At 72.9% G+C, this 44437-nt stretch carries 40 protein-coding genes (1 of these 40 only partly in view); 16 read left to right on the plus strand and 24 right to left on the minus strand.

Going from position 1 to position 44437, the window contains the following annotated elements; all coding sequences use genetic code 11:
- Nucleotides 1-68, plus strand: the 3' portion of a protein-coding gene (gene serB / locus AUV08_RS06480) for a phosphoserine phosphatase SerB (RefSeq protein ID WP_061867251.1). It extends 769 nt beyond the left edge of the window; 68 of the gene's 837 nt are visible here — the last part of the coding sequence; the start codon falls outside the window, past its left edge; its stop codon occupies nt 66-68.
- A gap of 73 nt (nt 69-141) precedes the next feature.
- Here the strand turns inward: serB and AUV08_RS06485 are convergent, their stop codons facing one another.
- Both AUV08_RS06485 and AUV08_RS06490 read right to left on the minus strand, forming a co-directional pair.
- Nucleotides 142-900 (minus strand): SDR family oxidoreductase, encoded by a 759-nt coding sequence (locus tag AUV08_RS06485; protein WP_061873148.1) that lies wholly within the window; start codon nt 898-900, stop codon nt 142-144.
- Between the two features lie 37 nt (nt 901-937).
- Complete coding sequence (locus tag AUV08_RS06490; protein WP_036315234.1) at nt 938-1684, minus strand: beta-ketoacyl-ACP reductase; 747 nt, start codon at nt 1682-1684, stop codon at nt 938-940.
- A 171-nt stretch (nt 1685-1855) separates the two neighbouring features.
- Here AUV08_RS06490 and AUV08_RS06495 point away from each other — a divergent pair, with 171 nt between their 5' ends.
- From AUV08_RS06495 to AUV08_RS06505, 3 genes are read left to right on the plus strand one after another with little or no spacing between them, the layout of a single operon-like run.
- Nucleotides 1856-2323 (plus strand): DUF3099 domain-containing protein, encoded by a 468-nt coding sequence (locus tag AUV08_RS06495; RefSeq protein ID WP_061867250.1) that lies wholly within the window; start codon nt 1856-1858, stop codon nt 2321-2323.
- Complete coding sequence (locus tag AUV08_RS06500; RefSeq protein WP_061867249.1) at nt 2320-2691, plus strand: hypothetical protein; 372 nt, start codon at nt 2320-2322, stop codon at nt 2689-2691. The genes AUV08_RS06495 and AUV08_RS06500 overlap by 4 nt, the downstream gene beginning before the upstream one ends.
- Nucleotides 2688-3605 carry an SURF1 family protein gene (locus AUV08_RS06505; RefSeq protein ID WP_061867248.1) on the plus strand — a complete coding sequence of 306 codons (918 nt, stop codon included), beginning with the start codon at nt 2688-2690 and terminating at the stop codon, nt 3603-3605. Before AUV08_RS06500 ends, AUV08_RS06505 begins: the two co-directional genes overlap by 4 nt.
- 30 nt (nt 3606-3635) lie before the next feature.
- Here AUV08_RS06505 and abc-f read toward each other — a convergent pair whose 3' ends face one another.
- Nucleotides 3636-5234 (minus strand): ribosomal protection-like ABC-F family protein, encoded by a 1599-nt coding sequence (gene abc-f / locus AUV08_RS06510; protein WP_061867247.1) that lies wholly within the window; start codon nt 5232-5234, stop codon nt 3636-3638.
- Nucleotides 5235-5356: 122 nt separating this feature from the next.
- On the opposite strand from abc-f, the gene AUV08_RS06515 reads away from it, so the two are divergent.
- A complete protein-coding gene (locus AUV08_RS06515) occupies nt 5357-6304 on the plus strand; it encodes a neutral zinc metallopeptidase (protein ID WP_061873149.1) in 948 nt (315 codons plus the stop codon).
- 108 nt (nt 6305-6412) lie between these two features.
- On the opposite strand, the gene AUV08_RS06520 is transcribed toward AUV08_RS06515, so the two are convergent.
- The 5 genes from AUV08_RS06520 to AUV08_RS06540 all read right to left on the minus strand — a co-directional run bounded on the left by AUV08_RS06520 (nt 6413) and on the right by AUV08_RS06540 (nt 11026).
- Nucleotides 6413-6739: a metal-sulfur cluster assembly factor gene (locus AUV08_RS06520; protein ID WP_002855327.1), complete on the minus strand. Its 327-nt coding sequence runs from the start codon at nt 6737-6739 to the stop codon at nt 6413-6415.
- A gap of 1 nt (nt 6740) precedes the next feature.
- Nucleotides 6741-7505: a Fe-S cluster assembly ATPase SufC gene (gene sufC, locus AUV08_RS06525; RefSeq protein WP_061867965.1), complete on the minus strand. Its 765-nt coding sequence runs from the start codon at nt 7503-7505 to the stop codon at nt 6741-6743.
- Nucleotides 7506-7551: 46 nt separating this feature from the next.
- Nucleotides 7552-8790 carry a Fe-S cluster assembly protein SufD gene (gene sufD / locus AUV08_RS06530; RefSeq protein ID WP_061867964.1) on the minus strand — a complete coding sequence of 413 codons (1239 nt, stop codon included), beginning with the start codon at nt 8788-8790 and terminating at the stop codon, nt 7552-7554.
- A gap of 1 nt (nt 8791) precedes the next feature.
- Entirely contained in the window at nt 8792-10264 is a 1473-nt protein-coding gene (sufB, locus tag AUV08_RS06535; protein WP_036315257.1) for a Fe-S cluster assembly protein SufB, read from the minus strand.
- A gap of 66 nt (nt 10265-10330) precedes the next feature.
- Entirely contained in the window at nt 10331-11026 is a 696-nt protein-coding gene (locus AUV08_RS06540) for a metalloregulator ArsR/SmtB family transcription factor (RefSeq protein WP_231862141.1), read from the minus strand.
- Between the two features lie 140 nt (nt 11027-11166).
- Here AUV08_RS06540 and AUV08_RS06545 point away from each other — a divergent pair, with 140 nt between their 5' ends.
- Genes AUV08_RS06545 through AUV08_RS06555 form a run of 3 tightly spaced genes read left to right on the plus strand, consistent with a single transcriptional unit; the run spans nt 11167 to nt 13964 of the window.
- A complete protein-coding gene (locus AUV08_RS06545; RefSeq protein ID WP_230956199.1) occupies nt 11167-12132 on the plus strand; it encodes an ABC transporter ATP-binding protein in 966 nt (321 codons plus the stop codon).
- Nucleotides 12129-12905, plus strand: coding sequence for an ABC transporter permease (locus AUV08_RS06550; RefSeq protein ID WP_061867963.1), 777 nt, complete (start codon nt 12129-12131; stop codon nt 12903-12905). The genes AUV08_RS06545 and AUV08_RS06550 overlap by 4 nt, the downstream gene beginning before the upstream one ends.
- Nucleotides 12906-12947: 42 nt before the next feature.
- A complete protein-coding gene (locus AUV08_RS06555) occupies nt 12948-13964 on the plus strand; it encodes a heme A synthase (protein ID WP_061867962.1) in 1017 nt (338 codons plus the stop codon).
- Nucleotides 13965-14053: 89 nt separating this feature from the next.
- Here AUV08_RS06555 and AUV08_RS06560 read toward each other — a convergent pair whose 3' ends face one another.
- Nucleotides 14054-15037 carry a heme o synthase gene (locus tag AUV08_RS06560; protein ID WP_061867961.1) on the minus strand — a complete coding sequence of 328 codons (984 nt, stop codon included), beginning with the start codon at nt 15035-15037 and terminating at the stop codon, nt 14054-14056.
- Nucleotides 15038-15299: 262 nt separating this feature from the next.
- Between AUV08_RS06560 and tkt the strand changes: the two genes are divergently transcribed.
- The 5 genes from tkt to AUV08_RS06585 are packed head-to-tail and all read left to right on the plus strand — an operon-like array spanning nt 15300 to nt 22800.
- Nucleotides 15300-17474 carry a transketolase gene (gene tkt / locus AUV08_RS06565; protein ID WP_061867960.1) on the plus strand — a complete coding sequence of 725 codons (2175 nt, stop codon included), beginning with the start codon at nt 15300-15302 and terminating at the stop codon, nt 17472-17474.
- Between the two features lie 59 nt (nt 17475-17533).
- The gene (tal, locus tag AUV08_RS06570) at nt 17534-18652 is read left to right on the plus strand and encodes a transaldolase (protein ID WP_061867959.1); all 1119 of its coding nucleotides are present in this window, start codon (nt 17534-17536) and stop codon (nt 18650-18652) included.
- A gap of 56 nt (nt 18653-18708) precedes the next feature.
- The gene (locus AUV08_RS06575) at nt 18709-20310 is read left to right on the plus strand and encodes a glucose-6-phosphate isomerase (protein WP_061867958.1); all 1602 of its coding nucleotides are present in this window, start codon (nt 18709-18711) and stop codon (nt 20308-20310) included.
- On the plus strand, nt 20300-21862 hold the full coding sequence (zwf, locus tag AUV08_RS06580; RefSeq protein ID WP_061867957.1) for a glucose-6-phosphate dehydrogenase: 1563 nt from the start codon (nt 20300-20302) through the stop codon (nt 21860-21862). Before AUV08_RS06575 ends, zwf begins: the two co-directional genes overlap by 11 nt.
- Nucleotides 21859-22800: a glucose-6-phosphate dehydrogenase assembly protein OpcA gene (locus AUV08_RS06585; protein ID WP_061867956.1), complete on the plus strand. Its 942-nt coding sequence runs from the start codon at nt 21859-21861 to the stop codon at nt 22798-22800. Before zwf ends, AUV08_RS06585 begins: the two co-directional genes overlap by 4 nt.
- A 93-nt stretch (nt 22801-22893) precedes the next feature.
- Here the strand turns inward: AUV08_RS06585 and secG are convergent, their stop codons facing one another.
- The 11 genes from secG to uvrA all read right to left on the minus strand — a co-directional run bounded on the left by secG (nt 22894) and on the right by uvrA (nt 35895).
- Nucleotides 22894-23145, minus strand: coding sequence for a preprotein translocase subunit SecG (gene secG, locus AUV08_RS06590; RefSeq protein WP_036315286.1), 252 nt, complete (start codon nt 23143-23145; stop codon nt 22894-22896).
- Nucleotides 23146-23226: 81 nt separating this feature from the next.
- Nucleotides 23227-24018 (minus strand): triose-phosphate isomerase, encoded by a 792-nt coding sequence (gene tpiA / locus AUV08_RS06595; protein ID WP_061867955.1) that lies wholly within the window; start codon nt 24016-24018, stop codon nt 23227-23229.
- A gap of 2 nt (nt 24019-24020) precedes the next feature.
- Entirely contained in the window at nt 24021-25268 is a 1248-nt protein-coding gene (gene pgk / locus AUV08_RS06600) for a phosphoglycerate kinase (protein ID WP_061867954.1), read from the minus strand.
- A 107-nt stretch (nt 25269-25375) separates the two neighbouring features.
- Entirely contained in the window at nt 25376-26386 is a 1011-nt protein-coding gene (gene gap, locus AUV08_RS06605) for a type I glyceraldehyde-3-phosphate dehydrogenase (RefSeq protein WP_061867953.1), read from the minus strand.
- 185 nt (nt 26387-26571) lie between these two features.
- Nucleotides 26572-27198 carry a superoxide dismutase gene (locus AUV08_RS06610; RefSeq protein WP_036315296.1) on the minus strand — a complete coding sequence of 209 codons (627 nt, stop codon included), beginning with the start codon at nt 27196-27198 and terminating at the stop codon, nt 26572-26574.
- A gap of 149 nt (nt 27199-27347) precedes the next feature.
- The gene (gene whiA / locus AUV08_RS06615; protein WP_061867952.1) at nt 27348-28313 is read right to left on the minus strand and encodes a DNA-binding protein WhiA; all 966 of its coding nucleotides are present in this window, start codon (nt 28311-28313) and stop codon (nt 27348-27350) included.
- Between the two features lie 31 nt (nt 28314-28344).
- Nucleotides 28345-29391, minus strand: a complete 1047-nt coding sequence (gene yvcK / locus AUV08_RS06620; protein WP_036315301.1) for a uridine diphosphate-N-acetylglucosamine-binding protein YvcK — start codon at nt 29389-29391, stop codon at nt 28345-28347.
- Entirely contained in the window at nt 29388-30284 is an 897-nt protein-coding gene (gene rapZ, locus AUV08_RS06625) for an RNase adapter RapZ (protein WP_036338578.1), read from the minus strand. Before rapZ ends, yvcK begins: the two co-directional genes overlap by 4 nt.
- Nucleotides 30281-32206, minus strand: coding sequence for an excinuclease ABC subunit UvrC (gene uvrC, locus AUV08_RS06630; protein ID WP_036315391.1), 1926 nt, complete (start codon nt 32204-32206; stop codon nt 30281-30283). The genes rapZ and uvrC overlap by 4 nt, the downstream gene beginning before the upstream one ends.
- Complete coding sequence (locus AUV08_RS06635; protein ID WP_036315306.1) at nt 32199-32870, minus strand: 1-acyl-sn-glycerol-3-phosphate acyltransferase; 672 nt, start codon at nt 32868-32870, stop codon at nt 32199-32201. The genes uvrC and AUV08_RS06635 overlap by 8 nt, the downstream gene beginning before the upstream one ends.
- Before the next feature lie 40 nt (nt 32871-32910).
- Entirely contained in the window at nt 32911-35895 is a 2985-nt protein-coding gene (uvrA, locus tag AUV08_RS06640) for an excinuclease ABC subunit UvrA (protein WP_036315307.1), read from the minus strand.
- Nucleotides 35896-36009: 114 nt separating this feature from the next.
- On the opposite strand from uvrA, the gene AUV08_RS06645 reads away from it, so the two are divergent.
- Nucleotides 36010-36690: an MBL fold metallo-hydrolase gene (locus AUV08_RS06645; RefSeq protein ID WP_036315309.1), complete on the plus strand. Its 681-nt coding sequence runs from the start codon at nt 36010-36012 to the stop codon at nt 36688-36690.
- 30 nt (nt 36691-36720) lie between these two features.
- Here AUV08_RS06645 and AUV08_RS06650 read toward each other — a convergent pair whose 3' ends face one another.
- On the minus strand, nt 36721-37644 hold the full coding sequence (locus AUV08_RS06650; protein WP_061867950.1) for a methyltransferase domain-containing protein: 924 nt from the start codon (nt 37642-37644) through the stop codon (nt 36721-36723).
- 42 nt (nt 37645-37686) lie between these two features.
- Here AUV08_RS06650 and AUV08_RS06655 point away from each other — a divergent pair, with 42 nt between their 5' ends.
- Together AUV08_RS06655 and AUV08_RS06660 are read left to right on the plus strand one after the other, a co-directional pair.
- The gene (locus AUV08_RS06655; RefSeq protein ID WP_061873150.1) at nt 37687-40320 is read left to right on the plus strand and encodes an RNA helicase; all 2634 of its coding nucleotides are present in this window, start codon (nt 37687-37689) and stop codon (nt 40318-40320) included.
- Nucleotides 40321-40352: 32 nt separating this feature from the next.
- Nucleotides 40353-41819, plus strand: coding sequence for an alpha/beta fold hydrolase (locus AUV08_RS06660; RefSeq protein ID WP_061867948.1), 1467 nt, complete (start codon nt 40353-40355; stop codon nt 41817-41819).
- Nucleotides 41820-41872: 53 nt separating this feature from the next.
- Here AUV08_RS06660 and AUV08_RS06665 read toward each other — a convergent pair whose 3' ends face one another.
- The 3 genes from AUV08_RS06665 to AUV08_RS06675 all read right to left on the minus strand — a co-directional run.
- Nucleotides 41873-43132: a TerC family protein gene (locus AUV08_RS06665; protein WP_041102710.1), complete on the minus strand. Its 1260-nt coding sequence runs from the start codon at nt 43130-43132 to the stop codon at nt 41873-41875.
- A 16-nt stretch (nt 43133-43148) separates the two neighbouring features.
- The gene (locus AUV08_RS06670) at nt 43149-44093 is read right to left on the minus strand and encodes a TerC/Alx family metal homeostasis membrane protein (protein ID WP_061873153.1); all 945 of its coding nucleotides are present in this window, start codon (nt 44091-44093) and stop codon (nt 43149-43151) included.
- Nucleotides 44024-44437, minus strand: a 414-nt coding sequence (locus AUV08_RS06675) for an integrase core domain-containing protein (RefSeq protein WP_157571217.1), incomplete at its 5' end; no start/stop codon positions are given. The genes AUV08_RS06670 and AUV08_RS06675, both read right to left, overlap by 70 nt.

A 44437-nucleotide genomic window follows, 5' to 3' on the forward strand; every position in this document is an offset into this window, starting at 1 on the left:
GGGAGCACGCGGACGTCGTCGTCGACGTGCCCTCCTTCACCCCCCTGCGGTGGCTCCTGGGTCTCTGAGGCGCCCGCGCCCGGAGGTCACGAGGGCCGGATCCCACGGATCCGGCCCACGTCGTCAGGGGTGTGGTGCGGTTCAGTCCTGCCCGAGGAAGTCCTCGGCGCCGCCCACGAGCTCGGTGTGGCCGACCTCGAGGTCCTCGCGGCCCACGAGGGAGGCGATCTCGGCGGCGAACTCCTCCACGGAGTAGAGCTTGCCGGCGGCCTCGCGGCGGGCCTCGATGGCACCGGGCTCGGCGCGGTCGAGCAGGGTGGCGGTGATGGTGCCCTCGGTCATGTCGCCGGAGACCACCACGAAGCCCACGCCCTTCTCTGCGAACGCGGGGATGCGCTCGCGCAGGGCGTCCTCGCCGGCGCGCTTGGAGCGGGCCACGGGCTCGTAGGAGTCCATCGTGGCGACCTCGTCGATGAAGTGCGCCTGGTGGGAGGTCACGAACACGATCTGCCCGCCGGCACCCATGCGCTCGAGCGCGGCGTCGGCCAGCGCGGCCTGGGCGTCACGGTTGAGCTTCAGGGCGTAGTCCTCGCCGAACTGGGACTCCATGCCGCCCGAGGCGTTGAGCACGAGCACGTCGAGCGAGCCGAAGTGCTCCACGGCGGCGTCCAGCAGCGCGGCCCGATCCTCGGCGACGGTCACGTCGCCGCCCACGGCCACGGCGCGGCCGCCGGCGTCCTCGATCCTCTGCACCACCTTGTTCGCGCGCGGCGCCTTCTGGCGGTAGTTCACCACGACGCCCGCGCCGCGGGCGGCCAGCAGCTCGGCGGTGGCGGCTCCGATGCCGCGGGAGGAGCCGGTGACGACGACGCCGCGTCCGGCCAGGTCCTGCTCGGTCATGTTCTGTGCTTCCTGTCTGCTCAGCGGTCGGTGGTCGTCAGTGGCCCATGCCCAGGCCGCCGTCCACGGGGATCACGGCCCCGGAGATGTACGCGGCCTCGTCCGAGGCCAGCCAGCGCACGACGCCGGCCACCTCCTCCGGGGCGGCGAAGCGGCCGGCCGGGATGGACGTCTTGTACTGGGCCTTGAGCTCGTCGTCGAGGGACTGCGTCATCTCGGTGTCGATGTAGCCGGGGGCCACGACGTTCGCGGTCACGCCGCGCGCGCCGAGCTCGCGCGTGATCGAGCGGGCCATCCCGACGAGGCCGGACTTGGAGGCGGCGTAGTTGACCTGGCCGGGCGAGCCGAGCAGGCCCACCACGGAGGAGACCAGGACGATGCGTCCGCGCTTCAGGCGCATCATGCCCTTGGTGGCGCGCTGCACCACGCGGAAGGCGCCGGTGAGGTTCGTGTCGATCACCGAGGTGAAGTCGTCCTCGGACATGCGCAGCAGCAGCTGGTCGTGGGTAATGCCGGCGTTGGCCACGAGCACCTCGACCGGGCCGTGGACCTCCTCGACCTCGCGGAAGGCCGCGTCCACGGAGGCCGCGTCCGTCACGTCGGCCCGGACCGCGAGGACCCCCTCCGGCCCCTCCCCCGAGCGGGAGGTGATGGCCACCCGGTCGCCGTGCGCGGCGAACGCCCGGGCGATGGCCAGGCCGATGCCGCGATTGCCCCCCGTGACGAGGACGCTGCGGCCGGCGGCCTGCGCGTCCGCTGCGGGCGTGGTGGTCTGATCGGCCATGGGAACACCTTCCGGACGGGACGGGACTAGACTGAAGCACCGGCGCGGCGCCGTCGACGCCGTCCTGCGGGACGCCGCCGAGGGCGGGCGCGCCGGCATGTGAACCACCACTCTACGTCCGCGGCCACGCGGGGGCCCTCCGCAGGGCGCGACGTGCCAGGAGGATGCGCCATGACCAGCTCCGCCGCCGGCTCCCGAGCCGGCCGTCCCGCCCGCGCCGGGCGCGGGACGACACCGGAGGTCCAGGGGGTCACCACCGCCGCCGCCGGCCGCAGCGCGGACCGGCAGGCGCGCATGAAGGTCTACCTGGTCCAGATGCTGCTCCGCACCGCCTGCTTCGTCGCCGCGCTCTTCACCCACGGCTGGTGGCAGCTCGGGTTCATCCTCGGCGCGGTCGTGCTGCCCTACGTCGCCGTCGTGCGCGTGAACAACACCGGCCCGCAGCAGGCCGGCACCCTGCGCGCCGTGCCCGCCCAGGGACCCGCCCTGGCCCCCCGCCCCGACGACACGGCGGCGCCCAAGCCGGTCGTGCTCACCGGCGACCTCGTGGACGACCCGCGCGACCGTGCGCCCCGGGCGCTGGGCCGAGGGTCCTCGTCCGCCGGCGGTCCCGGCCTGCCCGGACGGGGCGCTGCGTGATCGGGGCGGGCCCGGGCGAGCCGGGCATGGACCTGCTGGGCGCCCTCGCGGCCGGCCGCCTCGACCCCGCCGCGGGTGCCTCCGCCACCCGATCCCCGCGCGCCGCCGCGGACGGGCCCGAGCGGCCGGTCTGCTCGCGTCGCGGCTGCACCGCGGAGGCCGCCTGGGCCCTGGAGTGGAACAACCCGCGCGTCCACGCCCCGGACCGGGTGAAGACCTGGCTGGCCTGCGCGGACCATCGGCCCTTCCTGGACGACTTCCTGAGCGCCCGCGGCTTCCTGCGGCGCTCCCGCCCACTCGACCCACCCGCCACGGAGGCGCCCGAGGTCGAGACGCCCGAGACCCCGCAGGAGCCCCCGCGCCCATGAGCACCCCCGCCCCCATGACGGCCCCGACCGCCCGCGACGCCGAACGCCTGCCTCCCCTGCGCTTCGGCTTCCTCGCCACCGGCCCGTGGATCCTCGGCTTCGCGGTGTGCATCCTCTTCGCGTTCCTGTGCCACGCGCTCGCCCAGTGGCAGTGGGACCGCCGCGTGGAGGTCCAGCACCGCGTCAACCGCGTCCTGGAGAACTACGACGACGACCCGATCCCGTTCGCCGAGGCCTCCCGGCTGTTCACCGCGTTCCAGACCGAGGACGAGTGGACGCCCGTGACACTGACCGGCGAGTACCTCGTCGACGAGACGCTCATCGTCCGCAACCGTCCTCGCGCCGGCCAGCCCGGCTACGAGGTGCTCGTGCCGTTCCGGACGGACGAGGGCCCCGTCGTCGTGGTGGACCGCGGCTGGCTCCCGGTGGGCAACACCCCGGGTCAGCCGGACGCCGTGCCGGCCCCGCCCGCCGGGCACGCCGAGGTCGTGGTGCGGGTCAAGCCCGGGGAGCCGGCCCTGGACCGCGACGCCCCGGACGGCCAGGTGCCCTCGATCGACCTCGCCGAGATCGCCGACACCGTGGGCGGGCCCGTGGCCGGGACGGCCTACGGGATCATGGTCACGGAGGACCCGGCGGTGGAGTCGATGCCGCAGAAGCTCGTCGAGCCCACCCTCGACGAGGGCCCGCACCTGTCCTACGCGATCCAGTGGTACCTGTTCGCGGCCATGGGCTTCGGGGTGTGGGGGTACTCCGCGTGGATGCGCGCCCGCAACGACCGGGCCGACGCCCTCGACGACGCCGCGGACGACGGGCTGCTCTCCGCGCACCGGGTCCCCCGTGCCAAGCCGGTCCGGCGGCGGCGCGACGGGCGGCTCACGGACGAGGAGGCCGAGGACGCGCTCTTCGACTGAGCCCGCCCTCCGCCTTGGCGGTCCGCGCACTCAGGCGAGGGTGATGAGGTCCTTGTAGTCGTCGTTCCAGAGGTCCTCGACCCCGTCCGGCAGCAGCACCACGCGTTCGGGGTCGAGCGCCTCGACGGCGCCCTCGTCGTGGGTCACGAGCACCACGGCGCCCTCGTACTGGCGCAGCGCGTTCAGGATCTCCTCACGGCTGGCGGGGTCAAGGTTGTTCGTGGGCTCGTCCAGCAGCAGCACGTTCGCGCTCGAGGCCACGAGCGTGGCCAGTGCCAGGCGGGTCTTCTCGCCGCCGGAGAGGACGCGGGCGGGCTTGTCGACGTCGTCGCCCTGGAAGAGGAACGAGCCGAGCAGCGTGCGCGCCTGGGTGTCGCCGAGCTGCGGGGCGGCGTGGCGCATGTTGTCCAGGACGGACGCGTCCTGGTCCAGGGTGTCGTGCTCCTGGGCGAAGTAGCCCAGCTTGAGCCCGTGGCCCGCCTGCACCTCCCCGGTGTCCGGGGTCTCCTCCCCGGCGAGCATGCGCAGCAGCGTCGTCTTGCCGGCGCCGTTGTAGCCCAGGATCACCACGCGCGAGCCGCGGTCGATCGCCAGGTCCACTCCCGTGAAGATCTCGAGCGAGCCGTAGGACTTGGAGAGGTTCTCGGCGCGCAGCGGCGTCTTGCCGGAGGCCTGCGGGGTGGGGAAGCGGATCGCGGCCACGCGGTCGACCGCGCGCTCGCCCTCGACGCCCCGCATGAGCCGCTCGGCGCGCTTGATCATGTTCTGCGCGGCGGTGGCCTTGGTCGCCTTGGCACGCATCTTCTCGGCCTGGGCCAGGAGGGCCGAGGCCTTCTTCTCCGCGTTGGCGAACTCGCGGCGGCGGCGCGCCTCGTCCTGCTGGCGCTGGGCGAGGTAGTTCTTCCACGTCATGTTGTAGACGTCCATGGTCTGCCGGTTCGCATCCAGGTAGAGGACCTTGTTCACGGTCATCTCCATGAGCTCCACGTCGTGCGAGATCATCAGGAGGCCGCCGGAGTAGGTCTTCAGGTAGTCGCGCAGCCACACGATCGAGTCGTGGTCGAGGTGGTTGGTGGGCTCGTCCAGCAGCAGGATGTCCGCGTCGGAGAAGAGGATGCGGGCGAGCTCCACGCGGCGGCGCTGGCCGCCGGAGAGGGTGTGCAGCGGCTGGTCCAGGACGCGGTCCGGCAGGCCGAGGTTGGACGTGATCCGGGCGGCCTCGGACTCGGCCGCGTAACCGCCGCGGGCCTCGAACTCCGCCTCCAGGCGGGAGTAGCGGTTCATCGCCCGCTCGCGCTCGGCGTCGTCGACGGCGGCCATGCCGGCCTCGGCCTCGCGCATGCGGCGGATCGTCTGGTCCAGATCGCGGGCGGAGAGGATGCGGTCGCGGCCGGACTGGTCCATGTCCTCAACCTTGGGGTCCTGGGGCAGGTAGCCGATGCGCCCGGTCCGGGTCACCGTGCCCGCCGTGGGCTGCCCGCCGCCGGCCAGGACCTTGGTCAGCGTCGTCTTGCCGGCGCCGTTGCGCCCCACGAGGCCGACCTTGTCCCCCTTGTCCACGCGGAAGTTCACCTCGTCCATGAGGAGACGGGCGCCCACGCGCAGTTCGACATCGGTGACGGTCAGCATGGGGGTGTCAGACTCCAGGGGTCGAGGGAGGAACAGGGGTGCACCGGCGGGGCCCGGCCGATCTCGACGGGCGGGGGCCAGCGCGGTGCCGGGCCAGTCTAGTCCGTCTACACTCTGGCCCCATGAGCTTCAACGAGAACGTGCAGATCGACGCCGGCCGGGCCCGATCGGGCGGAGGCGGCGGGCTGGGGGGCCGGGGCATCGCCATCGGCGGTGGCGGCGGTCTGCTCGCGTTGCTGCTCGCGATCTTCGCCCCCGGGCTGGCCGAGCAGCTCGGGATCGACACGGGCGGCGGGTCCGTCGGCCAGAGCCAGTACCAGCAGCAGACGGGCTCGGGCGGCCAGAGCCAGCCCCTCTCGGACGAGGAGTGCGCCAGCGGTGCGGACGCCAACCAGAACACCGACTGCCGCGTCGTCGCGACCACCGAGGCCGCGGACGAGTTCTGGGGCGAGTACCTCGCCCAGTTCTCGGACATCCAGTGGCGCCAGCCGCAGCTGACCCTGTTCCAGGGCGGCGTGAGCACCGGCTGCGGCAGCGCCTCCTCGGCCACGGGCCCGTTCTACTGCCCGGCGGACGAGTCCATGTACTTCGACACCGCGTTCTTCGAGACGCTGCAGACCGACTTCGGCGCCGAGGGCGGACCGCTGGCGGAGGAGTACATCGTGGCGCACGAGTACGGCCACCACGTCCAGCAGGTCACCGGGTACCTGCAGCACTCGAAGGACGGGACCACCGGCCCGACCTCCGGCGCCGTGCGCGCGGAGCTGCAGGCCGACTGCTTCGCCGGCATGTGGGCCGGGCACGCCGCCTCCACCGTGGACCCCGAGTCCGGTGAGCCGTTCCTCAAGCGGATCTCGCAGGACCAGCTGCGCCAGGCCATCGACGCGGCCTCCGCCGTGGGCGATGACCGCATCCAGTCCACCCACACCGGCCGAGTGGACCCCGAGGCGTTCACGCACGGCACCTCCGAGCAGCGCATGGCCTGGTTCATGCGCGGCTACCAGAGCTCCCAGCAGGAGCCGGACATCCGCCAGTGCGACACGTTCCGGGCCTCCTCCCTGGACATCTGAGCCGGGAGCGCCGGGGCGCCTGCGGGCCCGTCCGCACTCCCCCAGCACGACGGCGGCTCGTCACCTTCTGCGCGAAGGTGACGGGCCGCCGTCGTCGTCCGGGCCGGATCAGATGTTGAAGCCGAGGGCGCGCATCTGGTCGCGGCCGTCCTCGGTGATCCGCTCGGGGCCCCACGGGGGCATCCAGACCCAGTTCAGCCGCCACTCGTCCACCATGGTGCCGATCGCGCGGGAGACCTGGTCCTCGATCTCGTCCGTGAGCGGGCAGGCCGCGGTGGTCAGGGTCATGTCCACGAGCAGCGCGCCGTCGTCGGCGTAGTGCAGCCCGTAGAGCAGGCCCAGGTCCACGACGTTGACGCCCAGCTCCGGGTCGATCACGTCCTTGAGGGCCTCACGGATGTCCTCCGTGGGCGCCTGGTTCGTGGTCTCCGTCATCTCAGGCCCCCGCCGCGGCCTTCTCGAAGCGGGCGTAGCCCTCGGCCTCGAGCTGCTCGGCGAGCTCCGGGCCGCCGGACTCGGCGACGCGGCCGTCCACCAGCACGTGCACGTGGTCCGGCTTGATGTAGTTGAGGATCCGCGTGTAGTGGGTGATCAGCAGGGTGCCCATCTCGTTCTTCGCCTGGGCGCGGTTGACGCCCTCGGAGACGATGCGCAGCGCGTCGACGTCGAGGCCGGAGTCGGTCTCGTCGAGGATCGCGAACTTGGGCTTGAACAGCTCGAGCTGGAGGATCTCGGCGCGCTTCTTCTCGCCGCCGGAGAAGCCCTCGTTGACGTTGCGGTTCATGAACGCCGGGTCGATCTGCAGGGCCTCGAAGGCGCCCTTGACGTCCTTGGTCCAGGTGCGCAGCGAGGGGGCCTGGCCGTCGAGCGCGGTCTTCGCGGTGCGCAGGAAGTTGGTCATGGTGACGCCCGGGATCTCCACGGGGTACTGCATGGCCAGGAAGAGGCCGGCCTGGGCGCGCTCGTCGACGCTCATCTCCAGCACGTCCTCGCCGTCGAGGGTGATGGAGCCGGAGGTGACCTCGTAGCGCGGGTGGCCGGCGATGGTCGAGGCCAGGGTGGACTTGCCGGAGCCGTTCGGGCCCATGATCGCGTGGGTCTCGCCCGTCTCGATGGTCAGGGAGAGGCCCTTCAGGATCTCCTTGGGGCCGTTCTCGGTCTCGATCTGCACGTGCAGGTCGGTGATCTGCAGGGTTGCCATGGTGGTTCTCCTCGGGTGGAAGGCGGTGGGGTCTGCGGGGCGTCGGTCAGAGCTGCGCGATGCGCAGCTCGTCCTCCATGACGGCGGTCAGCTCGTCCTCGACGTCGCCGACGCCGATCTTCTGGATGATCTCGTTGAGGAAGCCGCGCACGATCAGGCGGCGGGCCTCGGTCTCGGAGATGCCGCGGGCCATCAGGTAGAACAGCTGGGTCTCGTCGAAGCGGCCGGTCGCGGACGCGTGGCCCGCACCCTCGATCACGCCGGTCTCGATCTCCAGGTTCGGCACCGAGTCCGCGCGCGCCCCGTCGGAGAGCAGCAGGTTCTGGTTCTTCTCGTATGTGTCCGTGCCCTCGGCCTCCTTGCGGATCAGCACGTCGCCCACCCACACGGTGCGCGCGTCCGTGCCCTGCAGGGCGCCCTTGTAGAGCACGTTCGAGACGCAGTCCGGCTGGTTGTGGTCCACGAACAGGCGGTTCTCGAGGTGCTGACCGGCGTCGGCGAAGTACAGTCCGTACATCTCGGCCTCGCCGCGCTCGGCGGCGAACCGCGCGGTCGGGGTCAGCCGCACCACGCCGCCGCCGTAGGACACGGCCACGTGCTTGAAGTGCGCGTTCGTGGCGACCGAGGCCTGCTGGGCCGAGACGTGCACGGCGTCGCCCTCCCAGGCCTGTAGCGCGACCACGTTCAGGCGGGCGTCGCGGCGCACGTCGAACTCGACGTTCTGGGCCAGCACGGCGGTGCCGCGGTGGGCGATCACGACGTCGGCCTGCGCGTTCTCCTCCACGAGCACGGTCAGGTGCATCGCGGCCGGGTCGGCGGAGGAGCCGACGACGTCGATGCGCACCGGCTCGGCGACCTCGCCGGAGATCGTCACGACGGTGGCCTCGGAGACCGAGTTCCAGGCCGCGGCGGACACGCGGTCGTCCGGGGTCAGGACGGAGCCGACGCGGGCGTCGTCGCGCGTCACGGTCTCCACCGTGACGCCGGCCTGCTCGGCCACGGTCACGGCGGGGGCGGCACCGGTCAGGCGCGCGTCGTCGCCCTCGGGCAGGTGCAGCCCGCCCAGGCGCTTGAGCGGGGTGAAGCGCCAGTCCTCCTCGCGCCCCGTGAGCACGGGGAAGTCGGACAGCTCGAAGGAGCTGAGGCGATCGGCGCGCGAGCCCGCGGCGTTGCGCTCCCGGCCCCCGGCCCGGGCGGCCGGGTTCTGCGCGACGGTGAGCTTCTCGCCCTCCTCGCCCATGCCCGGGATCATGGTCCGCTGGGTGTTCTCCACGGTGTCGGTCATGTCAGCCCACCGATCCTTCCATCTGCAGTTCGATCAGCTTGTTGAGCTCGAGCGCGTACTCCATGGGCAGCTCGCGGGCGATCGGCTCGATGAAGCCGCGCACGATCATGGCCATGGCCTCGTCCTCGGACATGCCGCGGCTCATGAGGTAGAAGAGCTGCTCCTCGGACACCTTCGAGACGGTCGCCTCGTGGCCGAGGGTCACGTCGTCCTCGCGGATGTCGATGTACGGGTACGTGTCGGAGCGGGAGACCGTGTCGACGAGCAGGGCGTCGCACACCACCGAGTTGGCGGAGCCGTTCGCGCCCTCGGCGATCTGCACCAGGCCGCGGTAGGCGGCGCGGCCGCCGCTGCGGGCCACGGACTTGGACACGATCGAGGAGTTCGTGTGCGGGGCCATGTGCACCATCTTGGAGCCAGTGTCCTGGTGCTGGTCCTTGCCCGCGAACGCGACGGAGAGGGTCTCGCCGGTGGCGTGCTCACCGGTCAGGTACACGGCCGGGTACTTCATGGTCACCTTGGAGCCGATGTTGCCGTCGATCCACTCCATGGTGCCGCCGGCCTCGACCACGGCGCGCTTGGTCACGAGGTTGTACACGTTCGTGGACCAGTTCTGGATGGTGGTGTAGCGCACGCGGGCGTTCTTCTTCACCACGATCTCGACGACCGCCGAGTGCAGCGAGTCGGACTGGTAGATCGGGGCGGTGCAGCCCTCGATGTAGTGCACGTACGAGTCCTCGTCCGCGATGATCAGCGTCCGCTCGAACTGGCCCATGTTCTCCGTGTTGATGCGGAAGTAGGCCTGCAGCGGGATCTCCACGTGCACGCCCTTGGGCACGTACACGAAGGAGCCGCCGGACCACACGGCCGTGTTCAGGGAGGCGAACTTGTTGTCGCCGACCGGGATCACGGTGCCGAAGTACTCCTCGAAGATCTCCGGGTGCTCCTTGAGCGCGGTGTCGGTGTCGAGGAACACGACGCCCTGCTCCTCCAGGTCCTCGCGGATCTGGTGGTAGACGACCTCGGACTCGTACTGGGCGGCGACGCCGGCCACGAGACGCTCGCGCTCGGCCTCGGGGATGCCCAGGCGCTCGTAGGTGTTGCGGATGTCCTCGGGCAGGTCCTCCCAGGTCTTGGCCTGGCCCTCGGTGGAGCGCACGAAGTACTTGATGTTGTCGAAGTCGATGCCGGACAGGTCCGGGCCCCACGCCGGCATCGGCTTGCGCTCGAAGTACTTGAGGGCCTTCAGGCGCAGGTCGCGCATCCACTCCGGCTCGTCCTTCTTGCCGGAGATGTCGCGCACGACGTCCTCGTTCAGACCGCGGACGGCCTTCTCGCCGGCCGCGTCGGAGTCGGCCCAGCCGTACTGGTAGGCGCCGATGGCGTTGAGCTCGGGGTTCTTGTCGAGGATCTCCTGGATCACGCCGGGGTCGGCGGTCTCCGCGGAGTCCCGCTGGACGATCTGGTCGGTCATCTCAGCCTCTCTCACTAGTCACTGCGGTCGGGTGGTCGTCGGGAGCCGGGGCGTGGCCCGCGCAGCTCAGTCTCGGCCCAGCGGCACATGTGTGGTGCACACGTGGGCGCCGGCGGCGAGGGTGGAGAGCCGGCGCACGTCCACCTCGAGCAGGCGGGCGAACAGCGCGGTCTCCTCTTCACAGAACTCCGGATGGCGGGCGGGAATTCCCTGGAACGGGCAGTGCCCCTGGCAGACCTGGTCCGCGCGGAGGGTGGGCGCCAACCCCGCGCCGAAGTGGCGCAGCGTGCCGGCGTAGCCGGCCTCGTCGAGGACCTGGGCGAGGATCCGAGTGCGGTCCTGAAGGTCGGTCTCCCGGCCGTCGACGGCGGCCGTGAAGCGCTCCTCGATCTCACGGAAGGCGTGGCGCGCGGCGCGGCGCACCTCCTCCTCCCCGCCGAGCTCCTCGAGGCGGGCCAGGGTGTCCAGGGCGACGGCGAGGTGGTCCTTGGGCAGGTGCTCCTGCGCGTGCGACGTGACCACGTAGCGGCGGGAGGGCCGTCCCGCGCCGCGGGCCGCGGTGACCCGCTTGACCTCGACGAGCGAGTCCTCCTCGAGCGCGTCCAGATGGCGGCGCACGGCGGCGGCGGTCAGCTCCAGCTCGCGACCGATCTCGGCCGCGCTCACGGGACCACGCGTCAGGACCAGCTGCAGCACACGCTCGCGCGTGCCCTCGGCCGGGGCCGGAGCGGGGGGCGACGCAGACTGATCCGAATACACCACGCCATCATGACCTATTGATCTGGAACGGTTCAAGTGAGGCTCACCTGGCTTGATGACGCCCGCGGCGGAACCCGCCGCAGACCCGGACGCCCCCGACCCCACGAGCCGGGGTCGCAGGGCCCGAGGACTAGACTGGCACGGTGCCCCGACCTCCCCTGACCCCGGATCCCGTGCCGCGCGACGAGCCCGTCCTGCGCCTGAGCGACGTCCACCGGAGCCTCGGCCGCGGCCGGTCCCGCACCCCCGTCCTGCGGGGCGTCGACCTCACCGCCCGTGCCGGCGCCGTCACGGTGCTGCTCGGCCCCAACGGGGCCGGCAAGTCCACCACCCTCGGCCTCTGCCACGGCATGGACCGGCCCGACGCCGGCACCGTGCGCGTCTTCGGCGCGGACCCGTGGCGGGCCTCCGCCGACCTGCGCGCCCGCATCGGCGTGATGTGGCAGGAGGGGGGCCTGCCGCCCGCGATCCCCGCCCGCCGCTTCGTCGGCCACGTGGCGTCCCTGTACCGCGACCCGCTGCCCGTCGAGCCGCTGCTGGAGCGCCTGTTGATCGCCGACGTCGCCGGCCGCCCCCTGCGCCGCCTCTCCGGCGGCCAGCGCCAGCGCGTCGCGCTCGCGGCCGCCCTCGTCGGCCGGCCGGACATGCTGTTCCTCGACGAGCCCACCGCGGGCCTCGACCCGGAGACCCGGCCCGTCGTGCACGACGTCGTGCGGGAGCAGACCGACCGCGGCGCCGCCGTGCTGCTGACCACGCACCTGCTCGACGACGCCGAGCGGCTCGCGGACGACGTCGCCATCCTGCGCGCCGGCCGCGTGGTGCGCTCCGGCTCGCTGGCCGAGCTCACGCGCGTGGCCGAGGGCGACGTCGTCGACGTGGACTTCGGCGACGCCTCCCCCGACGCCGTCCGCGCCTGGGCCGACACCCTGCCCGCGCCGCTGCGCGCGGCCGGCCTCGACGAGTCCGCCCGCCTGCGCGTGGCCGGCGTCCGCGGCCCGGACGACCTGGCCGTCCTCGCCGCGAGCTGGCGGGAGCACGCCCTGATGCCCACCCGATTCGAGCGCGCTGGACTGCGCCTCGAGCAGATCCTCCGGGAGACCGCCGCATGAGCACGCCCGTCGTCGACCACCGCGCCCCGGCCGGCACCGGAGCCCACGCGGGCGCCGCCCCGCTGGCCGCCCGCGTCCTGCGTCAGGCCGGCTACGAGACCGGCACCGCGCTGCGCAACGGCGAGCAGCTGCTCGTCACCGTGGTGCTGCCCCTGCTCGCGCTCGTGGGCGTGCACGTCACCGGCCTGTTGGACGCCCCGGGCCGCTCGGGCCTGGACGTGGCCGTGCCCGGCGTGCTCGCCCTGGCCGTGATCAGCTCCGCGTTCACGGCCACCGCGATCGCCACGGGCTTCGAGCGTCGCTACGACGTGCTCGCCGCCCTGGCCACCACCCCGCTGGGCACGCTCGGCCTCGTCGCCGGCAAGGCCCTGGCGGTGGTGGCCCTCCTGCTGGTGCAGGTGGGCGTGATCGGCGGCGTCGGCCTGGCGCTCGGCTGGCGTCCGGACCCCGAGGGGATCCTGCCGGCCCTCGTCGCCCTCGCGCTGGGGGCCGCCGCCTTCACGGCCCTCGGGCTGCTGCTCGCCGGCACGGCCCGGCCGGAGGCGACCCTCGCCGTCGCCAACCTGCTGTGGGTGCTGTTCGGCGCCGTCGGCGGCACGGTGTTCCCCGCCCGGGTCCCCGGCGTGGACCTGCTCCCCTCCGGCGCGCTGGGCACGGCCCTGCGGGCCGCCCTCCTGGACGGGGCCTGGTCGCCCGTCCCCCTGCTCGTGCTCACCCTGTGGGGCGCCGTGGCCGTCGCGGCCGCGCTCCGCTGGTTCCGCTGGCGGCCCTGAGCCGTTCCCCGTCCCCCTGCATCGAACGATCGGAAGGACACCGTGTCCACCACCACCCCCGCGGCCCGGACCGCCCCGGCCGGGCTCGCCGCCCGTCTGCCGCAGCGCCTCTCGAAGGCCACCATGGCCCTCGCCGTGGCGTCCCTGGCGTCCGAGATCGGCATCATCGTCACCGGCGGCGCCGTGCGCCTCACCGGCTCCGGCCTGGGCTGCCCCACGTGGCCCAAGTGCTCGCCCGAGTCCCTCACCAACACCCCGGAGATGGGCATCCACGGCTACATCGAATTCGGCAACCGGACGCTGACGTTCGTCCTGGTGGTCATCGCCGCCGCCATGTTCCTGTCCCTGTGGAACCTGCGCGGCACCCACCGCAGCCCCTTCTGGCTCTCCGTGGGCCTGCTGGCCGGCATCCCCGCGCAGGCCCTCGTGGGCGGCGTCGTGGTCCTGACGAATCTGAACCCGTGGTGGGTGGCCGGCCACTTCATCGTGTCCTCGATCATGGTGGCCGTGGCGACCCTGCTCGTGGTGCGCATCGCCGCCGAGCGCCGTGCCGGCCGGGCGGGGGTGCCCCTCGTGGACGGCGCCACCACCGGCCGGTCCCGTGCCGCCGCCTGGGCGGCGTTCGCGCTGACGTGGGCCGCCGTGTACCTGGGCACCGTGGTGACCGGCACGGGCCCGCACTCCGGCGACCCCGGCTCGCCGCGCCACGAGTTCGACCCGCTGCTGGTCACGCGTGCCCACGTGGTCCCGGTGTACCTGCTCCTGGCGGCCGCCCTCGTCCTGTTCTTCACGGTGCGCCGCGCGGCCGGTGCCTCCCGCCTGCAGCGCGCCGCCGTGCTGCGGCTCCTGCTCGCCCTCGTGTTCCAGGCCGTCGTGGGCTACACCCAGCACTTCACGGGCCTGCCGATCGGCGTGGTCCTGCTGCACATGCTGGGCTCTGCCCTGCTCGTGGCCGCCGCGACGGAGACCTGGGACCGGCAGGTCGCCCGCTACGTCACGGCCGGGCCGGGCGCCGCGGTCGAGGCCGCCACGCCCGCGCGCACCGTCGCCGCGGGCTGACGCCCCGCGCACGCGAACGGCCCCGCACCGGCTGGTGCGGGGCCGTCGTCGTCTGCGTCCCGGGGAGAGCGCCCGGGGCGGACCGGCGCTCAGGCGCCGAAGTGCATCAGCGGCGCGCCCACGAACGGGTCCACGGCCAGGGCGATGAACAGCAGCGTCAGATAGGTGATGGAGAGGTGGAAGACCTTCATGGCCTTGCGGTCCTCGAAGTCCTCGCGCTGGGCCTGCACCTGCAGCACGTGGGACTCCCAGATGAACCAGCCGCCGACGACGAGCGCGACCGCGGTGTAGACGATGCCGGCCCAGCCCATCGGCACGAGCAGGAGGGAGCACGCCACGGTGGCCCACGCGTAGAGCACGACCTGGTTGGAGACGTGGCGCGCGGAGGCGATGGCGCCGAGCATCGGCACGTCGGCCTGCTGGTAGTCGCGCTTGTACTTCATGGACAGCGGCCAGTAGTGCGGGGGCGTCCACAGGAAGACCACGAGGAACAGCACGATGGCCGGCCACTCGACGGTCCCGCGCACGGCCGCCCAGCCGATCAGCACGGGGAAGCAGCCGGCGATGCCGCCCCACACGATGTTCTGCTCCGTGCGGCGCTTGAGCACGAGCGAGTACACGACCACGTAGAAGAAGATGGCGGCCACGCCCAGGCCCGCCGCCAGCCAGTTGGCGCCGAACCCGAGGATCAGGATGGACACGACCGTCTGCACCCACGCGAACACGAGGGCCCCGCGCGGGGTGACCTCGCCGGTGACGAGCGGCCGGTTCTCGGTGCGCTTCATGACCCGGTCGATGTCCCGGTCGATGTAGCAGTTGAAGGTGCCGGAGGCGCCGGCGGCGAGCGCACCGCCGACGAGCGTGGCGATCATGGTGAACACGTCCGGGAAGCCGCGCTGCGCGAAGATCATGGTCGGCAGCGTGGTCACCAGCAGCAGCTCGATCACCCGGGGCTTCGTCAGCTCGACGTACGCCCGCACCTTGCGGCGCAGGGGCAGCGGGGGCCGATCGACGACGCCGGGCTCGGCGGCGGCGACGCGGGCGGCGGACGGCGACTCCAGGGAGGATGACATCTGCTTCTCACGGTGAGGGGACGGTGGGCGTGCCCGTCCCGGGGTTCGGATCGGCCACTCGGGCGGTCCGCCTGCGGGCAGGCCTTGACCCAGTCTACTCGTGTCAACGGCTGTTCGCCCGGGGGCGAACCATGTCATGGGGCGCCCGGTCGGGCCCGCCCCGCCGTCGCGCGGCTAGGCTGGGACGACGGCCCCACGCCGCGACGCCCCGGCGTCGGCCGGGGCCGCGCCCCGACGCTCCCGATCCGCCAGGAGAGAACCCGTGACCGACGCCGCGCAGCCGCCCACCCCCCCGACCCTGGACCGGGTGGCCCCGGCCCGCGGGTTCGTCTACTCGGAGCAGGACCGCCGGATGGTGGACACGCTCAAGGCGCTCTCGGCGGACGCCGTGGAGAAAACCGGGCACGGCCACCCCGGCACCGCGATCTCGCTGGCCCCCGTGGCGTGGCAGCTGTACCAGAACGTCATGCACCTGGACCCCACGGACGACCGTTGGGAGGGCCGGGACCGCTTCATCCTCTCCGCGGGCCACGCCTCGCTCATCCAGTACCTGCAGCTGTTCGCCGCGGGCGCCGGGCTCGAGATCGAGGACATCCAGGCGCTGCGCACCGAGGGCTCCAGGACCCCGGGCCACCCGGAGTACGGCCACACCCACGGCGTCGAGGTGACCACGGGTCCGCTGGGCCAGGGCCTGGCGATGGGCGTCGGCTTCGCGTACGAGCAGCGCCGCGTGCGCGGGCTGATGGACCCCGACGCCGCCCCCGGCACCTCCCCGTTCGACCACCACGTGTTCGTGCTCGCCTCCGACGGGGACATCCAGGAGGGCGTCGCCGCCGAGGCCTCCTCGCTGGCCGGGCACCAGGAGCTCGGGAACCTGGTGGTCGTCTACGACGCGAACCGCATCTCGATCGAGGACGACACGGACGTCGCGTTCACCGAGGACGTGGTGCGCCGCTACGAGGCCTACGGCTGGCACGTGCAGGAGGTCGACTGGACCAACGGCGCCCAGGGCCACGCCGTGACCGAGTACACGGAGGACGTGGAGGCCCTGTACGACGCCCTCGTGGCGGCCAAGGCCGAGACCGGCCGGCCCTCGCTGATCAAGCTGCGCACCGTGATCGGCTGGCCCTCCCCCACGAAGCAGAACACCGGTGGCATCCACGGCTCCAAGCTCGGCACGGACGAGGTCGCCGGCCTGAAGGAGGGCCTCGGGCTGGATCCGACCACGACCTTCGACGTCGACCCCGAGCTCCTGGCCGGTGCCCGGTCCATCGCCGAGCGCTCGGCCGAGTACCGCCGCGGGTGGGAGGCGGCGTTCCAGGCCTGGCGCGAGGCGAACCCGGAGAACGCGCGGCTGTACGACCGATTGGCCGGACGAGAGCTGCCCGCCGGCTTCGCGGACGCGTTCCCGTCCTGGGACGCGGACGAGAAGGGCCTGGCCACGCGCGCGGCCTCCGGTGAGGTGCTCACGGCCCTCGCGCCGGTCATGCCCGAGCTCTGGGGCGGCTCGGCCGACCTCGCCGGGTCGAACAACACGACCATGAAGGGCGAGCCCTCCTTCATCCCAGCCCGCCGCTCCACGGCGACCTGGCAGGGCGACGAACACGGCCGCACCCTGCACTTCGGCATCCGCGAGTTCGCGGCCGGGGCGATCGTCAACGGCATCACGATCGGTGGCCTGACCCGCGCGTACATGGGCACGTTCCTGACGTTCTCCGACTACATGCGCCCCGCCGTCCGCCTGGCCGCCCTCATGGGCACCCCGAGCACGTACGTGTGGACGCACGACTCCATCGGCCTCGGCGAGGACGGCCCCACGCACCAGCCGGTGGAGCACCTGGCCGCACTGCGGGCCATCCCCGGGCTCGACGTCGTCCGCCCGGCCGACGCGAACGAGACCGCGTGGGCGTGGCGGACGGTGCTCGAGCTCCGGGACCGCCCGGCCGGACTCATCCTGTCCCGGCAGAACCTGCCCGTGCTCCCCCGGGACACGGACGGCTTCGCCCCCGCCTCGGGCGTGGCCCGCGGCGCCTACGTCCTCGTCGACGCCACGGATGCCGACGGCGCGCCGACGCCGGCCCGCGCGCTGCTGATCGCGACCGGCTCCGAGGTCTCCGTGGCCGTGCGGGCCCGCGAGCTGCTGCAGGCCGACGGCGTCCCGACCCGCGTCGTCTCCGCCCCGTGCCTCGAGTGGTTCGCCGAGCAGGACGCGGCCTACCGGGCCGAGGTCCTGCCCGACGGCCCCGACGCCCCGGTCCGCGTCTCCGTCGAGGCCGGCATCGCGATGCCGTGGTTCGAGCACACGGTGACGGCCTCCTCCCCGGGCGCCCGCGTGAGCCTCGAGCACTACGGCGAGTCGGCCGACGGCGCCCGCCTGATGGAGAAGTACGGATTCACCGGTGAGCACGTCGCCGCGGTGACCCGCGGCCTCCTCTGAGGCCCGGCGCCCACGGCGCCCCGAGCACGTCCACCCCGAAGGGAAGGCACCCGCAGACCATGAGCACCCCGCAGAACCCGAACACCGCCGCGCTGGCCCAGGCCGGTGTGTCGATCTGGCTCGACGACCTCTCCCGCACGCGGCTGGACGAGGGCACGCTCGAAGAGCTGATCGCCACCCGCTCGGTCACCGGCGTCACCACAAACCCGTCCATCTTCGCCGTCGCCCTCGCGGACGCGGGCGCCTACCAGGGCCAGCTGCGCGACCTCGCCGCCGCCGGCGCCTCGGTGGACGAGGCCGTCGTCGCCCTGACGACCGAGGACGTGCGCCGCGCCGCCGACGTGCTCGCGCCCGTCCACGAGCGCACCGGCGGGGCGGACGGCTTCGTCTCCCTCGAGGTCGATCCGCGCCTGGCCCGCGACGCCGCCGGCACCGCGGCCCAGGCCCGCGAGCTGGCGGCGGCCGTCGACCGTCCCAACCTCATGGTGAAGATCCCCGCGACCGTGGAGGGTATGTCCGCCATCGCGGACGTGCTCGGCGAGGGCATCAGCGTGAACGTGACCCTGATCTTCTCGCTGCCCCGCTACCGCCAGGTGCTCAACGCCTGGCTCACCGGCCTGGAGAAGGCCCGGGCGAACGGGCACGACGTCCGCCGCCTCCACTCGGTGGCCTCCTTCTTCGTCTCCCGTGTGGACACCGAGGTCGACGCGCGGCTGCGCGCGATCGGCACCCGCGAGGCCGAGGCGCTGACCGGCCGGGCCGCCGTCGCCAACGCCCGCCTGGCCTACCGCGCCTTCGATCAGGCCCTGGACTCGGAGCGCTGGCGCCTGCTCGAGGCGGCCGGCGCCCCCGTGCAGCGGCCCCTGTGGGCCTCCACCGGCGTCAAGGACCCCGCCCTGCCGGACACGCTGTACGTCACCGAGCTCGTGGCACCGCACACCGTGACCACCCTGCCGGAGAAGACCCTCGAGGCGGTCGCCGACCACGGGGTGATCGCGGCGGACACCGTCACGGGCGCCTACGCCGACGCCGACGCCCTGCTCGACGCGGTCGGCGCGGCGGGCGTGTCCTACCAGGACGTCGTGGACGTGCTGGAGACTGAGGGCCTGGAGAAGTTCGAGGCCGCGTGGGACGAGCTGCTCGGCTCGGTCCGCTCCGGGCTCGACGCCCACCGCTGACCGCACCCGCCCCCGACCCCGCCGCCCGCTCGCCACGCGCACGGAAGGACCCCCCCATGAGCACCCTCGGCCTCACCGCCACCGGAGCCGCCCTCGAGGCGATCGACCGCCATCTGCCCGCTCTCCTCCAGGACCGCGTCGCCTCCCGCCTCGGGGAGCAGGACGCCGACCTGTGGGGGGCGCCGGCCCGCGACGAGGCCGCCAAGCGGCTCGGCTGGATCGACCTGTTCGAGGACTCCCGCGCCCTCGTCCCGCACATCGCCCAGCTGACCCGGGAGCTGCGCGCCGAGGGCGTGGACCGCGTGGTCCTGGCGGGCATGGGTGGCTCGTCCCTGGCCCCCGAGGTGATCGCGGCGACGGCCGGCGTCGAGCTCGAGGTCCTGGACTCCACGGACCCGCTCCAGGTCTCCCGCGCCCTCGAGCGCGACCTCGAGCGGACCGTGCTGGTGGTCTCCTCCAAGTCCGGCTCCACCGTGGAGACCGACTCGCAGCGCCGCGTCGTCGAGGCCGCGTTCCGCGACGCCGGGATCGACCCCCGCACCCGCCTGGTCGCCGTCACGGACCCGGGCTCACCGCTGCACGCCGCGTGCGAGTCCGCCGGCTGGCGCGCCGTCTTCACCGCGGACCCGACCGTGGGCGGGCGCTTCTCGGCCCTCACCGCGTTCGGCCTGGTCCCCACCGGCCTGGCCGGCGTGGACGTCGCGGCCCTGCTGGACGACGCGGAGGCCGTGCTCGACCTGCTGATCGCCGACGACGAGGACAACCCGGGCCTGCAGCTCGGCGCGGCCCTGGGCGGCACCCGCCCGCTGCGCGACAAGCTCGTCTTCGCCGACCACGGGTCCGGCATCGCCGGACTGCCGGCCTGGATCGAGCAGCTGATCGCCGAGTCCACGGGCAAGGACGGCACCGGGCTGCTGCCCGTCGTCGTCGCCCCCGGCGACCCCGAGACCGCGTGGGACGCCCCCGACCTGCTGCAGGTGCAGCTCGTCGGCGAGGACGACGTCGCGGCCCCGGGCCACGGCGTGCAGGTCGCCGGCTCGCTCGGCGCCCAGCTGCTGCTGTGGGAGGTGGCCACCGCGGTGGCCGGTCGCCTGCTCGGGATCAACCCCTTCGACCAGCCGGACGTGGAGGCCGCCAAGGCCGCCGCGCGCACCCTGCTGGACAGCCCTGCCGCCGAGCGGACGGCCGACGGTGAGGTGGAGGGCGTCGAGGTCTCCGGCCCGGCGTCCGTGACCTCTGCCCCGGACCTGGCCGGCGTGCTGCGCGCCACGGCGGCGCTGGTGCCCGAGGACGGCTACCTGGCGGTCCACGCCTACCTCTCCCGTCACGACGACGCCGAGCTCGAGGAGCTGCGCGCGGACCTGGCGGACCTGGTCGGTCGCCCGGTCACGTTCGGCTGGGGTCCGCGGTTCCTGCACTCCACCGGGCAGTTCCACAAGGGCGGCCCGGCCGTCGGCGTGTTCCTGCAGATCACCGGCGACGCCGGCCTGGACATCGAGGTGCCCGGCCGCCCGTTCTCCCTGGGCAGGCTCATCGCCGCGCAGGCCGCGGGCGACGCCCGGGTGCTCGGCGATCTCGGCCGCCCCGTGGTCACCCTGCACCTGCGCCGCCGCGACGCGGGCATCGAGGCCCTGAGGAGCGCCGTCCGTGGCCGGTGAGTCCCGGACCGCCCCCCGCAACCCGCTGCGCGACCCCCGTGACCGGCGCCTGACCCGCATCGCGGGCCCGTCGGCGCTCGTGCTGTTCGGCGTGACGGGCGACCTGGCGAAGAAGAAGCTCCTGCCGGCCATGTACGACCTCGCCCAGCGCGGCCTGCTGCCGCCGGCGTTCTCCCTCGTCGGCTTCGGCCGCCGCGACTGGTCCGACGAGGAGTTCGCCGACTACGTGCGCGCCGCCGTGGAGGCCTCCTCCCGGACCACGTTCGACGAGACCGTGTGGGACCAGTTCCGGGGCGGCCTGCGCTTCGTCTCCGGCGCGTTCGATGACGAGGCTGCCTACGTCCGTCTCGACGAGGTGCTCGCCGAGCTCGAGACCTCACGCGGCACGCGGGGGAACACCGCGTTCTACCTCTCCATCCCGCCGGACTGGTTCGAGGCCGTCTCCCGCCACCTGGCCGACCAGGGCCTGGCCGACCGGTCGCAGCCGGCCGAGGGCCCGTGGCGCCGCGTGGTCATCGAGAAGCCCTTCGGCCACGACCTGGCCAGCGCGCAGGAGCTCAACGCTGTGATCGAGCGCGTCTTCCCCTCGGACGCGGTGTTCCGCATCGACCACTACCTCGGCAAGGAGACGGTGCAGAACATCCTCGCGTTCCGGTTCGCCAACCGGATGTTCGAGCCGCTCTGGAACGCGGAGCATGTGGACCACGTCCAGATCACGATGGCCGAGGACATCGGCATCGGTGGACGGGCGAGCTACTACGACGGCGTGGGCGCGGCGCGCGACGTCATCCAGAACCACCTCCTGCAGCTGCTCGCGTTCACCGCGATGGAGGAGCCGATCTCGTTCGACGCGGGCCATCTGCGCGCGGAGAAGGAGAAGGTCCTCGAGGCCGTGACCGTCCCGGACACGCCCGAGGGACTCGCGGCGGCCTCCGCCCGCGGCCAGTACACCTCCGGCTGGCAGGGCGGCGAGCGGGTCACGGGATTCCTCGACGAGGAGGGCTTCAACCCGGCGTCCGTCACGGAGACGTACGCCGCGCTCAAGGTGGGCATCCGCACGCGGCGCTGGCAGGGCGTGCCGTTCTACCTGCGGGCCGGCAAACGCCTCGGCCGGCGGGTGACGGAGATCGCCGTCGTCTTCAAGAAGCCCCCGCACCTGCTGTTCCCCGTCCACGACGGGGACGAGTTCGGGCAGAACATCATCGTCATCCGGGTGCAGCCGGACGAGGGCGTCACCATCCGCTTCGCGTCCAAGGTGCCCGGCACGCAGACCGAGATCCGCGACGTCACGATGGACTTCGGCTACGGCCACGCCTTCACCGAGGACTCCCCCGAGGCGTACGAGCGTCTCATCCTCGACGTGCTCCTCGGGGAGCCGCCGCTGTTCCCGCGCCAGGCCGAGGTGGAGCTGTCCTGGCGGATCGTGGACCCGTTCGAGGAGCACTGGGCGAGCCTGGGCACCCAGCCCGAGCCCTACGCCCCGGGCACGTGGGGACCGCCCTCGGCCGACGCCCTCATGGCCCGCGACGGACGAAGCTGGAGGCGCCCGTGAAGATCCGCATGCACGACACCACCACCTCCCAGGTGGCCAAGCGCATCACGCAGCTGCGCGAGAAGAGCGGGGTCGTGACCCTCGGCCGCGTCCTCACGCTCGTGATCAGCACGGACGACGCCGGCATCGAGTCCGCCGTCCAGGCCGCCAACGCGGCCTCGCTCGAACACCCGTGCCGCATCGTCGTCCTGGCCCTGGGCGACCCCGCGGCCCCCACCCGCCTGGACGCCGAGATCCGGGTCGGGGGCGACGCCGGCGCCTCCGACGTCGTGGTGCTGTGGTGCGCCGGGGAGAACGCCCACGCCGACGAGTCGCTCGTCTCCGGGCTGCTCCTGCCCGATGCGCCCATCGTCGTGTGGTGGCCCGGGGTGCCACCCGGGGTCCCCTCGGCGACGGCGCTCGGTCGCCTGGCCCACCGCCGGATCACGGACACGGCCTCGGCGTCCGCGGCCGAGCCCGCCCTGTGGGCTCTGCGCGCGGGCCACCATGAGGGGGACACCGACCTGGCCTGGACGCGCCTGACGCTGTGGCGGATCCAGGTGGCCGGGATCTTCGACACGCTCGACGTGGCCACCCTGCGCTCGGTGACGGTGGACGGGGCGCCGGACTCCCCCAGCACCATGCTGCTCGCGGCGTGGCTCACCCTGACCCTGAAGGTGCCCGTGACGATCGCGCACTCGAAGGTCGGCCACGGGATCCGTGCGGTGCGCCTGCGGTGCACGGACGGGGACGTGGTGCTCTCCCGCTCGCAGTCGCAGGTGGCCCGGCTCTATCAGCAGGGCCGGCCGGTGCAGCGCATCTCCCTGCCACGCCGGACGATCCAGGACTGCCTGGCCGAGGAGCTGCGCCGCCTGGACCCGGACGAGGTCTTCGGCGCCGTGCTCCACCAGGGCCTGCCGCGCACGGACCTCTCCCCCGTGCAGGCCTCCGAACGCTGAGGGGCCCCCGGCGCCCCACCGGTCCGGGACGCGCGAACGCCCCGCACGGATCTTCCGTGCGGGGCGTTCGCGTCGGGGCCCGGCGGGGCGGCCTCAGGACTCCATGGTCAGTCGCGGCAGGACGCCGAGCAGGGCGATCACGACACCCCAGGCGACCACGGAGCCGACGGTCAGGCGGGTAAGCAGACGCTGGGCGGAGCCCGAGGAGCTCATCGAGCTGGTCACGCCGCCGCCGAACATGTCCGAGACGCCGCCGCCGCGGCCCTTGTGCAGCAGGATGAGCAGCACGATGACCACGCTGAGCACGACCACGAGGATCTGCAGGGCCAGGGTCAGGACGTCCACGGGAGGGCTCCTCGGGTCGAGGTGCGGCCCCGGCGCGCGCCGGGGCCGTCACGGAGAATGCGGTCGGTCGGGCCGGACGGATCAGGCCTGGTCGAACCGGACGATCTTAGCAAACTCGTCCGCGTCGAGGCTGGCGCCGCCCACGAGGGCGCCGTCCACGTCCGGCTGCGCCAGCAGCGCCGGCGCGCTGGAGGACTTCACGGAGCCGCCGTAGAGGATCCGCAGCCCGGCGGCGACGTCGTCGCCGTGCAGCGCGGCCACGCGGGCCCGCAGGGCCGCGCACATCTGCTGCGCGTCCTCGGGTCCGGCGACCTCGCCCGTGCCGATCGCCCACACGGGCTCGTAAGCGACGACGACGCCGGCCACGTCCTGCGCCGACAGGCCCGCGATGGAGCCCTCCAGCTGGGCGAGCGTGTGCTCGACGTGCCGGCCGGCCTGGCGCACCTCCAGGCCCTCGCCCACGCAGATCACCGGGGTGAGGCCGTGGCGGAGGGCCGCGGCGGCCTTGCGCGCGACGAGGGCGTCGTCCTCCCCGTGGAGGGTGCGGCGCTCGGAGTGGCCCACGATCGCGTAGCGGCACCCCAGCGCGGCCAGGAACGCGCCGGAGACGTCGCCCGTGTAGGCGCCGGCGTCCTCGGGCGAGAGGTCCTGCGCGCCGTAGGCGAGGTCCAGGCGGTCGCCGGTGACGAGCGTCTGCACGGCCCGCAGGTCCGTGAAGGGCGGGAACACCGCGACCTCCACGGCCTCCTGGTCATGGCCCGCGTCCGTGAGGAGCCACGTGAGGCGCTGCACCAGGGTGACGGCCTCGAGGTGGTCCAGGTTCATCTTCCAGTTGCCCGCGATCAGCGGCACACGCGTGGTCTGCTCCGCCATGCTCACGCCCGCCCCTCGCCGGCCAGGGCGGTGACGCCCGGGAGCTCCTTGCCCTCGAGGTATTCGAGGGAGGCGCCGCCGCCGGTGGAGATGTGGCCGAACGCGTCGTCGGCGAAGCCCAGCGTGCGCACGGCCGCCGCGGAGTCGCCGCCGCCGACCACCGACAGGCCGCCGGCCGCGGAGGCCTCGGTGAGGGCCTGGGCCACCGCCCGGGTGCCCTCCGCGAAGGCCGGGAACTCGAACACGCCCATGGGGCCGTTCCAGAACACGGTCTGGGCGCCGCGGATCTGCTCCGCGAACGCCCGGGCCGTCTCGGGGCCGATGTCCAGGCCCATGGCGGACGCGCCGTGCGCGCCCGAGGTGAGGGCGTCCACGGCCAAGACCTCGTGCTCGGCGTCGGCCGCGAAGCCGGAGGCCATGACGATGTCCGTGGGGAGCACGATGCGGGCGGCCCCGGCCTCGGAGCGGCGCAGGTACTCGCGGACGGTGTCGAGCTGGTCCTCCTCGAGCAGGGAGGCGCCCACCTCGTGGCCCTGCGCCTTGAGGAACGTGAAGAGCATGCCGCCGCCGATCAGCAGCGTGTCGGCCTTGTCCAGCAGGTTGTCGATCACGGCCAGCTTGTCCGAGACCTTGGACCCGCCCAGCACGACGACGTAGGGCCGCTCCGGGGACTCGGTCAGACGGGTGAGCACCTCGAGCTCGGCGGCGACCAGCGGGCCCTGGTGGGCCGGCAGCTGCGCCGCGACGTCGAACACGGAGGCGTGCTTGCGGTGGACCGCGCCGAAGGCGTCGCCCACGTAGGCGCCGTCGTCGCCGGCCAGCGCCGCCATCTCGTCGGCGAGGGCGGCGCGCTCGGCATCGTCCTTGGAGGTCTCGCGGGCGTCGAAGCGCACGTTCTCCAGCAGCAGCACCTGGCCGTCCTGCAGGGCGGCGGCCTTCGCGCGCGCGTCGTCCCCGGTCACGTCCGCGGCCAGGGCGACGTCGGCGCCCAGCAGCTCGGCCATGCGCGCGGCGACGGGGCGGAGGGAGTACGCGGGGTCCGGCTCACCCTTGGGGCGGCCCAGGTGGGCCATGACGATCACGCGCGCACCGGCCTCGGCCAGGTCCCGGATCGCGGGCAGCGAGGCCCGGATGCGGCCGTCGTCGGTGACGGTGTCCCCGTCCAGCGGGACGTTCAGGTCGGACCGGATGAGCACGGTGCGGCCGGCGACGCCGGCCTCGAGCAGATCGGTGAGGGTCGATGCGGGCATGATGCCTCCTGGGGTGCCGGAGCGGGGTCGGTTCACGGTGCAGTCTAGGCGGACGGCCCGGACCGACGGAGGAACCGTCGGCCCGGGCCGTCGGGCGCCGTGCGGGCTCAGAGCTTCGAGGCGACGACGTCCGCGAAGTCCATGAGCTGGGAGGTGTAGCCGTACTCGTTGTCGTACCAGCCGATGATCTTCACGGTCTGGCCGATGGACTTGGTCAGCGGGGCGTCGAAGGTGCACGCCGCCGGGGAGGTGACGATGTCCGAGGACACGATCGGGTCCTCCGAGTAGACCAGGCGGCCCTGCAGCCGTCCGGACTCCGCGGCCTTCTTGAACGCCGCGTTGATCTCCTCGACCTCCACGTGGCGCGTCAGCTCCACGGTCAGGTCGGTGGCCGAGCCGGTGATGGTCGGCACCCGCATGGCGAAGCCGTCGAGCTTGCCCTTCAGCTCCGGGATGACCTCGCCGATGGCCTTGGCCGCGCCCGTGGAGGTGGGCACCATGTTCTGGGCGGCGGCGCGCGCCCGACGGCGATCCTTCTTGTGCACGTTGTCGTGCAGGTTCTGGTCGCCGGTGTACGCGTGGATCGTGGTCATGATGCCGTCCACGATGCCGAACTCGTCGTTGAGCACCTTCGCCATCGGGGCCAGGCAGTTGGTGGTGCACGAGGCGTTCGAGACGATGTGCATCGTCTCCGCGTCGTAGGTGTGCTCGTTCACGCCCATCACGAAGGTGCCGTCGACCTCCTTGGCGGGAGCGGAGATGAGGACCTTCTTGGCCCCGGCGTCGAGGTGGGCCTGCGCCTTGGGGCCGGTCGTGAAGATGCCGGTGCACTCGATGACCAGGTCCACGCCGAGCTCACCCCACGGCAGCTTCGTCGGGTCGGCCTCCTGGAAGAACGCGACGTCGCGGCCGTCGATGCGGAACCCCTTCTCGGTCCGCTCCAGCTCGCCCGGGTAGCGGCCCAGGATGGTGTCGTACTTGGTGAGCCAGAACAGGTCATCGGGGTCGGCGAGGTCGTTCACGGCGACCAGCTCGAGGCCCTCGTGGCCGCGGTCCCTGAGCACGCGCACGATGTTGCGTCCGATGCGGCCGTAGCCGTTGATGGCGATCTTGGTCATGGTGGTCTCTCTCGTTAGTTCGCGTTGCGTGGTCCCCGTGGCGGTGGGTCCGGGGCGGTGCGGTCGAGCGGTCGCGCCCGGTCCGGGCGCGCGGTGGGGACAGGGCCGGAGCGCCGAGCCCCTCCCCGCATCGGGGCGCTGACGTCGTGGGGCCACGACGTCAGCGCCCCGGTGCGCGGTGTGGATCAGGCCGGGAGGATCAGGCCGGAGGCGCCGGCGCGGGCGGCCTCGAAGCGGGCCTGCACGTCGGCCCAGTTCACGATGTTCCAGATCGCCTTGACGTAGTCCGCCTTGACGTTCTGGTAGTCGAGGTAGAAGGCGTGCTCCCACATGTCCAGCTGGAACAGCGGGATGGTGGCGACCGGCACGCCGTTCTGCTGGTCGTAGAACTGCTCGATCACCAGGTTGCCGCCGATGGGCTCGTAGGCCAGCACGGCCCAGCCGGAGCCCTGGATGCCGAGGGCGGCGGCGGTGAAGTGGGCCTGGAACTGGTCGAACGAGCCGAAGTACTCGTCGATGGCGGCGGCCAGCTCGCCGGTCGGCTTGTCGCCGCCCTCCGGCGAGAGGTTCTTCCAGAAGATCGAGTGGTTCGTGTGCCCGCCCAGGTTGAAGGCGAGGTCCTTCGACAGCTGGTTCACGGAGCCGAAGTCGCCGGCCTCACGCGCGGCGGCCAGCTTCTCCAGGGCGGTGTTCGCGCCCTTGACGTACGTGGCGTGGTGCTTGGAGTGGTGCAGCTCCATGATGCGGGCCGAGATGTGCGGCTCCAGCGCGGCGTAGTCGTAGTCCAGCTCCGGAAGGGTGTATTCGGTCATGCTTCCTCCTTGGTCAGGCGAGGCTGCGGGCAGGACGCCCTCGGCCTCCACCTCGGGCAACCTCGCGTCTCGGCGGCGTATTCCGTCCGTCTCCATTGTGATCGGGGGCGGAGCGCCGGGGCCAGATCCCGTCGACGGTGATCCCGCGCTCAGCCCTCGGAGGCCGCGTCCGTCCCGGGGATGCCCCGCTCGGCGGCCCGCTTGTCCGCCATGGCCAGTAGCCGGCGGATGCGCCCGGCGACGGCGTCCTTGGTCATCGGCGGGTCCGCGAGGCGGCCGAGCTCGTCGAGGGAGGCCTGCTTGTGCTCGAGGCGCAGCCGACCCGCGTAGCGAAGGTGGTCGGGCACCTCGTCCCCGAGGATCTCGAGGGCCCGCTCCACCTTCGCCCCGGCCATGACGGCGGCCTGGGCGGAACGGCGCAGGTTGGCGTCGTCGAAGTTCGCCAGGCGGTTGGCGGTGGCCCGGACCTCCTTGCGCTCGCGCCGCTCGCGCCAGAGGGTCGCGGTCTGCTCCGCGCCGACGGCGGCCAGCAGCGTGGCGATCGCCTCGCCGTCGCGGACCACGACGCGGTCCGACTGACGCACCTCGCGTGCCTTCGCCGCCACGCGGAGTCTACGCGCGGCCCCCACCAGCGCGAGCGCGGCCTCCGGGCCCGGCGTGGTCACCTCGAGGGCCGCCGAGCGGCCGGGCTCGGTGAGGGAGCCGTGGGCCAGCAGGGCCCCGCGCCACACGGCGGCGGTGGCCGCCGTCGTCCCGCTGACGAGGACCGGCGCGAGGCCACGCACGGGCCGTCCCCGCTGGTCGATGAGCCCGGTCTGCCGGGCGAGGTCCTCTCCCCCGCGCACGACCCGGAGCACGTACCGCTGACCACGGCGCAGGTTGCCGCCGGAGACCACCACGATCTCCGGGGCCAGGCCGTACAGGTCGGTGATGGCGGCGCGCAGGCGGCGCGCACTGGCGCCGTGGTCCAGCTCCGCCTCCACGACGACGCGGCCGGCCACGAGGTGCAACCCCCCGGCGAACCGCAGCATCGCCGCGGTCTCCGCCCGCCGCTCCGGGGTCGCGGCGACCGGCACACGGGCCAGCTCCTCCTTGAGGGTCATGGTCAGCGCCATGCTCGTGCTCCTTCTCGGCGAGGTGCGCGCGTCAGTGGGTCATCGCCTCGTCGATCGCGACGGCCAGGCGCAGCGGGTCGTGGACCTGGGGATCCTGGGCACTGCTCACTCTACTGAACGCCACGCGCGCGCCCATCCGGGCCGCCTCGGCCTCCACCGCCGCCCGGTCGGTGACCGCGTCCACGTCGGCGATCACCACGTCCAGCCGGAGGTCCGGCGCATAGGAGCGCAGCACCTTGAGGTGGTCGGCGTGGGTGAGGCCGGTGGTCTCCTGGTCTCCCGTGCGCAGGTTCAGCACCATGAGGCGCCGGGCGGTGGTGGCGGCGAGGGCCGCGCGCACGTCCGGCATCAGCAGGTGCGGCAGCACCGACGTGTACAGCGAGCCGGGTCCGAGCACCACCCAGTCGGCCAGCTCGATCGCCGAGAGCGCCTCCGGGGTGGCGGGGGCGTCGGACGGGCTCAGGCGGACGTCGGTGACGCGCCCCTCGAACGCGGCGACCGCGAGGGCCACCTGGCCCTCCACGCATCGGGTGCGCAGGCGGCCGTCCGGGCCGGCGCTGAGCACGTCCCCGCCGATGGTCAGCGGCACCCGCGAGACCGGCAGGACCTCACCGTGCGCCCGCAGCAGGGCGCCGGCCCAGCGCAGCCCGTCCACCGGGTCGCCCAGCAGCTCCCAGAGGGCGACGATCAGGAGGTTCCCGAGCGCGTGGTTGTCCAGGGTGGCCTGGTCGGCGGGCACCTCGGTGGAGCGGAAGCGGTGCTGCATGACGTGGGCCCAGGTCCGACCCCAGTCGGTGTCGTCGCACAGGGCGGCCAGCGCCATGCGGAGGTCGCCGGGCGGCAGCACCGCCATCTCCCGGCGGATGGTGCCGGAGGAGCCGCCGTCGTCCGCCACCGTGACGATGGCCGTGAGGTGCCCGGCCACGTGCCGCAGGGCCGCGAGGGACGCGGAGAGGCCGTGGCCGCCGCCGAGGGCGGTGACGCGGGCCGTGGGGCGGGACATGCCGGCGCCCACCCCGCGCCCTTCCGAACCCATCCCGGGCGGCAGGGGCAGTTGGCCGGTGAGCGGGGACGTCATTCGCGCCCCATGTCCCGGTGCTGGACGTGCACCGTCACGTGGGGCACCTGGGCCAGGCGCCGGGCCAGCTCCTCGGCGACGGCCACGGAGCGGTGCTTGCCGCCCGTGCAGCCGATGGCGAGCGTAGCGTAGTGCTTGTTCTCCCGCCGGTAGCCCTCGAACACCGGCCCCAGCATGGCGACGTACGCGCGCAGGAAGTCCTCGACACCGGGGCGGGAGAGCACGTAGTCCGCGACCGCGGCCTCCGTGCCCGTGTGCGGACGCAGCGCCGGCACCCAGTGGGGGTTGGGGATGAAGCGCATGTCCGCCACGAAGTTCGCGTCCGCCGGGACGCCGTACTTGAACCCGAAGCTCATGATGGTCAGGCGCAGCGTGACGGGGCCGGACTCCGAGAACAGCTCGGTGATCTCCGTGGCCAGGCCGTGCACGTTCAGCTCGGTGGTGTCCACCACGACGTCGGCACGCGCCTTGAGCGGCTCGACGACGTCCCGCTCCGCGCGGATGCCGTCCAGCAGCCGGGCGTTGCCCTGCATCGGGTGGGGGCGGCGGCCGGCCTCGAAGCGTTGCAGGAGGACGTGGTCCTCCGCATCGAGGAACACGGTGCGATACTCCACTCCGCTGTTGGCCAGGTGCTGCAGGGCGGCGTACAGCTCCTCGAAGTAGGAGCGCGAGCGCACGTCCACCACGATCGCCAGGCGCGGGAACGCCTCCGGCGAGCGGGCGATGAGCTCGGCCAGCGTGCCGAACAGGGCCGGCGGCATGTTCTCCACCACGTCCCAGCCGTGGTCCTCGAGCGCGTGCGCGGCGGTGGTCCGTCCGGCGCCGGACATCCCGGCGATCACGAGCACCTCGGATGTCGGCGGCTTCTCCGGCTGGAGGGTCTCCTCGGTCATGACTCCACTGTATCCGCGGGCGTGTCGGCCGTGAGCGCCGTGTGGACGGCCTCGGCCAGCCGCGGCCCGATGCCGGCGACCTCGGTCAGCCGGTCCACGCCGGCGGCCCGGATCTCGGCGACGGAGCCGAAGTGGTTCAGCAGCGCGGTGCGCTTGGCCGGGCCCAGGCCCGGGATCCCGTCCAGGGCGGAGACGGTCATCGCCTTGGACCGCCGGCTGCGGTGGCCCGCGATCGCGAACCGGTGCGACTCGTCACGGATGCGCTGGAGCAGGTACAGGCCCTCCGAGGTGCGCGGCAGGACCACCGGGAACTCGTCGCCCGGCAGCCACACCTCCTCGAGCCGCTTGGCCAGCCCGACCACGGGCAGGTCGTCCAGGCCCAGCTCCTCGAGGACCGCCGCGGCCGCGGCCACCTGGGGCGGGCCGCCGTCGACCACCACGAGCGAGGGCGGGTACGCGAAGCGGCGCCCCGCCTCCTGATCGTCCCCCTCGACCTGACCGGAGAGCGGGGCGCCCTCCGCGCGCTCCTTGGCCAGGCGGGCGAAACGACGCCGCAGGACGTCGCGCAGGGACGCCGTGTCGTCCCGGGCGGCCTCCCCCGTGACGTTGAAGCGGCGGTAGTCCTTCTTCTTCGGCAGCCCGTCCTCCATGACGACCATCGAGCCGACCACGTTGGTGCCCTGGGAGTGGGAGATGTCGTAGCACTCGATGCGCAGCAGGGGCTCGGTGATCTCCAGGGCCTCCTGCAGCTCCCGCAGGGCGGCGGAGCGGGTGGTGAGGTCCCCGGACCGCCGCGACTTGTGCAGCTTGAGGGCCATCTCCGCGTTCTCCCGGACGGTCTCCATGAGGTCCGCCTTCGAGCCCCGCCGGGGCACGCGCACGGCGACCCGGGACCCGCGCAGGCCCGAGAGCCACTCGGTGAGCTGTGCGGCGTCGTCGGGCTCGACCGGGACGAGGATCTCGTGCGGGATGCGCTCCGGCCCCTCGAGGTCGCCGTAGACCTGCTGGAGCAGGTGCGCGACCATCTCCGGCTCGGCGACGTCCTCCACGCGCTCCATGACCCAGCCGCGCTGGCCGCGGATGCGTCCCTGCCGGACGTGGAACACCTGCACCGCGACCTCCAGCTCGTCCGCGTGCAGGGCGAAGATGTCCGCCTCCGTGTTCTCCGGCAGCACCACGGCGTTGCGCTCGAACACGCGGCGCAGCGCGGCGATGTCGTCCCGCAGCCGGGCCGCGTCCTCGTAGCGCAGCTCCTCGACGGCACGGGCCATGGCCTTCTCCAGCTCGCGGATGAACCGGTTCGCGTCCCCGGCCATGAAGTCGCAGAAGTCCTGGGCCAGCGCGCGATGGTCCGCCGGGCTGATCCGGCCCACGCAGGGCGCCGAGCACTTGCCGATGTAGCCGAGCAGGCACGGCCGGTCCTGGGCGCGGGCCCGCTTGAACACGCCGGCCGAGCACGTGCGGACCGGGAAGACGCGCAGCATCAGGTCCACGGTCTCGCGGATCGCCTTGGCCGGGTGGAACGGGCCGAAGTACTTCACGCCGGGCTTCCGGTCGCCGCGCATCACCTGGACGCGCGGGAACTGCTCGTTCATGGTCACGGCCAGGTACGGGTACGACTTGTCGTCCCGGTACATGATGTTGAACCGGGGGCGGTACTCCTTGATCCACGTGTACTCGAGCTGGAGCGCCTCCAGCTCGGAGCCGACGACGGTCCACTCGACCGCGGCCGCCGTGAACACCATGGTCCGGGTCTTGGTGGCCAGCCGGGCGGGGTCCTGGAAATAGGAGCTCAGGCGGGCGCGCAGGTTCTTCGCCTTGCCGACGTAGACGACGCGTCCGTCCGCGTCGCGGAAGCGGTAGACGCCGGGCGACGTGGAGATCTCGCCCGGAGCCGGGCGGTAGGAGGCCGGATCAGCCACGGGCACCCGGGGCGGCGTTGTAGGCGTCCACCCGCTCCTGCCCCGAGAGCGCGCCGATGGCGTCCATGATCGCCGCCGTCGCGTCGCGGCGCTGCGGCAGGGTGTGTCGACGCCCGGGGTGGCCGAAGTCCAGGGGCGCGCCCACGCGCACGGAGAACCGGTGGGGACGGAAGCCGTTCGTGTCCGGCGGCTGGAGGTGCTGCGTGCCGACGAGGCCCACGGGCACCACGGGTGCGCCGGTGGCCAGGGCCAGCCAGGCCGCACCGGTGCGGCCGCGGTAGAGGCGGCCGTCGCGGCTGCGGGTGCCCTCCGGGTAGATGCCGACGCCCTGGCCGGACTCGAGCAGGCCCACGAGGGACTCGAGCGCGGCCACGGAGGCGGCCTGCTCGCCCCGGCGGACGGGGACGGAGCCCACGGACTCGAAGAACCGCCGCCGGACGCGGCCCCGCAGGCCCGTGCCCGTGAAGTACTCCTCCTTGGCGAAGAAGTGGACCGGGCGGGGGGCGAGGGCCTGGAGGATCACCGAGTCGACGAAGGACAGGTGGTTGGAGGCCATGACGAAGGGGCCCCGCGCAGGGACGTGCTCCATGCCGACGACCTCGGGGCGGCAGGTGAGCCGCAGGAGCGCGGCGGCGCTCCTGCGCACGGGCTCCGACGTCGCCATGGCTCTCCTTCGTCCGCGTCCTGCGTGGGCGGGGTCCATGCTACGCGAGCAGTTCCGCGAGGAACCGGCCCGTGTGGCTCTCCGCGACGTGTGCGACCTCCTCCGGCGTGCCCGCGGCCACGATCGTGCCGCCCCCGGAGCCGCCCTCGGGGCCGAGGTCGATCACGTGGTCGGCACTCTTGATCACGTCGAGGTTGTGCTCGATGGTGAGCACCGTGTTGCCCTTGTCCACGAGGGACTGGAGCACGTGCAGGAGCTTGCGGATGTCGTCGAAGTGCAGCCCCGTGGTCGGCTCGTCCAGCACGTAGATGGTGCGGCCGTTGGAGCGCTTCTGGAGCTCGGCCGCCAGCTTCACGCGCTGGGCCTCGCCGCCCGAGAGCGTGGTGGCGGGCTGGCCCAGGCGGACGTAGCCCAGACCGACGTCGACGAGCGTGTCCAGGTACCGCGAGATGCGGGTGTACGCGCTGAAGAAGTCCGCGGCCTCCTCGATCGGCATGTCGAGGACCTCGGCGATGTTCTTGCCCTTGTAGGTGACCTCGAGCGTCTCCCGGTTGTACCGGGCCCCGTGGCACACCTCGCACGGCACGTAGACGTCCGGCAGGAAGTTCATCTCGATCTTCAGCGTGCCGTCCCCCGCGCACGCCTCGCAGCGCCCGCCCTTGATGTTGAAGGAGAACCGGCCCTGCTGGTAGCCCCGGACCTTCGCCTCGGGGGTCTCTGCGAAGAGCTTGCGGATCGCGTCGAACACGCCGGTGTAGGTGGCGGGGTTGGAGCGCGGCGTGCGCCCGATGGGGCTCTGGTCCACGTGGACCACCTTGTCCAGGTGCTCGAGCCCCTCCACGGACCGGTGCCGGCCGGGCACGAGCTTGGCGCCGTTGAGCCGGTTGGCCAGGACCTTGTAGAGGATCTCGTTGATCAGCGTGGACTTGCCCGAGCCGGACACACCCGTCACGGCCGTGAGGACCCCGAGCGGGACCTCCACCGAGACGTCCTTCAGGTTGTTCTCCTGGGCGCCGCGGACCGTCAGCACGCGCCCCTTCTCCGGGACGCGACGCCGCTCCGGCACCGCGATGGAGCGGCGCCCGGAGAGGTAGTCGCCGGTGACGGACCGCGTGTTCGCCTTGAGATCCGCCAGGGAGCCCGAGTGCACGACCTCGCCCCCGTGCTCGCCCGCGCGAGGACCGATGTCCACGATCCAGTCCGCCTCGGCGATCGTGTCCTCGTCGTGCTCGACGACGATGAGGGTGTTGCCGAGGTCCCGCAGGCGCAGGAGGGTCTCGATGAGGCGGCGGTTGTCCCGCTGGTGCAGGCCGATGGACGGCTCGTCGAGCACGTAGAGGACGCCGACCAGCCCGGAGCCGATCTGCGTGGCCAGGCGGATGCGCTGGGCCTCGCCTCCAGAGAGGGTGCCGGCCGGCCGCTCCAGGTTGAGGTACTCCAGGCCGACGTCCAGCAGGAACGCCAGCCGGGCCAGGATCTCCTTGAGCACCTGGTCCGCGATCTGCCGCTCCCGGTCCGTCAGCCGCAGCCCCGAGAAGAACTCCATGGCCTCCCGCATGGGCAGGCGGGTGGCGTCCGCGATGGACAGGCCGCCCACGAGCACGTTCAGGACCGTGGGGTTGAGGCGGGCCCCGTGGCACGCCGGGCACGGGATCTCCCGCATGAACGACTCGTAGCGCTCGCGGGCGCCGTCCGACTCGGTCTCCCCGTGCTTGCGCATCACGTAGGGGATGACGCCCTCGAAGCCCGTGGTGTAGCGGCGCTCGCGGCCGAACCGGTTGCGGAACGTCACCTCCACCTTGAAGTCCTTGCCGTGCAGGACGGCGTCGCGCTCCGCCTCCGTCAGGTCCTTCCACGGGGTGTCCAGGGAGAAGCCCATCTCCTTGCCCAGCCCGCCGAGCACGCGCAGCCAGTAGTCCGAGGTGGACTTGCCGAGCGACCACGGCACGACGGCGCCCTCGCGCAGGGACAGCTCGTCGTTGGCGACGACGAGGTCCGGGTCCACCTGCAGACGGGAGCCGATGCCGGTGCACTCGGGGCACGCGCCGAACGGGTTGTTGAAGGAGAACGAGCGCGGCTCGATCTCGTCCACGGTCTGCTCGTGCCCGTTGGGGCAGGAGAGCTTCTCGGAGAACGAGCGGTACCGGGGGTTGCCCTCGGCGTCCCGCCCGCCGAACTCCGCGGTGTTCTTCCTGCCCTTCTCGGCGACCGGCTCCACGTCCACGAACTCGGCCACGACGAGGCCGTCCGCCAGCTTCAGGGCGGTCTCCACCGAGTCGGTGAGGCGCTGGCGGATGCCCTCCTTCATGGCGAGGCGGTCCACGACGACGGCGATGGTGTGCTTGACCTGCTTCTTCAGCACGGGCGGGTCCGAGAGCTGGACGGTCTCCCCGTCCACGACGGCGCGGGCGAAGCCCTGCGTGGACAGGTCCTTGAACAGGTCCACGAACTCGCCCTTGCGGCCGCGGACCACGGGCGCGAGCACCTGGAAGCGGGTGCGCTCGGGCAGCTCCTCGAGCTGGTCCACGATCTGCTGCGGGGTCTGCCGGCTCACCGGCTCGCCGCACTGCGGGCAGTGCGGCACCCCGACACGCGCCCAGAGCAGGCGCATGTAGTCGTAGATCTCGGTGATGGTCCCCACCGTGGAGCGCGGGTTGCGGTTGGTCGACTTCTGGTCGATGGACACGGCCGGGGACAGGCCCTCGATGAAGTCCACGTCCGGCTTGTCCACCCGGCCCAGGAACATGCGGGCGTAGGAGGAGAGCGACTCGACGTAGCGTCGCTGGCCCTCGGCGAAGATCGTGTCGAAGGCCAGGGAGGACTTGCCCGAGCCGGACAGACCCGTGAACACGACCATGGCGTCCCGCGGGAAGCTGACGTCCACGTCCTTCAGGTTGTGCTCGCGGGCGCCCTGGACGACGATGCGGTCCCGCTCGCCCGAGCGCGCGCCGCCGGGGCCGGAGGCGAGGCCGCCGGGGTGGGCCTCGACGGCGGAGGAGACGGTGGTGGAGGAGTTCTTGGGCACGCGGCCAGCATAGGGGCGGGTACGGACACGACACCGGGGTCTCGCCTGTGGGCGAACCCACCGCGGGCCGGGCCCGCCCTGGCGCCTCACCGCCCCGTCCGTACACTGTTGCGCATGCCCGAGACCGCCCGGAACCGCCTCCTGCACGATCTGCCCGCCGTCACGGTGCGCACCTGCTCCGTGTCGGAGATGGACAACAACGTGTACCTGCTCACCTCCAAGACCACGGGGGCGCAGGTGCTGATCGACGCCGCCGCCGAGGCCGAGGCCATCCGCGACCTCATCGCCTCGGCCGCGGACGACACCCCGTGCGAGCCGCGCCTCGAGATGATCGTCACCACGCATCGACACTGGGACCACGTGCGCGCGTTGCCGGCGCTGGCCTCCCTGACCGGGGCCCGCACGGCGGCCGGCGAGGACGACGCCGACGCGATCGCCGAGGCCACGGGGGTCGCCCCCGACGTGCGCCTGCGCCACGGGGACACCGTGGGGGCGGACGGGCTCCGGCTCGAGGTGGTGGCCCTGCGCGGCCACACGCCCGGGTCCATCGCGCTGGTGTGCCGCCCCGAGGCGGACGAGCCGGCCGTGCTCTTCACCGGCGACTCCCTCTTCCCGGGCGGGGTGGGCAACACCGAGGGCGACGACGGCCGGTTCCGTCAGCTGTTCACGGACGTGAGCGATCGGATCTTCGACGCGTTCGACGACGACGTGGTGGTCCACCCCGGCCACGGCGCCTCCACGACCCTGGGCGCCGAGCGCCCCCACCTGCCGGAGTGGGCCGAGCGCGGCTGGTGACGGTGCGCCCGGGCGGTCCCGGGCCCGGCGTCAGGCCGGCTTCTGCCCCGCCATGAACAGGCGCCGGGCCGGGAAGATCGTGACCGGGCCGCCGTCGTCGGCCGTGACACCGGGCACCGGCGGGTACGCCTCGCGCATGGCGGCGCGGTACCGGTCCACGAACGCCTCGAGCAGCCCGGCGCCCTCGGCGGCGCCCTCCTCGGCGTCCCAGCGGGCCAGGGCCTGCAGGCTCGGTCGCAGGGCCGCGCCGGAGGTCCACCGGAACACCGGGTCCTCGCCCGTCAGCACCTGCTGGTACTCCGTCTCCCAGACGACCGGGGACCACCCCGCCTCGAGGAACAGCCGCGTGTACTCCTCGGGCGGCGCCACGGTGCGGGTCGTCGCCACCCCGTGCAGCGGCTCGGAGAAGGCCGGGTCCTCCGCCAGCGCCACGATCGCCGCGTGGGAGGGCTGCTCGTAGGGCCGCGGGATCTGCGCCGCGAACCACGCCCCCGGCGTGAGGTCCCCGAGCCAGCGCCGGATCAGGCGACGGTGCGTCGGGATCCACTGGAGCATCGCGTTGGACACCACGACGTCCGTCGCCCCCGACGGGCGCCACTGCGAGGCGTCGACCGCCTCGAAGCGCAGGTTGGCGGGGGCGCCCGTGCGGGCCGCCTGCTCCCGGGCCCGCTCCAGCATGGCGGGCGAGTCGTCCAGACCGATCACCTCGGCGTCCGGCCAGCGCTCGGCCAGCGTCCGGGTCAGGGTCCCCGGGCCGCAGCCCAGGTCCACCACGACGCGCGGGGCCTCGGCGCGCACGCGCCCCACCAGGTCGTAGAAGGGGCGGGCGCGGTGTTCGGCGAAGCCCTCGTACTGCGCGGGATCCCAGGTGAACCCCCCGCCCTGTCGGCCGGTCACGTCCCCCACGACGGCGTCGGTGTCCGGGTGCGGGCTCTCGGGCGCGATCTGACTCATGGCGGCACCGTATCGCGCGGAGCGGCCGATACCCTGGGGGCGATGACTTCTGCCGCCACGAACCCGCCCTCGCTGACCGACCGCATCGACGCGCTCCCGCCGGCCCCGGACGCCGACGACGTCTTCGGGGCCTTCGCGGCCTGGACCGAGGACCGCGGGATCTCGCTCTACCCCGCCCAGGAGGAGGCCGCCCTCGAGCTCGTCCAGGGCCGGCACGTGATCCTGGCGACGCCCACCGGCTCCGGCAAGTCCCTGGTGGCGCTGGCCGCGCACGCCGACGCGCTCGCCCACGACGCCGTCTCCTACTACACGGCGCCGATCAAGGCGCTCGTCTCGGAGAAGTTCTTCGCGCTGGTGGACGTGTTCGGCGCGGAGAACGTCGGCATGGTCACGGGCGACTCCACCGTCAACGGTGACGCGCCCATCATCTGCTGCACCGCCGAGATCCTCGCCAACCGCGCGCTGCGCGAGGGCTCGGGCATGGAGATCGGCACCGTGGTGATGGACGAGTTCCACTACTACGCGGACCCCTCCCGCGGCTGGGCCTGGCAGGTGCCCCTCCTCGAGCTGCCGCAGGCCCGGTTCCTGCTGATGTCGGCCACCCTCGGCGACACGACCCGCCTCGAGGCGGACCTGACCGAGCGCACCGGGCGCGAGGTCGCCGTCGTCGCCCACGCGGAGCGCCCCATCCCGCTGACGTTCGAGTGGTCCGAGGTGCCGCTGCAGGAGAAGGTCGAGGAGCTCGTGGGCACCCACCAGGCACCGGTGTACATCGTGCACTTCTCGCAGCTGGACGCCGTGGAGACGGCCCAGGGTCTGTCCTCGATCTCGGTGACGTCCAGGGAGGAGAAGGAGGCGATCGCCGCGCGGATCGCCGGCTTCCGCTTCTCCGCGGGCTTCGGGCACACCCTGAACCGCCTCGTCCGGGCGGGCATCGGCGTGCACCACGCGGGCATGCTGCCCAAGTACCGCCGCCTCGTGGAGAAGCTGGCCCAGGACGGGCTGCTCAAGGTCATCTGCGGCACGGACACGCTGGGCGTCGGGATCAACGTGCCGATCCGCACCGTGCTGCTCACCGCGCTCTCCAAGTTCGACGGCGAGAAGACCCGCCTGCTCCAGGCCCGCGAGTTCCACCAGATCGCCGGCCGGGCGGGCCGGGCCGGCTTCGACACCTCCGGCACCGTGGTGGTCCAGGCCCCCGAGCACGTGATCGAGAACAAGGCGGCCGAGCGCAAGGCCGCGGCGAAGTTCGCGAACGTCAAGGACGAGGCCGAGCGGGCCAAGCGCATGAAGCAGTCCGTGAAGTCCGGCAAGCGCAAGACCCCGCCGGCCGGCTTCGTCTCGTGGGGGCCGGCGACGTTCGAGCGCCTCGTCTCCGCCGAGCCGGAGCCGCTGGTCTCCCGCATGCGGATCACGCACTCCATGCTGCTGAACATCCTCGACCGGCCCGGCGACCCGGTCATCGCGGTCCGGCGCCTGCTGCGCGGCACCCACGAGACCCCGGCCCGCCAGGCGGTGCTCATGCGCCGCGCGCTCGGGATCTTCCGGGAGCTGCTGGCCACGGGCGTCGTCGAGCGTCTGCCCGAGCCGGACGCCGAGGGCCGCACCGTGGACCTCACGGTGGACCTGCAGCCGGACTTCGCGCTCAACCAGCCGCTCTCCCCCTTCGCCCTCGCCGCGCTCGACCTGCTGGACCCGGCCGATCCCGACCACGCGCTCGACGTGGTCTCCGTGATCGAGGCGACCCTCGACCCGCCGCGCCAGGTGCTCTCCGCCCAGGTCAAGCACGCCAAGGGCGAGGCCGTGGCCGCCATGAAGGCCGAGGGCATGGACTACAACGACCGCATGCGGGCCCTCGACGAGATCACCCACCCGCGGCCGCTGGCCGAGCTCCTCGAGCAGCAGTTCGAGCTCTACCGGCAGGACGCCCCGTGGCTCGCGGAGTTCGAGCTGACCCCCAAGTCCGTGGTGCGCGACATGTTCGAGCGGGCCATGGGCTTCGGCGACTACGTGCGGTTCTACGGGATCGCCCGGTCCGAGGGCGTGCTGCTGCGCTACCTCACGGACGCGGTCAAGGCGCTGCGCCACACGGTGCCCGAGGCGGCCCGCACCGAGGATCTCCAGGTGCTGCTGGACTGGCTCGACGAGATGGTGAAGCAGACCGACTCGTCCCTCCTGGAGGAGTGGGAGGACCTGGTGGCCGGGGACATCGACGAGCTGCGCCGGGACATGGAGGCGCTCGAGCCGCCGGCGCCGCCTCGCCTGACGGACAACGAGCCCGTGTTCCGGGTGATGGTCCGCAACGCGATGTTCCAGCGGGTGCGCCTGTTCGGCGACGAGCGGGACGAGGCGCTCGCGCGCCTGTCCGGCGAGCTGTCCGCCGACGACTGGGCCGACGCCCTCGACGCCTACTTCGACGACCACGAGGACATCGACGACGGCCCTGCCGCGCGCGGCCCCGAGCTGTTCCGCGTGGCCGCGGCCCCCGACGTCGCCGCTCCGCTGGAGCTGGCCGGCCCGCGCTGGTGGGCGGTGCGGCAGGTCCTGAAGGACCCGGACGGGGACCTGGACCACGGGATCAACGCCGTGGTCGACCTGGACGCCTCCGACGAGGCCGGCCACCCCGTGATCCGGGTGGTCTCCGTGGGCGCGCCCGAGTCCGGGTGGGGCCTGTGAGCGCCGGGGACGCCCGGGCGGCAGGACGGCCCGTGGCGGGTGACCCGCGCGGCTTCTCTCCCCTCGAGCCGGCCCGCCACCGCGTGGGCGAGCGCACCGAGCTCTACGACGGCACCGTCACGGTGGACCACTGGTTCACGGTGCCGATCGACCACGCGCTGGGCCTCGCCGAGGCCGAGGCGCAGGACGCGGCGGGCACCGGCGTCGGGCCGCACGGGCGCGGCACGCTGACCGTCTTCGCCCGCGAGATCCGGGCGAAGGACGACCCCGAGGGCGAGCGCCCCTGGGCCCTGTACCTTCAGGGTGGCCCCGGCAGTGCCGGGCCCCGCCCGGCGCGCCTGGGCGGCTGGCTCGGCGCGCTGGCCGAGAGCCACCGCGTGCTGCTGCTGGACCAGCGCGGCACGGGGCGCTCGACCCCGGCCACCGTGGCGACCCTGACCGCCCCGGGCGCCTTCGCCACGGACGAGGCGCGCGCCGAGCACCTGGTGCACCTGCGGGCGCCCTCGATCGTGCGGGACGCCGAGATGCTGCGCCTCGCCCTCGGCGCCGGGCCGTGGACCACGCTGGGCCAGAGCTTCGGCGGGTTCTGCACGCTGAGCTACCTCTCCTTCCACCCGGAGGGCCTGCAGCGCAGCCTGGTGACCGGTGGCCTTGCCCCGCTCACCGGCCACGCCGACCGGGTCTACCGGGCCACCTACGCCCGGATGCGCGCCCGCGCCGAGGAGTTCTTCGACCGGCACCCGGCCGACCGCGACGCGTGGGCGGAGGCCGTGGGGCTGATCCGTGCCGCCGAGGCCGCGGGCGCCCCGATCCCCCTGCCCGGCGGCGGACCGCTCACCGTGGGACGGGCCCAGGCCCTGGGCATGCTGCTGGGCGGCAACACCCGCGTGGACCGCCTGCACTGGGTCCTCGCCGAGGCCGTGGACCGCACCGGACCCGCACCGCGCCTGTCCGAGACGTTCCTGGCCGCCGTCGCCGACCAGGACGACCGCCTCGTCAACCCGCTCTACACCGTGCTGCACGAGGCGATCTACGCGCAGCCGGCGGACCTGGCCGGCGGCCGGGCGGACACCGGCTGGTCGGCGTCCCGGATGCTCGCCGAGCACCCGGACTTCGACCCGGAGGCGACCGCGGTCCCGCTGCCCACGGGCGAGCACGTCATGCCCTGGTCCGTCGAGGTCGACCCCCGGCTGCGGCCCCTGGCCGGCACGGCGCGGCTGCTCGCCGAGCGCACGCAGTGGGGCCCGCTCTACGACGTGGCTGCCCTGGCGCAGAACACCGTCCCCGTGGCCGCCGCGGTCTACGCCGACGACGTGTACGTGGACCGGGACCTCTCGCTCGAGACGGCGCGGCGCGTCCGCGGCCTGCAGGTGTGGGAGACCGACGCCTTCCACCACGACGGCATCGCCGACGACGGGCCGGCGATCCTCGACCGGCTCCTGGCGATGACCGCGGCGGACGGCGCCGGGACGACGACGGCCCCCGACCCGGTCGACTGACCGGCCCGGGGGCCCGGGCGCCGGCGGAGCACTCCCCCGGTGCCGTGATCGGCTCAGACGGTGGGCCCGTCCTGTCGCACGATCTGCTCGGAGACCCCGCGCGCGTCGTCGTCACGGGGATCGGCGAGCCGGGTCTCGTGGGCCGTGCGGATGATGGCCGACCACGCGTCCTTGTGCTCGAGCAGCTGGTCGCGCCAGCGCTGGTCCAGGGCCTCGGCCCGGGCCGTCCAGCGGTCCATCAGGGCGGCGGCGCGCTCGCGCTCGGCCGGGTCGGCGTCCTCGGCCAGCTTCGAGTACCGATACGAGTACTTCTCGGCGTTCTGCAGCGCCCGCAGGGCCTGGCCCTTCGGCGAGGCCAGGGAGATCGCCACGGTGATCGCCAGGATCACGACGACGACCACGAGGGACAGCGTCGTGGGGATCTCGACGACGGGCACGTTCTCGCCGCCGTTGATGAACGGCAGGTTGTTCTCGTGCAGGGCGTGCAGGATCAGCTTCACGCCGATGAACGCCAGCAGCGCGGAGAGCCCGTAGGCCAGGTAGACGAGGCGGTCGAGCAGGCCGTCGATCAGGAAGTACAGCTGGCGCAGGCCCATGAGCGAGAACGCCGTGGCGGTGAAGACGATGTACGCCTCCTGGGTCACGCCGAAGATCGCGGGGATGGAGTCGAAGGCGAAGAGGATGTCCGTGGCGCCGATCGCGATCATCACGAGGAGCATCGGCGTCATGAGGCGCTTGCCGTCCACCGTCGTGAAGAGGCGGTCGCCGTCGAACTGCTCGGAGGCGGGCAGGAACCGCTTGACGAGGCGGACCATCACGTTGTCCGCCTCGTCCTGGGCGCCCTCGGCGTCGCCGGACATCTCGCCCTTGAGCTGGCCGCCGGCGATGATCAGCAGGAACAGGCCGAAGAGGTAGAACACGTCCGACCACGCGGCGATGACGGCGGCGCCCAGCAGGATGAACAAGGTGCGCGAGATCAGCGCGAACGTGATGCCGAACAGCAGCACCTTCTGCTGGTAGTCGCGGGGCACGCGGAAGCTGGCCATGATGACCAGGAAGACGAACAGGTTGTCGACGCTGAGCGCCTTCTCCAGCAGGTAGCCGGTGTAGTACTCGACCGCGTGCTGGGTGTCGCCGAAGGCGAAGAACACGAGGCCGAAGATGAGCGCGAGGCCGACGTAGACGCCGGACCAGATCGCGGCCTCCCGGATCGTCGGCGTGTGCGCCTTGCGGACATGGGCGAAGTAGTCGAATGCGAGGAGGCCGACGATCAGCGCGATCGTCAGGCCCCAGGTCAGGCCGTTGATTTCCACGGGTCACCTCTCGGCGTCAAGGGTCGGGACGGTGCCGCAAGTCTCTCCGCCCGCCGCGACCGCGGCCCGGGCCCCTGTGTCCGGCCGACGGCGCGCTCTCGGCGGCCGCGGCGTGCTGACGTCCACAGTGTTCGGGATACTCCCCTACGTCGCCGGTCAGTCTACCCGGTCGCACGACGACGCCCCGACCCGCGGCGGGCGGAGCGGGGCGTCGTCGGGCCCGCTGGCGCAGGCCCATGAGGGCGAAGATATTGGCGGTCAGGACGATGAACCAGTTCTGGGTGAGGCCGAAGATCGCCGGGATGGAGTCCACCGCGAACATCACGTCCGTCAGGCCGATCGTGATGAACACGACCACCATGGGGGTGAACATGCGCCGGCCGTCCACGGTGGTGCGCAGTCGGTTGCCGTCGTAGTCCGGCGCCACGTTGAGGCGGCGGGTCAGGCGGGCCACGACGCCCGGCTCGGACTCCTCGTCCCCGCCGTCGTCCTTGAGCTGCTGCCAGGCGGTCCAGAGCAGGAAGGCGCCGAAGATGTAGAACTCCCACGTCAGGTGCTCGATGGCGACGGCGCCGACCGCGATGAACACCGCGCGGGCGATCAGCGCGATGATGATGCCCACCATCAGCACCTCCTGCTGGTAGCGGCGGGGCACCTGGAACTTGGCCATGATGATGAGGAACACGAACAGGTTGTCCACGCTGAGGCTGTACTCGGTGACCCAGCCGGCGAGGAACTCGGTGCCGTGCTGCGCATCGCCCAGGGCGAAGAGCAGCCCCGCGAAGAGCAGCCCCGCGAAGAGCAGCCCCGCGAAGACCAGCGCCAGCGCCACGTAGAACCCGATCCACAGGCCGGCCTCCTTCATGGAGGGCTCGTGGGGGCCGCGCCAGTCTAGATGTAAGAGGTCATGACGTTGTTGACTCGGGCCGGGGCCAACGAGGCCGGAGGGGCGTCCCCGCAGGAGGTATGAGGCCGATGGTAGTTGTAGTGGTTCACCCACACGGCCAGCGCCTCACGCCGAGCTGTCTCTGAGGTATACGGGCGGGCGTAGAGGACCTCATCGACCATCAGCCGGTTGTACCGTTCGACCTTCCCGTTATGGCGCGGGGTGTATGGGCGGATCCGGTGGTGCCGGCCCCCGAGCGAGACCACCTTCGCGGTGAAGTCCGCAGCCCGATAGTTGTTCCCGTTGTCCGTGACCACCCGGTCCACGGTGATGCCGTGGGCGGCGAAGAACGCCCGCGCCCGGCAGAAGAACCCGATCGTGGTCACCGTCCGCTCATCCTCCAACGCCTCGGTGTAGGC

It is taken from the genome of Micrococcus sp. CH7 (genome assembly GCF_001595485.1).
In the GTDB taxonomy this organism is placed as follows: domain Bacteria; phylum Actinomycetota; class Actinomycetes; order Actinomycetales; family Micrococcaceae; genus Micrococcus; species Micrococcus luteus.

Coding starts and splice junctions, on each gene's coding strand:
- AUV08_RS06575 (WP_061867958.1), top strand. CDS start 18,709: ATGAGCACCCTCGGCCTCACCGCCACCGGAGCCGCCCTCGAGGCGATC.
- abc-f (WP_061867247.1), bottom strand. CDS start 5,234: ATGCTGACCGTCACCGATGTCGAACTGCGCGTGGGCGCCCGTCTCCTC.
- tpiA (WP_061867955.1), bottom strand. CDS start 24,018: ATGGCGGAGCAGACCACGCGTGTGCCGCTGATCGCGGGCAACTGGAAG.
- yvcK (WP_036315301.1), bottom strand. CDS start 29,391: ATGACGTCCCCGCTCACCGGCCAACTGCCCCTGCCGCCCGGGATGGGT.
- AUV08_RS06515 (WP_061873149.1), top strand. CDS start 5,357: ATGAGCTTCAACGAGAACGTGCAGATCGACGCCGGCCGGGCCCGATCG.
- tal (WP_061867959.1), top strand. CDS start 17,534: ATGAGCACCCCGCAGAACCCGAACACCGCCGCGCTGGCCCAGGCCGGT.
- sufC (WP_061867965.1), bottom strand. CDS start 7,505: ATGGCAACCCTGCAGATCACCGACCTGCACGTGCAGATCGAGACCGAG.
- sufB (WP_036315257.1), bottom strand. CDS start 10,264: ATGACCGACCAGATCGTCCAGCGGGACTCCGCGGAGACCGCCGACCCC.
- AUV08_RS06655 (WP_061873150.1), top strand. CDS start 37,687: ATGACTTCTGCCGCCACGAACCCGCCCTCGCTGACCGACCGCATCGAC.
- whiA (WP_061867952.1), bottom strand. CDS start 28,313: ATGGCGCTGACCATGACCCTCAAGGAGGAGCTGGCCCGTGTGCCGGTC.
- AUV08_RS06490 (WP_036315234.1), bottom strand. CDS start 1,684: ATGGCCGATCAGACCACCACGCCCGCAGCGGACGCGCAGGCCGCCGGC.
- AUV08_RS06550 (WP_061867963.1), top strand. CDS start 12,129: ATGAGCACGCCCGTCGTCGACCACCGCGCCCCGGCCGGCACCGGAGCC.
- sufD (WP_061867964.1), bottom strand. CDS start 8,790: ATGACCGACACCGTGGAGAACACCCAGCGGACCATGATCCCGGGCATG.
- AUV08_RS06520 (WP_002855327.1), bottom strand. CDS start 6,739: ATGACGGAGACCACGAACCAGGCGCCCACGGAGGACATCCGTGAGGCC.
- AUV08_RS06635 (WP_036315306.1), bottom strand. CDS start 32,870: ATGGCGACGTCGGAGCCCGTGCGCAGGAGCGCCGCCGCGCTCCTGCGG.
- AUV08_RS06485 (WP_061873148.1), bottom strand. CDS start 900: ATGACCGAGCAGGACCTGGCCGGACGCGGCGTCGTCGTCACCGGCTCC.
- pgk (WP_061867954.1), bottom strand. CDS start 25,268: ATGCCCGCATCGACCCTCACCGATCTGCTCGAGGCCGGCGTCGCCGGC.
- AUV08_RS06650 (WP_061867950.1), bottom strand. CDS start 37,644: ATGAGTCAGATCGCGCCCGAGAGCCCGCACCCGGACACCGACGCCGTC.
- AUV08_RS06495 (WP_061867250.1), top strand. CDS start 1,856: ATGACCAGCTCCGCCGCCGGCTCCCGAGCCGGCCGTCCCGCCCGCGCC.
- AUV08_RS06645 (WP_036315309.1), top strand. CDS start 36,010: ATGCCCGAGACCGCCCGGAACCGCCTCCTGCACGATCTGCCCGCCGTC.
- gap (WP_061867953.1), bottom strand. CDS start 26,386: ATGACCAAGATCGCCATCAACGGCTACGGCCGCATCGGACGCAACATC.
- AUV08_RS06560 (WP_061867961.1), bottom strand. CDS start 15,037: ATGTCATCCTCCCTGGAGTCGCCGTCCGCCGCCCGCGTCGCCGCCGCC.
- AUV08_RS06610 (WP_036315296.1), bottom strand. CDS start 27,198: ATGACCGAATACACCCTTCCGGAGCTGGACTACGACTACGCCGCGCTG.
- AUV08_RS06505 (WP_061867248.1), top strand. CDS start 2,688: ATGAGCACCCCCGCCCCCATGACGGCCCCGACCGCCCGCGACGCCGAA.
- rapZ (WP_036338578.1), bottom strand. CDS start 30,284: ATGACCGAGGAGACCCTCCAGCCGGAGAAGCCGCCGACATCCGAGGTG.